This is a genomic window from Duganella sp. Root198D2 (genome assembly GCF_001428585.1).
GTDB lineage: Bacteria > Pseudomonadota > Gammaproteobacteria > Burkholderiales > Burkholderiaceae_D > Rugamonas.
In genome coordinates this window covers 1-56,423 of the sequence record NZ_LMIC01000050.1, presented here as the reverse complement: position 1 = coordinate 56,423, position 56,423 = coordinate 1, and the positions used below count along the sequence as shown (strand labels likewise).

Here is a 56,423-nt window from a genome sequence, read left to right as displayed (position 1 = left end):
GTAGGGCCGCACATGGCGCAGGAAGCGGCGCCGTTCGGCCGCCGGCCATGCCTGCCAGATACCGGCGGCCTGGGGGCGCAGCGCAGCTACCGCATCGTGCCAGTCCATGCCTGCATCTTCGAGATGCTCGACCTGCCGCATGAAAGCATGCAGCGCTGCGCGCACGGTCGGCGCCTCGTCGCGCCGCAGGGTGCTGCCTGCCAGGTGCCCGGAAAGGGGCTTGTAAGGCTGCGGCAGCAGCCCATGGCGCGACAGCGCATGCACACGCCGCGATGGATTGCGCCGCAGCAGCTGCAGCGCGATATCGACTGCCGTCAGCCCAGTGCCCAACAACAGCACCGGATCATGCGCGCCAATGGTGGTCAGCAAGTCGCCGCGCCACGGGTCCGCCAGGTAGCGCGAGGTGTCGGACCATTGCCCGCGCGACAGCTCAGGCGGCGGCGCCGGCAGGTGCCCGAAGGCCAGCACCACCCGGTCGGCCTCGATACTGCGGCCATCTTCCAGCGTGGCCGCCAGCCCGCCGCGGGTTTTCGCGTGCAAGCTGCATACGCTGCCGCTGATGCAGTCGAGGGTGGCATGGCGTGGCGCCTGATCCTGCGCCTGCCGCAGCGCCCATTCGAGGTAGTCGCCGTACACGCTGCGCGCGACAAAGGAGCCGCCGGCCACGCCGCTGTCGCGCATTCCGGCATAGTGCACGAAGTGCTCCGGATCATCCGGCAACACGCTCATATTGGCCGCCACCACATTGAGCAGGTGCTGCGGGCTTTGCGTCCCATACGCCATGCCGCGCGCCAGCCGCCCGCTGCGATTCAGCAGCAGCACGCGCAAGGGCTGCCGGCCTGCCAGGCGCAGCATCTGTATCGCGCACGCTACACCTGAAAAACCTGCGCCTACGATCAGCACCGTGCGCATGCTGCCCTCCTGCATCGCGTATATAGTCGCATCATGAACTCCTCCTATGTATCGCGCCGTGAGCGCGAGGATATGCACGGCCATCGCGGCGCGGTGGTCTGGTTTACCGGCCTGTCCGGTGCCGGCAAGACCACGCTGGCCTGCGCCATAGAACGGCGCCTGTTCCAGGCGGGCTGCCAGGTGGTGCTGCTGGACGGCGACAGCTTGCGCCAGGGCCTGTGCTCCGGGCTCGGCTTTTCTCCCGAAGACCGCAGCGAAAACCTGCGCCGTGCCGGCGAGGCCGCACGCCTGTTCGCCGATACGGGCATCATCGTGCTGGCAGCCTTCATCTCGCCATTGCGTGCCGACCGCGCCCGCGTGCGTGCCATGCAGGCCGAGGGCGATTTCATCGAAGCCTGGTGCAAATGCCCGCTGGAAGTATGCGAACAGCGCGACGTCAAGGGCCTGTACCGCCGTGCACGCGCCGGCGAGGTGCCGCACTTCACCGGCGTGTCGGCCCCTTACGAAGCACCCTTGGCGCCCGATCTGTCGCTCGACACCGCACTCGCTCCCCTGGCCGATTGCGTCGAGCTGGTACTCGAGGAGCTGCGTTCGCGCGGCGTACTGCGTGCGCCGGGCAGCAACTCTTCCAGCAGTTCGAGGCAGATGCGGGCGGCCTGGTCGCCGGCATCCAGCTCCGCATGCCACGCCGATACCGATACCGCCACCAAGGGGTAATCGCGCAGGCAGCGGAACAGTTCCGCCATCTCTTCCACCCGCGGCCCGGCCGGCACGTGGTACTTCAGCGCCGGCATGCGCTGGGCTTCGTCCAGCACGTCGGTATCGAAATGCACGTAGAGGGTCTCGTGCGTCGACAGGTTGCCCAGCACCTGGTCCAGCGTGCAGCGCACGATCGCCGACTTCTCCAGCGCCACGTCTTCGCCGGGATCAAGGTCGCGCGCATCGGACAGCAGCACCAGCTCTTCAGGATAAGGCCGCATGCCCACCGCATCGCGCAGCATGGTGATGCTGTCGCGCCGGTTCTGGCGCCGGTCCTGGCGGCCGACCAGCATGGCCAGCGGCATGCCGCCCAGGTATTGGGTGTGCGTGGTGGACCAGGTATGGAAGTCGCCGTGCGCGTCCAGCCACAGCATGCGCTGCGGTTCGCGGCCGGCGCGCTGCAGGCCCGCCATCATGCCCATGGTGGACACGCAGTCACCGGAAATGCTGACCGGGAGGTCGCCCGCCGCCAGCGCCGCCGCGGCATGCTCGGCCAGCACCGCATACACGCGGCCCATGCTGCGCATCTGTTCATCCTTTTCCACCAGTTCAGTGGCGGTCGATTGCGGCGACTGCAGCACGGTCCAGGGCTGCGAATCAATCAGCTGCACGCGCTGCAGGCCGTCGCGCCGCTTGCCCATCAGGTAAGGCACCAGCAGGCGGCGGATCATTGCCACTGCTCCGGCGCAGCGCCGTAACCCAGCGCATGCATCATGTCCGCCACCTCCGCGCGCCGCGCCAGCGGCAGCAGCTGGCCGCTGCGCTTGCGCCAACGGCCCGGCGCGGGCGCTTCGGTGGCCATCGTCACCGGCAGCTCGGGCGGATGCGGCATCGGCGGCAGGCCAAGCCATTCGCAGGCCCGGTCCAGCACGCCCGCCGGATCGGCCAGGAAGGATTCAAAACGCACCGGCAGGGCGGCCACGCCGCTATCGACGATATGACGGTGACAGGATAGCCATTGGTTCAAGCAAACCTCCTCGAGCGGAGCGTTGATATAGCTGCGCCAGTTCGGCGGCAGGTCGAATTTCCACCAGCGCGTGCCGCCCACGCATTGCTCCGAATAGCCGCCGATGCCGAGAGTGACGCCGTGCTTCTGCATATCGTGGGCATGGAAGCCGATCGGCGACAGCCACCCGTCAATCAGGCCGTTGACGCAGCCGGCAACGCTGCGCACCAGGTGCAGGTAGCGCACTTGCGCATGCGGGAACAACTGCTCGTAAAAACCGAAACGATAAGCATCCGACGGCGTCTTGAACAGCAGGACCTTGCCGGCGGCGTCGTCTTCCGTGAAATGCCTGGCATGCATGGCAGGCGAGACAAAGGGCGGCTCTTCAATCTTGGCGGTTTCGTTGAAAGGCCGCCTCTCGCCCGGGCCATGGCCGCCATCGTAATAATCGCGGCGCCACGGTTCGCGCCAGAACACGGCGCCCAGCACGGCTTGCTGCAACTCATGCTCGCTCGGCACATCGGCAGCCTGGCAGAATAGCAGCGTTTCGTCCAGCGCCCGCTCCATCTGCGCATGTGCAAGTGGTTGCGCGAACAGCGCAGGGAATTGCAGCAGCAGGCGCTTGCGCCAGCGTGCCTTCAATTCCGCCAAGGGGGCGATGCCGCCTTCCGCTACGGTCAGGCTATCGAAGATCTCGTCGGCCAGCGTGTCGGGGTGGCGCAGGTGCGCGATAGCGTCGCTGCTGCATGCCAGGTCGCAGCCGAAACCCTCGCCGCTCAGGGCCAGGAAAGGCTCGGCTTCGCCATCGAGGCTGGCGATGCCGGGATGGCGCGCCAACACCGCCTTGAACAGCGTCGAGCCAGAACGCGAACTGGTGAGTATCACCGCGACGCGCCTTACCTGTGCACGCCAGGGTGCGTGCGGCACCGCCCGCATCTGACGGATGGTGTCAATCAGCCCGTCCATGTTTTGCCGCAGGTTTGATCAGGAATGCGAAAAACTGGCGCTCCTGTTCTCGTTCGGCCGCACTGCGCGCCATCAGCCGGATGCTGAAGCCGGACTGCTTGGCCAGGCGCCGCACTTCCTCCACCGCGCCGAAATTCGAGTGCGCAAAGTAGATCCGGCCGCCCGGCTTCAGGTAGCGTGCGGCCTGCTCGAAGAACTGGGTATTGGTGCGGAAATCCGTGTCCCACTGCGAGCGCGCCACCACATCGGGTGCCGGCTTGTCGCGGAACGGCAGGTTGGCCGTAATGACGTCGAACTGCTCGTCGCCGACTTTCTCGAACAGGTCGGAACGGCGCACTTCCATCACGCCCTCAAAGCCATGCGTCTTCAAATTGTGGCGCGCGCTGCGGATGGCCGCCGGATTGACGTCCAGCGCCAGGACCCGTGAAGCTCCCTGGTAGCAGGCGAAGATCGCAATCACGCCGGAGCCGGTACCCACATCGAGCACGCTCTCGCCTGGCTTGATGCGGAAATTGCGCACCAGGGGCTGGCTGTCGAGGAAGGGCCAGAAGGTATTCGGATAAACGTGGAATTTCTTGCCAAGGTAAGTGATGGTGCGCCCGCCTTCGGGCACCGCCTTGAAAGCCTTTTGACGCGTGGCTTGCCAGCGGTCGACTTGCTCGGCCGTGGGAAGTGCAGATGCTCGCATATCTGTCCCCTTATTTGATGACCCCATGCTATCGAGTCTGCCAGGCAAGGGCAAGCGCACACCGTTCTGTGCGCTTCAACTGTTGGTGGAATACATTTCTTTCATTTGAAAAGTCGGGGTCAGCTCCGGCAATCGGACATTCGCGCAGCGAATGTCCGATTGCCGGAGCTGACCCCGACTTTTATTTTGGAAGCCAGGCGGCGATGGCGTGGCCGATGGCGTCCGGGTGGTCTTCCTGGATGTTGTGCGTGCCTTCGCCAAGTTCAACCAGCTTGCAGTTTGCGAGCCTCGCGGCGTAGCGTTCGGCGACTGCGCGCGGCGTCAGCACGCCGTTCGGGCTGAACAGGATCAGTTTCGGATATTGGGCGGTGGCCATGATCGCTTCGTTGTGTTCGATGAGCTGGTACACATCGGCCGGCTCGCCGGCAATCGGCATCATGCGCGGGAAGGCCAGCATGGGCCTGCGCGATTCGGGCGTTGGGAATGGTGCGCGGTAGGCGTTCATTTCCGCCGTTGTCAACGGGCGCAGCGAACCCTTCGGCAACATCTGCTCGATAAAGAAATTCTGCTGCAGCACGAATTCTTCGCCACTGCCCGGGGCGCGCATCAGCTTGAAGCGTTCGCGTGCCTGCTCGAGCGGGTGGAAGTCTTCCCATGTCGGGCTCGGGCGTACGAATTCCATCAGGGCTACGCCGCGCACCTTGGTGGGATAGCGCGCCGCCAGGTGGATGGCCAGCGCGCCGCCCCAGTCCTGCCCGACCAGCGTGAACGCCTCGATGTCCATCTGCTGCAGGAAGGCTTCCAGGTAGGCGGCGTGCTCGAGGAAGCTGTAGGCAATGTCCGGCTTGCCGGAGGCGCCAAAGCCGATCAGGTCCGGCGCCAGGCACCAGGCCTTGGCGGCCACATGCGGCATGATGTCGCGCCAGATAAAGGAGTGCGTCGGATTGCCGTGCAAGAAGATCACGGCGTGCGAGCTGCGTTCACCGAGTTCACGATATGCGATGCTGGAATTCAATGCGGAGACGGATTGCATGATGCCTCTCTCAGAAAAAAAAACGCCCACTCCAAAGAGTGGGCCAAGTCCAAAACTAGGGATGTCCTGAAAGAGACGGTTCCATCTTATGTTGGGGACTGGCCACACTCTGTGCGTCAATTCACACAAACCTTAAAAAGGCCATGGGGTCTCGGTGTCCTGCCATGCCGGCAGTTGCTGGATGCGCTCGAACCAGGCCAGCACATTCTTGTATTGCTCGACCGGAATATTTGCCCGGGCCAGGTACATCAGCGGTGCGGCCACGGCGAAGTCTGCCAGCGAGAGCTTGTCGCCGCTCAGCCACTGGCGCGTCGCCAGGTGCTTGTCGAGCACGCTCGCATGTTCATGCACATAGGTCTCGCCTTTGGCGACCTCGACTGGATCCGGGCCCTCGCCGGTCACCAGTTTCTTCCACAGGTATTGCCAGGTCAGGATGCCGATCGCAGGCGCGAAGTGCTGGGCGCCGAAAAACATCCAGCGATTGACATCGGCGCGCTCTTTCAGCCCGGTGGGATACAGCTCGGCGGCGCCGTGCTTGTCGGCCAGGTACTGCATGATGGCGCAGGATTCCCACAGGTGCAGGCCATCGTCCTCCAGCACCGGCACCTTGCCGCAGATGTTCACTTCTTCCAGGCGCTTGCGGTCGGCATCGCTGGCGAAGTCGATGATCACTTGATCGAGCTTGATGCCAAGCTCGCTTGCAGTCAGCAATACACGGCGGGCGTTGGAGGACAGCGGGTTGTGATAGAGGCGCATCGTAAAACTCCTTGGTGGGTTGATCGAATGCGCCTATCGTAACCAAGGTCTCCTGACAGTTCCTGTCAGGAGTCGTCTTTAATCGCGTTTTCTTCGCGCCAGACTTTGAGCAGCTCGTGGCGCGGTGCAGGATAGCGTTCTGCAAGTGCTTCAGCATGCGCAATGCGGTCGATGCGGAAGTGGCGGTTGGCCTTGCGCATCTCGCACCAGGCGGCAAGAATGCGGCGGCCTTCGAAGAAGGCCAGCGCAAACGGCCACACCGTGCGCTCGGACGAAGAACCGTTTTCGTCGTTGTATTGGATGCGCATCTTGTGATGGCGCCGGATCGCTTCGCGCGCGGGCTGCACGAATTCATCATGCTCCGGCGTGTCGCGCATCAACGGCACCCACAAACTGGTGTCGGCCATGTCGTCGCGCAGGTCTTTCGGTGTGGCGGTGGCGATCTTGGCCAGCGCATTGGCCGCGGCTTGGGCCAGCGTGGGGTCGCCCTGGCGGCGCACCCAGCGTGCACCAAGCACCAATGCTTCCAGTTCGTCGGTGTCGAACATCAGCGGCGGCAGGAAGAAGCCGCTGCGCAGCAGGTAGCCAAGGCCCGCCGAGCCCTCCACTGGTGCGCCCAGTTCGGCCAGGGTTTGCATGTCGCGGTATATCGTGCGTTCGGATACGCCCAGCTTTTCCGCCAGTGCGGCCGCCGTCACCGGACGGCGGCTGCCGCGCATGGCATCCATGAGCTGGAACAGGCGGCCAGTACGGCTCATTGCTGCTCCCCATTTTACGAGGCGAGCAGCTTAACATAGTTATAATCCCGGAATGGCCAAGAATCCCCCAACCAAGAGCTCTGTTACCAAAAGCCGCGCACTCGGCAAAGTCACCCTGTCCGATGTCGCCGCCCTCGCCGGCGTCGCGCCCATGACCGCGTCGCGCGCCATCAATCAACCGGAGCTGGTGTCATCCCTCCTGCGCGAGCGCGTGGAGAAGGCGGTACAGGACCTTGGCTATGTGCCGAACCGCGCCGCGCGCGCCCTGGCGTCGGCGCAATCGCGCGTGATCGTGGTACTGGTGCCGTCGTTGGCGAATGCGGTATTCACTGCGGTGCTGGCCGGCGTGCAGGATGCACTCGACCCATGCAACTACCAGATCCTGATCGGCAATACGCGCTACTCCGATGCGGAGGAAGAGAAGCTGCTGGCGACCTATATGCAATCGAACCCGGATGGCATCCTGCTGAGCGGCCTGACACATAGCCCGCGCGTGCAGCAGATGCTGGCTACTTCGCGCGTGCCGGTGGTGTCGATGATGGACCTGTCCTTGGAACCTGGATCGATGTCGGTGGGCTTCTCGCAGGAAGATGCGGGCTACACCATTACCCGCTACCTGATCGAGAAGGGACGCAAGCGCATCGGCTACATGGCGGCGCAGCTCGATGAACGTACCCTGAAGCGCGGCGACGGCTACCGCAAGGCCATGGAGGAAGCCGGCCTGGCCGACCCGATGCTGGAGCTGATGTGCCCTGATCCCTCCACCATCGCGCTGGGCGCCGAGCTGCTGGGCCGCATGCTGGCCAATATGCCGGGCCTGGATGCCATCTTCTGCTGCAACGACGACCTGGCGCACGGCGCCATCTTCCAGTGCCAGCGGCGCGGCATCAGGGTGCCGGAACAACTGGCGATCTGCGGCTTCAACGACTTGCCCGCGTCGGCGTGGATGAACCCTTCGGTCACCACGATCGGCACGCCGCGCTACCAGACCGGCTTTGAAGCTGCCAACCTGCTGCTGGCAACGATCCGCGGCAACGAGGTGCCGGCGCAGCGCATCGACCTTGGCTTTACGTTGATGGCGCGCGAGAGCGCATAGATCTAAAAAAAAAGGGACGTACCCTCGGGTACGTCCCTTTTTTTCGTTCCGGCCAGGGCGCGTTAAACCACCGCGCCGTCGGTCTCGTCTTTTTCCTTGATCGGCTTGATCAGGTCTTCGCGCTTCACGCCCAGCCACATGGCTACGGCAGCAGCAACAAACACGGAAGAGTAAATACCGAAGCAGATACCGATGGTCAGCGCGATTGCAAAGTAATGCAGGGTCGGGCCGCCCAGGAACAGCATCGACAGCACCATCATCTGGGTACAGCCGTGGGTGATGATGGTACGCGAGATGGTGGAGGTGATCGCGTTGTCGATCACTTCATGCACGGTCATCTTGCGCTGCTTGCGGAAGTTCTCGCGGATTCGGTCGAAGATAACCACCGATTCGTTGACCGAGTAACCCAGCACAGCCAGCACGGCTGCCAGCACGGTCAGCGAGAATTCCCACTGGAAGAAGGCGAAGAAGCCAAGGATGATCACCACGTCGTGCAAGTTCGCGACGATAGCTGCCACTGCGAATTTCCATTCGAAGCGGATGGCCAGGTAGATCATCACGCCCACCACCACCATGACCAGTGCGTTCAGGCCGTTCTGCGCAAGTTCATCGCCCACTTGCGGGCCGACGAATTCAACCTTCTGCAGCGACACGCCTTCGGAAGCATCGGCGTGGATACAGGCGCTCTTCATTTCGTGGGCGCCCTTGTCGGTCACCTTGTCGACCGACTTGACGCTGCCCTGCTCGGCCTTGCACAGCTCGGCGAACACTTTGGCAGCGGTGTCGGCGGCGGTGGTGCCGGCCACGTTAGGCAGGCGGATCATCGCGTCGCGTGCGGTGTCGATGCTCGATACTTCAGGGTGGTAGCCCAGGCCGGTCAAGGTGTCGCGCACCTTTTCCAGGTTGGCAGCCTGCGCGTACTTCACTTCCATCACGGTACCGCCGGTGAATTCCACCGAGAAGTGCAGGCCCTTGGTGGCCAGGAAGAACACGGCCGCCACGAAGGTCAGCGCCGAAACCACGTTGAAGACCAACGCGTGGCGCATGAACGGGATGTCTTTACGGATGCGGAAAAATTCCATCTCTATTCCTTAGTTCGCAGGTTTCCAGACGGTGCCGATCGACAGCGACTGCAGTTTCTTCTTACGGCCGTACCACAGGTTCACCACGCCGCGCGAAACGAAGACTGCGGAGAACATCGAGGTCAGGATGCCCAGGCTGTGCACCACGGCGAAGCCGCGCACCGCACCGGAACCGAACACCAGAAGGGCGATACCAACGATCAGGGTGGTGACGTTGGAGTCCAGGATGGTGTGCCAGGCGTGCTCGAAGCCGGCGGAAATCGCCGACTGCGGGTTGGCGCCGTTGCGCAGCTCTTCGCGGATACGTTCGTTAATCAGCACGTTGGCGTCAATCGCCATACCCAGCGCCAGCGCGATAGCCGCGATACCCGGCAGGGTCAGCGTGGCCTGCAGGCGGGACAGCACGGCGATCAGCAGCAGCAGGTTGACGGCCAGTGCGAATACGCTGAAGGCGCCGAACATCATGTAATAGATGATCATGAAGACCGCGATGGCGGCAAAGCCGTACATCGTGGAGTGGAAGCCCTTGGCGATGTTTTCAGCGCCCAGTGCAGGACCGACGGTACGCTGCTCGATCACTTCCATCGGAGCGTACAGAGCGCCGGCGCGCAGCAGCAGCGCCAGCTCGGCGGAGTTTTCCGCATTGCCCATGCCGGTGATCTGGAAGCGGCTACCCAGTTCGCTCTGGATGGTCGCCACGGACAGCACTTCGGCCTTCTTCTTCTCGAACAGTACGATGGCCATCTTCTTGCCGACGCGGTCGCGGGTCGCGTCGCGCATCTTCTTGCCGCCGTCGCCGTTCAGGTCGATGCTCACGGCAGGCTGCTGGTTCTGGTCGAAAGTGGCGGTTGCGCTGGAGATGTAATCGCCGGTCAGCACCACGTCCTTGGTCAGCACGACAGGCACGCCTTTGCCGACGGTGAACAGTTCCGAATTGTACGGAATCGCTGCGTTCATCTCGGTGCCCGGGGTGACGGATTCGTCGACCATGCGCACTTCCAGGGTGGCGGTACGGCCGATGATGTCCTTCGCGTGCGCGGCATCCTGCACGCCAGGCAGCTGCACCACGATGCGGTCAGGGCCTTGCTGCTGGATCACCGGTTCGGACACGCCCAGTTCATTCACGCGCTTGCCCAGGGTGGCGATATTCTGCTGCACGCCGTTGTCCAGGGTGGCTTTCAGGGCGGCCGGCTTCAGGGTCACGACCAGGCGCAGCTCGTCGCCTTCGGTGGCGTCAACCACGTTCATGTCCGGCTGCTGGTCCTGGATCAGGCCCTTGGCTTGCTGGCGCAGTGCATCTTCACGGAACTTGACGATGATGGTGTCGTTCACGCGATCGATGCCGGCATGGCGCACGCTCTTCTCGCGCAGCTGGTTCTTGATGGCGGCCTGGGTGCCCTGGATGCGCTTGGTCACCGCGGCCCTGGTGTCAACCTGCATCAGGAAATGCACGCCGCCGCGCAGGTCCAGGCCCAGGTACATTGGCAGTGCGCCCACGGCGCGCATCCAGTCCGGGGTATTCGACACCAGGTTGACGGTGACGATATAGGTTGGGTCGTTCGGGTCCGGATTCAGGCCTTTTTCAAGCGCCAGGCGGCCCTTGAACTGGCCGTCGGTATCGGCAAAGCGGGCGCGCACGTAGGTGTGCATGCCGGCGCCGTCCAGCGCTACGCCTTCATTCTTGACGTTCGCTTGTTTCAGCAGCGTGTCCACCTGGGTCGCCAGGGCACTGGTGACCTTGACGGTGGCCTTGGCGCTGGTGATCTGCAGTGCAGGTGTCTGGCCGAAGTAGTTAGGCGCCGTGTACAGGGCGCCAAGCAGCACCACCACGACGATAAGGATGTATTTCCAGATTGGATAACGATTCATAGTCTTCAGCGTTCAGGCAATAACAAAACGGGCGGCTGCTCTTGCGAGGCCGCCCGCGCCGGTTATCACAGGCTCTTCAGGGTGCCCTTCGGCATCTGGGAGGAAATGGCGTGCTTCTGCACCACGACTTCGGTGCCCTGGGAGACTTCGATGGTCACGTGCTGCTCGGTGACTTTGGTCACTTTGCCCAGGAGGCCGCCGATGGTGACGACTTCGTCGCCTTTGGCCAAGGCTTCCATCATGGACTTCTGCTCTTTCGCACGCTTTTGCTGAGGACGAATCATCAGGAAGTACATCACCACGAACATCAGGATCAGTGGTGCGAAGGTTGTCAGGCTGCCCATGGCGCCGGCGTCGGCTGCGGTTTGGGCGTATGCGTTGGAAATGAACACGGTGACTCCAAGTTCTAGTTAGGTAAAACTCAATGTTAAAAAATAGGCGGTGTATTCTAGCACCCGCCACGCTGCCCACCTATATATAGGCGGGTTGCCGTTTTTTAAATACCACGCGCGCGGTCGGCGTGGAATTGCTGCACCCAGTCCGGGAAGCGGTCTGCATCCAGGGCATCGCGCATCTGTTGCATGATGTCGAGGTAGTAATGCAGGTTGTGGATGGTGTTCAGGCGCGCACCCAGGATCTCCTGGGCACGGTGCAGGTGGTGCAGGTAGGCGCGGCTGAAGTTGCGGCAGGTGTAGCAGGAGCAGGTGGAATCCAGCGGCTCCTTGTCATCCTTATAACGCGCATTCTTGATCTTGACGTCGCCGAAACGGGTGAAGATCCAGCCATTGCGGGCATTCCGGGTCGGCATCACGCAGTCGAACATATCGACGCCGTTGGCCACCCCGTTCACCAGGTCTTCGGGGGTGCCGACGCCCATCAGGTAGTGCGGCTTGTTCTCTGGCAGGCGCGGGCCGACGTGCTGCAGGATGCGCATCATGTCTTCTTTTGGCTCGCCGACCGACAGGCCGCCGATGGCCAGGCCAGGGAAATCAATTTCCTGGAGCCCTGCCAGCGATTCGTCGCGCAGGTTTTCGTACATGCCGCCCTGGACGATGCCGAACAGTGCATTCGGGTTCTCGCCGGCATTGAACTCGTTCATCGAGCGCTGCGCCCAGCGCAGGGACATGCGCATCGACTTGGCAGCTTCTTCCAGCGTGGCCGGGCGGCCGTCGATTTCATACGGGGTGCATTCGTCGAACTGCATCACGATGTCGGAATTCAGCACGCGCTGGATCTGCATCGAGATTTCCGGGGACAGGAACAGCTTGTCGCCGTTGATCGGCGAGTTGAAGGTCACGCCTTCCTCGGTGATCTTGCGCATTTCGCCCAGGGAGAACACCTGGAAGCCGCCGGAGTCGGTCAGGATCGGCTTGTCCCAGCCCATGAAGCCGTGCAGGCCGCCGAACTTGGACATCACGTCGTTACCGGGGCGCAGCCACAGGTGGAAGGTGTTGCCAAGGATGATCTGGGCGCCGATTTCCTTCAGTTCCAGCGGCGACATGGCCTTGACGGAACCGTAGGTACCGACCGGCATGAAGATCGGGGTCTGCACCTCGCCGTGATTGAGCTTGACCGTGCCGCGGCGGGCGTGGGTCTTGCCGGTGGTGTCTTTTTTGATGAGTTTAAATTCCAGCATCGGTATTCCTTATGCTCTGTTGTGCGTCGTCAGCAGCATGGCGTCGCCATAGCTGAAGAAGCGGTATTCGTTCGCGATCGCGTGCTGGTAGGCGTGGCGGATCTCGGTAAAGCCTGCGAAAGCGCTGACCAGCATCAGCAGGGTCGATTTCGGCAGGTGGAAGTTGGTGATCAGTCGTGTCACCGTCTTGAATTTGTAGCCTGGCGTGATGAACAGGTTGGTGTCGCCGCTGCCGGCTTCCAGGCTGCCGCTTTGCGAGGCCGACTCCAGCGCGCGCAGCGAGGTCGTACCCACAGCAACAACGTCGCGGCCGGCGGCGCGGGCTTCACGCACGGCGTCCACAGTTTCCTGCGGCATGGTGTACCACTCGGTGTGCATCTTGTGCTCGGCCAGGTTCTCGGTGCGTACCGGCTGGAAGGTGCCGGCGCCGACATGCAGGGTGACGTAGGCAAACTGCACGCCCTTGTCTTTCAGCTTTTGCAGCAGGGCTTCGTCGAAATGCAGGCCGGCGGTCGGTGCGGCCACGGCGCCGGGCACCTTGTTAAATACTGTCTGGTAGCGGGTTTCGTCCACTTCGCCCGGCGCGTGCTCGATATACGGCGGCAGCGGCAGGCGGCCGTATTGCTCGATCAGGTCGAACACGTCGGCATCGAAATGCAGGGTGTAGAACTCGCCGGCGCGCTCGCCGACCGTGACGTCGAAGGCATCGGCCAGGCGGATCTTCACGCCGGGGCCGGGCGACTTGGACGCGCGCACCTGTGCCAGCACGGTCCGGGTATCCAGCACACGCTCCACCAGCGCTTCGACCTTGCCGCCGCTGTCCTTGACGCCGAAGAAACGGGCCTTCAGCACGCGGGTATTGTTCATCACCAGCAGGTCGCCAGCCTGCAGCTGGTCGAGGATGTCGGTGAACTGGCGGTCGTGCAGGGTTTTGCCGTCCACGTGCAGGAGGCGCGAAGCGCTACGGTCCGGCAGCGGGAACTGCGCGATACGTTCTGGCGGCAGGTGGAAATCGAAATCGGATAGCGAATACATTGACGGACTAGTAAAACTGTTGGGCAACCCTCTATTTTACTTTATCTGCCCAAAAATCACGCAAAAAGCGCCCTGTCAGCGAGGTATGCCTGATTTGCGGTCAAGTTCCGCCAGCAGTTCCTGGAAAAATGTGTCCGGACACTTGGCGGCAACGCGCAGCCATTTCAGTTCGAGATCAATGTACTGGTTACCGCCGTACAGGCTGAATGAGGCCAGCCGGCGATTCGCCCGCCCACTGGAGGGCCTGCCCACCTGCTGCTGGTGGCAAGCCGGCAAATTCGGCCGAGCGAACCAGGTGCGCAAAATACTGCTGCACGGCCAATTCATCGACTGCCTCGACGTCGACTGGAACGCTGCGCAGGATCATCATCCGATAGAACAGGATCCGATCGGCCGCACTGAGCCGCGGCGTGGACGCCATTGCGCGCGTCGATTCCCAGAACTGGCCGCGCAGGGCTGCGCGCGCAGCCTGGTTCGCCGCAGGCGAAGGGCTGTCGGTGCCTCGCGTAATGTAGAAGTCCAAGCGCGGCGAAAGTGTAGAACGCAACGCCGGCAATCACTACAGTACCGTTCAGGCATAGCAAACGCAGGTCAGCTTTCATGGTCTTTCAGTTAGAATCCAAGCCTGGTGTTTATACCATGCCCAACATGCCGGAAACGAAGCAAAAAAAGCCCGCTGCCCCCAAAAAACCAGCCGCCACCGCCGAGAGCAAGCTTGCCAAGCTTGGCTTGCGCACGGACATGGACCTGGTGCTGCATCTGCCCATGCGGTATGAGGATGAGACGGAAGTCCTGACCGTCCGCGAAGCCTGCATGCGCGGCGGCGAAGTGTCGCAATTGGAAGGCGTGGTCACCTCCAACGAAATCGCCTACAAGCCGCGGCGCCAGCTGCTGGTGCACATTGCAGACGAAACAGGCGACATCCAGCTTCGCTTCATGAATTTCTACGGCAGCCAGGTCAAGCAGTTGGCCGAAGGCACCCGCGTGCGGGCGCGCGGCGAAGTGCGGCATGGCTTCTTCGGCGCCGAGATGGTGCACCCGGCCTACAAGATCGTGAACGAAGGCGCGCCGCTGCCGACTTCCCTTACGCCGGTCTATCCTTCCGGCGAAGGCTTGTCGCAGCTGGTGCTGCGCCGCGCGATTGCCGATGCGATGAAGCGCGTGGACTGGACCGACACCCTGCCGCAGGAAATCCTGAAGACGATGCGCCTGCATCCGCTCGAGGCGGCAGTGCGCACCTTGCATTATCCGCCGGCCGAGATCGACGAGAACGCCCTGGTCGACCGAACTCACCCGGCCTGGACCCGTGTCAAGTTCGACGAACTGCTGGCGCAGCAGCTCTCGCTGAAACGGGCGCAGCGTGCTCGCCGTGCCAAGGGTGCCGCGGTGCTGGGCAAGGTCGGTACGCTGTCGTCCGCCTTCGAAGCTTCGCTGCCGTTCAAGCTGACGAAAGCGCAACAGCGCGTGCTGAAGGAAATCCGCGCCGACATCAAGCAGCCCTACCCTATGCAGCGACTGCTGCAAGGCGACGTGGGCAGCGGAAAGACCATTGTGGCCGCGCTGTCCGCCGCGCAGGCGATCGACAGCGGCTACCAGGCCGCGCTGATGGCGCCCACCGAGATCCTGGCGGACCAGCATTTCCGCAAGATCGCCGCCTGGCTTGAACCGCTGGGCGTGAAGGTCGCGTGGCTGACCGGCAGCCTGAAAAAGAAGGAGAAGGAAGCCGCCTATGCGCTGGTGGAATCCGGCGAAGCGCAGCTGGTGATCGGCACCCACGCCATCATCCAGGACACGGTGCAGTTCGCGAAACTCGGCCTGGTGATCGTGGACGAGCAGCACCGCTTCGGCGTCGGCCAGCGCCTGACCTTGCGCAACAAGGGCAACGGCGACAACGTGCCGCACCAGCTGATGATGTCCGCCACGCCGATCCCGCGCACGCTGGCCATGACCTACTACGCCGACCTGGAAGTATCGGTGATCGATGAGCTGCCGCCCGGCCGCACGCCGATCGTCACCGCCGTGGTCGACCAGAACCGCCGCGATGAAGTCATCGCCCGGGTACACGCTGCCGCGCTGGAAGGCCGCCAGGCTTACTGGGTCTGCCCGCTGATTGAAGAATCGGAAGCGCTGCAGCTCCAGACTGCAACGGAAACCTACGAAACGCTGGCCGCCGCCCTGCCCGACCTGCGCGTCGGGCTGGTGCACGGCCGCCTGAAACCGGCCGAAAAGGCGGCAGTGATGGATGCATTCGCCGCCGGCGAAGTCCACGTGCTGGTTGCGACGACGGTGATCGAGGTCGGCGTCGACGTGCCTAATTCCTCATTGATGGTGATTGAGCATGCAGAGCGCTTCGGCCTGTCGCAGCTGCACCAGCTGCGTGGCCGCGTCGGCCGCGGATCGGCAGCTTCGGTCTGCCTGCTGCTGTACCAAAGTCCGCTCGGCCCTGTCGCCAAGCAGCGCCTGATGACGATGCGCGAAACGACTGATGGTTTCGAAATCGCGCGGCGCGACCTGGAGATCCGCGGTCCCGGCGAGTTCCTGGGCTCGCGCCAATCCGGCCAGGCCATGCTGCGTTTCGCCGACCTGGAAACGGATGGCTGGCTGGTCGACCAGGCGCGCGACCTGGCGCATGCCCTGCTGCACGAAGCGACGCCGGCCAACAAGGCCACGGTGGAAGCCCATCTTGAACGCTGGCTCGGCGGTCGGGAAGAGTTCCTGAAAGTCTGACGAAGCGTGCGCCCGCGGGCTGGCGCTGCTGTTAAATTTTCCGCTCCCTTCAAGTGAGGAGTGGATATGCTGATGAAATCAATCTGCGGCGTCCTGCTGGCCGCATCCGCGACATTGGCGCAGGCCGCGCCGGCCCGCTGGGATTTTTCCTGGGGCGGTTTTTATGATTACATGCAGAACCGCTTCGTCGACGTATTGGTGCGCGGCTCTTTCGAAGGCGTCGATGCCGACGGTAACAGGATCCTGGAGAAATCCGAGCTGTCCAGCTTCAGGATCGGAGGCTATGAGCTGCTTGGATGCACCACGTCCGCCCCCGCCACTTGCGGTGTCAGCTCCTTCTCCTTCGACTTCAGTGCCGACCTCAGGTTCACCGCCAATCACATTTCATACTGGGCAAATAGCCCGTCGGACTGGTACTGGTCGGAAGTGCGCTACGGCACCGGCGGGGGCGTCGACTACATTACGCGCGCGCAGCAGTACTACGATGAATGGGGCTTGGCGACCACAGCGCAAACAGTGCTCACTGTTGCTGCCGTACCGGAACCCAATATTTACGGCATGCTTGCTGGCGGCTTGCTGCTTATGGGGTTGCTCGCGCCACGCGCCAGCTGGCGCGCTCAGCGTTCAAAGCATCTAGTTTCTGCCAGTGGGCGTTGCGACCAGGGTTTCAACCTCCGCGGTCAGTGAGATGATGCGCGGGACGCCATCAACCAGCCCGATCTCGGCTTTCTGCTTGCTGAGCGATTCCATCCGTTCGCCCGGCAGCAACACGACCTCCTTCGCCACGTCGCGTGCAGTGGCGCTGTGGCCATTGGGGGCCAACGATACTTCGCGCTTACTGACTTCATAAGTCGACTGGAGTTGCACACTCCACAGCCCCTCAAGCATGGTCTTGTATTCGTTTACGCTCATGCGCGACAGGCCGCCGCCCCTTCCCGGCATCGACACCATGATCATCGCATTCGGCGCGAAATGAGCCATCAGCCGCTCGGAATCGTGGCGCTGGACCGAAGTTTCAACGTCTCCCATCAGGGTGAGCACCTCGGCTTCGGTCAGCCGTTTGCCGCTACAGCCAGCAACGGTGGCAACTATTGTGACAATTATTGCAAGTTTTTTCATATACGCAATGATACATTATGTGACACGTGTCGCATAAACTCCTTGCCTTGCTGCGACACATGTCGCACAATGCCGTCATACGTCACAAGGAGCCCCTATGGCCATTCCATCCATTACCGAATTAACGCTGCTCAAGGCACTTTGGAAACAGCATCCGCTGAGCGCCCGTGAAATCCATGAGCGCGTGGAAGAAGAACTGGCCTGGTCCTACTCGTCCACGCGCAAAACCTTGGAACGGATGTTGGAGAAGGGCATGATCAGCCTGCATTCGGTCCATGGTATGAACGTATACGCGCCAGTACTCGAAAAGGTTGAAACGCTGGCCGCATTTGCCCACGATTTCAGCCATCGGGTAATGGAAATGAACGCTCCGCTGCCGGTGAACATGTTCACCGGCTCCAAACTGGTGAACCAGAACGAGCTGAAAGAGCTGGAGCAGTTGCTGAGCGAATGGCCGGAAGATAAGGAATAAAGCGATGTTCGCATTAGTTTTCCTGCAAGCGAGCGTCGCCAGCCTGCTGGCGGGCGCCTGCACCTGGCTCCTGTTGCGCGGCGTTGCCCGTGCCTGGCCCGGGCTTGAGGCACGCCGCACGCCCTGGCTGCTGGGTGTCGCCGCTGTTGCGGGCACCTTGGCGCTTGGGCTGCTGCCGGGCGCTGCGCGCCTGAGTATCGTCCCCGCCATCGAACTGCCTGCAGTCCTGGCTTCCGCCGCCCAGGCCGATGCCTCCCGCGTCGGCACCGCCAATGCTGCCAGCGACGCCGCGTCCGGTGACGATAGCGCATTCGACGACCATGGCGCCACGCCCATCAAGCCAGCGCCGGCGGTGCTCTGGCTCGGCTACGCCTGGCTAACGCTCTACTGCGCAGGCTTGGCTGTAGCAGCCGCGCGCTGGCTGCATGCCAGGCGCCGCCTCGCCTTGCTGATTTCCGCCGCCCAGCGGCTGGATCGTTTTGACCTCGCCGCCCATCCCGGCTTCGCCAGCCTGCAGCGCGAACTGCCGGAAGTGCGCGAAATCGAGGCGCCAATTGCCCCCATGCTGGTCGGCCTGTCCCGTCCAGTCCTGCTGCTGCCGCGCCACCTGCGCGATTTTGACCCCATCCAACAGCGCCTGGTGATCGAACACGAATTGACGCACCTGGCCCGCCGCGACCCGCTGTGGATGCATGCCAGCTTCCTGCTGCAAGCCATCCAATGGTTCAACCCCATGGTGGCCCGCCTGGTCCAGCGCATGGCGTGGGCCCAGGAACTGGGCTGCGACCGCACCGTACTGCAAGGCCGCCCCGTCAACCAGCGGCGCGCCTATGCCGCAGCGCTGGTCGTACAAATGCGCATGCAGGCCGCGCCCGGACATGCAACTGTCCTCGCCTTTGGCGGCCGCGTAGTGGACGCCGTCGCCGCCCGCATCGGCATGATCCGCGATGGCGTGCCCGCCATGCCGCGCGCTGTTGCTGGCGCCTTGGCCTGGGCGGCAATGCCAGCCCTGCTTGCTGCCAGCGTACTGCTGCAGCCAGCCCTGGCGTGGCGACTGGATGCCGTACAAGGCGGCAGCGGCATGATCGCTGCGTCCGGCGCACTGGCAGCCGCTGTGCCGGCCAGCCTGCCCCGCTGGCAAGCCCCGATGGAGCGCCTGCGCGTCAGCGCCTTCTTCGGCATCAAGCACGCGCCAACCGGACAACCGCATGGCGGCATGGACTTTGCCGCCCGCAGCGGCACGCCCATCGTCGCCCCGGCAGAAGGCATCATTGTCGCCTCAACCAACATGTACATGGGCGAGGGCAAGTGGGGTGAACTGGTCGCCATCGAACATGCCAACGGCCTGCGCTCCCTGTACGCCCACATGGACAAGCGCCTGGTGAAAGAAGGCGAACGCGTCACCGCCGGCCAACAGATCGGCACTTCCGGCGCCTCCGGCAAAGTTACCGGGCCGCACCTGCACATGGAAGTCAGCCGCGATGGCAAGAACATCGACCCGCAGACCCTGATCGGCAACCTGGAAGCCAGCGCCACCCGGACCGCGCTGCAGCGCCTGAAGACCAGCCGCGCCCCTTAATCACCCCCACCGCCGCTGGCCAGATGCCGCGCACTGCCCGGCAGTGGCGGCGCTCGCCCTGAGGAAACGCAATGAAGAAGACCGCATTCATGCTGGCCGCCGCGCTGGCAGCCCAAGTCGCGCCTGCGCAGCCGGTTGTCGAAATCAAATCGGCGCGCCTCGACCAGCGCAAGGAAGATACCGCCAGCACCCTTGTGCTGACCCGCGATGACCTGGCCGCGAATGGCGACCGCACTGTAGCCGATGCCCTGCGCCGCCTGCCCGGCATCACCGTCAGCGACAGTGCAGGGATCCGCATGCGCGGCCTGGGCAACGGCTACACGCAAATCCTGTTGAACGGACAGCCCGCTCCCAACGGCTTCTCGCTGGACAGCTTGCCGCCGGAAGTGATCGAACGCGTCGAAGTGCTGCGCAGCGCTTCCGCCATCCTGGGCACGCAAGGTATCGCCGGAACCATCAACATCGTGCTGCGCAAATCCGTCAGCCGCAGCACGCGGGAAATTCAGCTCGGTTTGGATAGCCTGCACGGCGCCTGGTCGCCGCGCCTCGCCGCGCAATCCACCGGCAAAGCCGAAGGATGGTCGCACAACGCCAGCGCCGTACTGTCCCGCAGCATTACGCCCGCCGACCGCACCATCACTGACAGCGCGCCGGGCATGCTGCGCAATATCCGCTCGCATGAGGACAACGTCGGCGACTCGCTCAACCTCAGCCCGCGCCTGAATTGGAGCACCGCCAATGGCGACAGCTTCGCGCTGCAAACCATCGCCACCGCAAACCGCCGCGACATCAAATACCGTTCGCAGGAAGAAGTGCGGCTCGGCACCTCAGGCGACTTTGCGCAAGTACGCAGCAGCTTTCACTTGCGCGGCTATTTCCTGCGCAGCGAGCTGACCTGGCAACGCAAGCTGGCCAGCGGCGCACAGTGGGAGCTCAAGATCGGCGGCAACACGGCCCCGCGCGATACCGCGTTCGATTTCGCCGGCTTGCCGCTGGCAGGCCCCGGCCCGACCATACGCCATGTCGATGGCGACATCCGTGAGCACGGCTTTAACTACGGCGGCAAATATTCGCACCCGCTGGGCGGCGGGCACGCCCTGGTGGCCGGCTGGGACGGCTCCGCCCTCCAGCGCATGCAGACACGCATTGAGCACGAGTACAACCATGCCGGTGCGCTCAACTTCCTGCGCGACGACCGCTACGACGGCCGCATCGAGCGCCTGGCAGCCTTTGCGCAGGACGCATGGAAGCGCGACGATGATTCCTGGTCCGCCGGCCTGCGCTGGGAAACCATGCACACCGAAGCCCATGACCGCAACACCGCATCGGTGCGCCGGCGCAGCACCGTCATCAGCCCCGTGCTCGAATGGATGCGCAAGCTGCCCGGCGACAGCCAGTTGCGCGTTGGCGCCAGCCGTAGTTACAAGGCGCCCAATATGCTCGACCTGATCCCGCGCCGCTTCACGTCCGACAACAACAACAGCCCAACCAATCCCGACACCCAGGGTAATCCCTCCCTGCGCCCCGAACTGGCATGGGGCCTCGATGCCGGCATCGACTACTACTTTGCCAAGGACAGCCTGTTCAGCGCCAGCATCTACGCACGCGACATCGACAACGTGATCTTGTCGACCCTGTACCGCGACGGCGAGCGCTGGATCACCATGCCGGCCAACCTTGGCGGCGCGCGCGTGCACGGCCTGACGTTGGAATTGCGGATGCCGCTGACGGCCTCGCTATCGATGCGCGCCAACGCTACCTTCAACCACTCCCGTCTCGACAGCGTGCCGGGGCCTGGCAACCGGCTGGCCGCGCAGGCGCCACTGAGTGGGACTGCAGCACTCAGCTATAAGCGCGCAGCCTTGGCACTGGATGCCGAGTTCTCGTATGAAGCTGGGGGAGCCAGCCGCGATTCGGCCACATTGATTTCGAGCGCGCCCTACCAGCGCAAGCTGGACCTGCGTGCCACCTGGAAGCTGTCGCCTCGCCGGGAATTCCTCGTTGCCGTGTCCGACCTTCTACACCCGGACCGCGCCAGCACCGATCGGTACGAGGGCGCGGCCTGGCGCCAGACCGCCATCAGCACGCGCGGCGGCACCACCTTACGCCTTAACTACAAGCAGAACTTCAACTAACGAAAGAAACATTGTCTGTTCCTTACGAATTTGCCATGCAGCACATTGTTATGCGAAACTCGCCCGCTATGCCGAAAATCACCAACATCCTCCTGATGGCCATGCTGGCCGCCGCCAACTTCATGCAAACCGCAGCCGCGATGCCTGAACCATTGGACATTCCGCCGCCACAGGAAGAGAAAGAGCCGAAAGAATCGCTCCTGCAGCAATGGCGCCTGCCGCTGGAAGGGGGCCGCGTCAGCAGCTTCTTTGGCGCCGCACGCGGACGCCGCGCGCATGGCGGCATCGACTTCTCGGTGCCGCACAACACGCCGGTCATGGCGACCAACGAAGGCACCGTCGTTGCATCCGGCATGGGCTACCTGGGTGATCGCAAATACGGCAATGTGGTGGTGATTGAACATGAAGGCGGACTGCGTTCGCTGTACGCCCACCTGAACAAGCGCAATGTGAGTATCGGCGACACGGTAGCTGCCGGCGAATTGATCGGCCTGTCCGGCGCCACCGGCCGCGCTACCGGTCCTCACCTGCACCTGGAAGCCTACCAGGACGGCACCCGCATCGACCCGAACCGCTTCATGCTGGCCAACCTGGAAGATAACGCCCTGCCGTCGGCCATGAACGCCAAGCGCACCGGCGTAGAAGAAGTCCCGCCAGCGCCGCACAAGGCCGGCAAAGGACGCAAAGCCGCTCGCGCCGACAGCGACAAGACTTCGAAAAAGAAAACGCAGGTCGCCCAGAAGACCAGCAAGTCGCGCAAGCAGGCGTAAGGCAGCCAGGCGATAACCTCCAAAGTACCCGCTTCCAACCGGCGAAGCGCTTCCGGTCCAATTATCAAAGGCAGAGATAGATGCGGTTGGCCAGGTCGAGCATGAAGGCCGGCTGCAGATAGGCCATGAATGCCAGCGCCAGCACGGCGGCGCCCAACGCCCACAGGCCGATACGGAGCAGCCGCTGTTTCATGTCAGGCAGCCTTCAGTTTCGGTTCGCCGCGCACCAGCGGGCGTTCGTCGATCGGCAGGTTGGCCAGGCCGGCGAAAATGCCGAGTCCGAGGGTGATGCCCCACACTACGTCGTAGCTGCCTAGCTTGTCGAACAGGTAGCCGCCCAGCCAAACGCCGATGAAGCTACCTACCTGGTGCGACAGGAACACCACGCCGGCCAGCATCGACATATGCTTCAAGCCGAACACGCCGGCGATGATGCCATTGGTGAGCGGCACCGTGGCCAGCCACAGGAAGCCAATGGCCGCGGCAAACAGGTAGACCGACCACTGCGACAAAGGCGCCAGCAGGAACAGGCCGATCACCACCGAGCGCGCAAAGTAGATCGAGGAAAGCAGGTAGCGCTTCGGCATGCGGCCGCCCAACTGGCCGGCAGTGAAAGAGCCGAAGATGTTGAACAGGCCGATCAGCGCCAGCGCCATCACCGCCACGCCCGGCGTGGCAATGCCCTTGTCTTTCAGGTAGGCCGGCAGGTGGGCGCCGACGAAGACCAGCTGGAAGCCGCACACGAAATACCCTGCCACCAGCAGCATGAAAGACCGGTTGCCCACCGCTTCGCGCATTGCCTCGCCCACGCTCTGGTTGGCGCCGCCCGTCGCGACGGCATGTTTAGGCTCGCGCAGGAAAATCGTCATCGGAATCATCAGCAGGAATACCACGCCTGCCAGGACATGGAAGGCGTGCTGCCAACCGATGGAGGAAATCAGTTGCTGCTCGATTGGCATCATCAGGAACTGGCCGAAGGAGCTGGCCGCACCCGAGACGCCGAAGGCCCAGGAACGCTTTTCAACCGGCGCCGCGCGGCCGATGATGCCGCTCACCGCACCGAAAGCGGTACACGCCAGGCCGAGGCCGATGAACACGCCGGAGCCGAGAATGAACAGGGTCGGCTGGGTCACCGTGGCCATCCACACCAGGCCGGCCATATAGGAGAAGGCGCCGGCGATCACCACGCGCTGGGTGCCCCAGCGGTCCGCCACCATGCCGGCGAAGGGCCCGAAGGCGCCCCACAGCAGGTTTTGCAGCGCCAGCGCCAGCGAATAGGTTTCACGCGTCCAGCCATTGGCCTGCGAAACCGGCTGCATCCAGAAGCCGAAGCCGTGGCGCACACCCATCGACAGCGTCAGTACGACGCCGGTGGTGAGCAGGATCGTCTTGAGATCAAGTTGGCGGTCGTTGCTGGTCATGGCGGCATCCTGGCTGGCTAAGAGGGCCAGTGTAAAGGATGCCGCCAAATCCTGCTGGCGGCCGCCGAAATGCCTTTAGCGCTTCCAGTAGCTCATGCGGCCGCTCATGACCAGGGTGCCGGCGCCGGTCGCCATGTCTTCGGTGCCCTGCAGCTGGCCGCCGCCGGTGGCGAACATGTACTGGCCGGTGCCGCCGGTGATCTGGAAGGTGGCGCCGCTGAAGACGTAATTGGTGCCCTGCCCGGTCGGCACGAACTGGCCGCTGTAATTGGCATATAGCTGCTCTCCGGACACGGTCATCACGATGAAGCGGCCACGGTTGAAATTGAAGATGGCGCCGTCCGGGGTGATGCAGTCGTTGGCGACAAAGGCCACGCGCCCCAGCAGGGTGCTGCTGCCATGGCCGGTGATGGTGCCGCCGAACCTGGAGGGACAGCGCGCCGACGGCCCTGGTACTTCCTGGATCACGCCGGTTACTTGAATGTCAGTAGTGACCCATTGTGCCGAAGCGGCGCCGGATGCCAATGCCAGCGCCATTCCGCCCGCCAGCTTCAGGATTGCTTGATGCATACCACCCTCCAACCAAAGTTAAAAATACGATAATAACTTTATGATAATTGAAAGGGCTAATGGTTTTTTGTAAAGAGTTGTCGTGTGTGGCGCGCGCGTCAATCCACGCTGTAGCGCACCCCAAGCTGCGCGCGCAGCTCATCGAGCACGCCCATCAGCGCCACCGTCTCGTCGAGCGGCATTTCCGGGCTTTCCAGCAATCCTTCGCGCAGGCAGCGCCCAACTTCCATCGCTTCGTGTGCATAACCGTTGCCGATACGCGGGAAATGGAATTCGCGCTCGCTACCGTCGTTCATGACAATGGTGAAATGTTCGGCATGATGGAAACGCCCGTGCAAGCGCAGGAAACCGTTGTCTCCGCAAACGCTCAGCGTGGCCGGAGTGCGGGAATTCAGGCTGCAGCTACAGGCAGACAGGGATCCATCTTCGTGGTTCAGCACAAAATTGGCTTGCACGTCGACGCCGGCCGGGGTCAGCTCGCCGAAGCCGCGCGCGCCTTTGACGGGACCGAGAAAGAAGGCGGCCATCGACAGCGGGTAGATCCCCAGGTCGAGCAGCGCACCGCCACCCAGTGCGGGATTGAACAAGCGATGTTCGGGACCGGCATCGGCTGCGAAACCGAGATCCGCCTGCAGGTTACGCACCTTGCCGATCTCGCCCATGTCGATCATGCGCCTGGCTTCAAGGATGGCGGGCTGGAAGCGGGTCCACATGGCTTCCATCACGAACAGCTTGCGCTCGCGCGCCAGGTCCACGACTTCCTGCGCTTCGCGGCGGTTCAGGGTAAAGGCCTTCTCGACCAGCAGCGCCTTGCCGCCCTTCAGGCACATGATGGCGTTCTCGTGGTGCATCGCGTGCGGCGTGGCGATGTAGATTACGTCCACCCCTTGGTCATCGGCCAGCGCCTGGTAGTCGCCATGGGCGCGTTTTGCGCCATACTCCCTGGCAAACTCGGTAGCGCTATCTAAGCTGCGCGAAGCAACCGCCGCCAGTTCGACATCAGGCACCTCGCGCAGTGCTGTGGCGAAGGCCTTGGCGATCTTGCCGGTGCCGAGGATGCCCCAGCGAATAATCCTGTCCATTCAAAGCTCCTTTTCAAGCGGCCTTCCGCTTCGGGCGGAATACCGTGTCGTCTGCATAAAAAGCGTCGTCCTGCTGCGGCCACCAGCCGGGAATGCCCAGCACCGGCAACGGTGTAAAGCCGCCTTTGGCCAGGCCTTCGCTGGCCAGGCGCGCTGCCTCGTCGCGATCCAGCCACGCGCGGCGGCCAGCTTCGTCCCGGGACCAGTAATCGCCGCCGGCCAGCACAACGCGGGTGTGGGCGGTGATCGCCTTGTAAGGCGCCACCAGCTTTTCCATCAGCGCGTGGCCGAATAGCCAGACTTCCGCATCGCGGCCGAACACGTCGGCACGCTCCACGAAGGCTTCGCGCCAACGGTGGTTGCGCAGGGCGTCCACCAGCGCCGCACCTCCGGCGTCGTCGCGCACGACCAGCAGCGCCGAGTTTTCGTCATAGATAGTAGCAGCATCGCGCGCGGGACCGCGCGATTTGCCCACGCCGACCTGTGCGATCTGCGCGGCCTGCAGGGCGTTGAGCTGGCGTTTGATGTGCGGGAAAGTCAGCCACACCAAGCCGTTGAAAAAGTCGTGCAGGTTGTCGCGGGTGGGTACCTGGCCGGTGGCGCCGATGAATTCTTCGTAGGCGATACCTTCGGGAAGCGAAGCTTGCGGCACGAAGCGCAGCGGCTGGCCTGCGTGGTTGGCCAGCGCCAGCGCGGCCGCCTGTTCGCAGAACGGCCGGACCACGCTGGGCAGGGAGAGGTCGATGCGGGAGGCTGCGTCCCGCACCGAGCCGTACCAGGCGCGGGTCCAGTCGATCTCTTGAAACACTTAGGCCATTTTCCAGTTGATCGTTTCGCCGGCATTCAGCGGGATCAGTTTGGAGTCGCCGAATGGCAGGTCGGCCGGCAGCGTCCACTGCTCGCGCTTCAGGGTAATGGTGCCCTTGTTTGGCGCCAGGCCGTAGAAGGCCGGGCCGTTCAGGGAGGCGAAGGCTTCCAGCTTGTCCAGCGCGCCGGCGCGGGCGAACGCTTCGGTGTACAGCTCCATCGCGTGCAGCGCGGTGTAGCAGCCGGCGCAGCCGCAGGCCGCTTCCTTGGCGCCCTGTGCGTGCGGCGCGGAATCGGTGCCGAGGAAGAAGCGCTCGTCGCCGCTGGTTGCCGCGGTCACCAGCGCCAGGCGGTGTTCCTCGCGTTTCAGCACCGGCAGGCAGTAGTAGTGAGGACGAATGCCGCCCTTGAAGATCTCGTTGCGGTTGTACAGCAGGTGGTGGGCTGTGATGGTGGCAGCTATCGGACCTTCCGCTTCCGCCACGTATTGCGCGGCATCCTTGGTGGTGATGTGCTCGAACACGATGTTCAGCGCGGGCAGGTCCTTGCGCAGCGGGCGCATCACGCGCTCGATGAACACCGCTTCGCGGTCGAACAGATCGATGTCCTGGTCGGTCACTTCGCCGTGCACCAGGAAAGGCATGCCGACTTCCTGCATGGTTTCCAGCACCTTGTAGCACTTGGCCAGGTCGGTCACGCCGGCATCGGAATTGGTGGTGGCGCCGGCCGGGTACAGCTTGACCGCGTGCACAAAGCCGCTGTCGGCGGCGCGGATGATTTCGTCCGGCGAGGTGTTGTCGGTCAGGTAGAGCGTCATCAGCGGCTCGAAGTCCATGCCTTGCGGCAGGGCAGCCAGGATGCGGTCACGGTAGGCGGAGGCCTGCGCCACGGTGGTGACAGGAGGTTTCAAATTTGGCATCACGATCGCACGGCCAAACTGGCGCGCGGTGTCCGGCAGGACGCTCGCCATGGTGGCGCCATCGCGCAGGTGCAGGTGCCAATCGTCTGGGCGGGTGATGGTGATGCTGTGCGGGATCTCGAAGTCACTCATGGCTGCTGGCTTTCAATATGCGAATCCCGTCATTTTACCTGTTGAATCGCGCCTGCCGCGAGAATGTGCGATATTGGCAGTTCCCCTGCAATCCTTTGAGGAGGCAAGCGATGGCTAGCAAAAATACAGTCTGCCTTTGGTACGACGGCGACGCATTGGATGCCGCGACGTTTTACGCAAAAACCTTCCCCGACAGCTCAGTAGGCGCAATTACCCGGGCACCGGGTGATTACCCCGACGGCAAGCAAGGCGATCCCCTGGTGGTCGAATTCACTGTTGCCGGCATTCCCTGCATTGGCCTGAATGGCGGCCCCCACTTCAAGCACAGCGAAGCCTTCTCCTTCCAGGTCCTGACTGAGGACCAGGCGGAAACCGACCGCCTGTGGAACGCCATCACCAGCAATGGCGGCCAGGAGAGCGAATGCGGCTGGTGCAAGGACCGTTGGGGCCTGTCCTGGCAGATTACGCCGCGCGTCCTGATGGAGGCGATGGCCGATCCGGACCGGGCGGCGGCCAAGCGGGCTTTCGATGCGATGATGGACATGAAGAAGATCGACGTCGCCAAGATCGAGAAAGCCTGGCGCGGTCCTGCTTAGGCGTCAGGCGGTGCCGGATGCTCCTCGGCGTAACGGCGCGCGGCTTCCAGCACCGCATCCAGCTGGCGGCGGTGCGGCGCCATAGCGCCCCAGTTTGCCAAGGCAACGCGGGCCGTTGACCACTGACGCTTGCAGCGCCTGCACGGCGCCAACCGAAAGTTTAGTCGTCCTGACTTTCGAGGGATCAGTAAATGATCGCGATGCGCCGCTGCATACGGCGCACCAGCCAGGACAAGAGCGTGCACAGGATGAAATACACCAGCGCCACAAAGACGTACATCTCAACCAGCCGCCCATCGCGCTGGGCGATCTTGCTGGCGGCGCCCACGAAGTCGGGAACGGACAGCACGTACACCAGCGACACATCCTGGAACAGCACAATCGTCTGCGTCAGCAGCACCGGCAGCATATTGCGGAATGCCTGCGGCAGCACGATCCGCGACATGGTCTGCCAGTAGTTCATGCCCAGCGCCTGCGCTGCGTGGACCTGTCCTTTCGGGATCGCCTGTATGCCGCCGCGCATGATCTCGCAGTAGTAGGCAGCCTGGAACAAGGTGAACGTGACCAGCGCAGACACGAACGTGCCGACCTTGACCGGCTCGGAAGCGCCGATCATCCACGCGGCGATATAGGGCACCAGGAAGTAGAACCAGAAGATCACCAGCACCAGCGGCACCGCGCGCACCAGGTTCACGTAGCCCGCGGCGGCCAGCCGCAAAAAGCGCAGCGACGACAGGCGCGCCATTGCCAGCAAAGTACCCAGCGCCACACCTCCCAGCATGGCCAGCACCGTCAGCTTGAGCGTAAAGACCATGCCAACCTGGAACAGGTAGACCCAGGAACTGGCGATCACGCTGAAGTCAAAGTTCGCAAACATCACGCAGCCCTCCGTACTTCAGCGCCCAAAGTACCAGGCAGCGCGAGGCGCCGCTCGAGCAGCGTCATGCCGGCGACAACGATGATGTTGGCGACCACGTAGATCGCGGTGGCGGCCGCAAACGCCTCAAAGAACTGGAAGGAGAACTCCTGCATCGAGCGTGCGCTGGCGGTCAGTTCCATCAAGCCGATCGTCAGCGCGACAGAGCTGTTCTTGATGATGTTGAGGAATTCGCTGGCCAGGGGCGGCAGCACGATGCGTAGTCCAAGCGGCAGCAATACGTATTCGTAGGCCTGCACGCGCGATAGTCCCAGTGCCAGCGCCGCCAGCCGCTGGCCGCCGGCGAGGGCGTTGATGCCTGCCGCCACCTGCACCGCAACGCGCGCGGAGGTGAAGAAACCCAGGCACAGGACCGCCGTAACGAAAGGCGCATTGGGCAGCGCCTTGAGCCAGTCGCCCGCAACGCGCGGCAGCAGCTCGGGCAGTACGAAAAACCACAGGAACATCTGCACCAGCAGTGGGATGTTGCGGAACACTTCGACCCAGCAGACGGCAAAGCGGCGCAACCAGCGATTGGGCGCTGTGCGCAGCGTGCCGACCACCACGCCCAGCACCAGCGCGATCACCCAGCCCGCGAGCGAGGTCGCCAGCGTCCATGCCAGGCCCGACCATAGCGTGTCCCAATAACTGTGCACACCGTCCGGGGACAGTTCCCAGAAGATGTGCCAGTTCCAGTTGTAGTGCATGCTATCTGTATGCAGCGGGATCCGGCGAATCGGTCGGCTTGGCCAGCACTGCCTTCAGTGTGGCCGGCATGGGGAAGTTCAGGTTCACGCCGCGCGGCGGGATCGGGCTCAAGAACCATTTTTTGTAGATGCGCTGGATTTCGTCGGACTGGTAAACCTTGCGCAAGGCCTCGTCGACCGACTTCTTGAACGGCATATCGTTCTTGCGCATCATGATGCCGTAAGGTTCAACCGACATTGCTTCCTTGCTGACAGCGAAATCTACCGGCGCCTTCGAGGTGGCCACCTGCGCCGCGAGCAGGATATCGTCATTGGCTTCCGCTTCGGCCCGTCCGGTCTCCAGCATCAGGAAGGATTCCGGATGGTCTTTGCCGATCAGGATCTTCATACCGAGCTTGCGCTCATTATTCATGATCGTCATCTGCTTCAGCGTCGTGGTGCCTGCAGTGGCCACCAGCACCCTGCCCTTCATGTCTTCCAGCGTCTGGATATTGGCAGACTTCTTGGCCAGCAACCGGCTGGAGATCACGAACATGGTCGGCGCGAACGCCACCTGCTGCTGGCGCTCCGCATTATTGGTGGTCGAGCCGCATTCGAGGTCGATGGTGCCGTTGGCCATCAGCGGGATGCGGTTGGCGGACGTGACCGGGTTGTAGGCCACCTTCAGCCCCGGCAGCGCGAGCTGCGTTTTCAGGTGCTCGACGACTTTCAGGCACAGGTCTACCGAGTAGCCCTGGTACTGCTGTTTGTCATCAAGATAAGAGAATGGAATGGAACCGTCGCGTACGCCCAGCACCACCTGGCCGGTGCGTTTGATCTTGGCCAGCGTGCCGGTGGGTTCCTGAGCGCTGGCCGCAGCAGCCAGGCAAAGAAGGGGAAGCAGGCGCAGAAAGGTCATGGTGTCCTCCGCTGGCGGGGACGATGACCCGCCCTGTTAGTGGATGATACGCGCTAAAAAGTCCCGTGCGCGCTCGGAACGGGGCGCGCCGAAGAATTCGTCCTTGCTGCAGTCTTCCAGGATGCGGCCTTTGTCCATGAAGACCACGCGGTTGGCCACCTTGCGGGCAAAACCCATTTCGTGGGTCACCACCATCATGGTCATGCCATCCTGCGCCAGGCCAACCATCACATCCAGCACTTCATTGATCATTTCCGGGTCCAGGGCGGACGTCGGCTCGTCGAACAGCATGGCAATCGGGTCCATTGCCAGGGCGCGGGCGATGGCTACGCGCTGCTGCTGTCCGCCCGAGAGCTGGTTCGGGAATTTGTCCTGGTGCGCCAGCAGGCCGACCCGGTCGAGGTACTTCAGGCCCTTGCCGTTGGCTTCGTCCTGCGAACGGCCCAGCACCTTGACCTGGCCCAGGGTCAGGTTTTCACGCACCGACAGGTGGGGAAACAGCTCGAAATTCTGGAAAACCATGCCAATTCGGGCGCGCAAGGCCGGCAAATCCGTACCTTTAGCGCCGACGGATGTTCCATCGACAATAATTTCGCCCTTCTGGAATGGTTCCAGCCCGTTAACTGTCTTGATCAGCGTCGATTTGCCCGAGCCGGACGGGCCGCAGATCACCATGACGTCGCCTTTGGCCACCTCGGTGCTGCACTCCGTAAGCACCTGAAAGTTGCCAAACCATTTACTTAAGTCTTTAATTGCGATCATCTTTTTCGGGTTTCAGCAGTTTTATTCTTGCTTGACAGTGGCCTAGAACCGCAAGGATACTTCGGGACTTGCTTAATAGCTCATCAAAGCGCTATTCATTCTAACGGCAAATCCGCCCTACTTCAGGAATCTTGCTTATGGCCAACAAAAACCGCCTGACCACCTACATCCTCGTCGGCCTGGCGTTGGGTATCCTCACCGGCTACGCCATCAATGTTTCGCAAACGGCGCCACAAGCAGCCAGTTTCGCGGACTACATGACCCTCATTACCACCCTGTTCCTGCGCCTGATCAAAATGATCATCGCGCCGCTGGTGTTCTCGACCCTGATGGTCGGCATTGCCAAAATGGGCGACACGCGGGAAGTTGGCCGCGTCGGTATCAAAACACTTGGCTGGTTCTTCATCGCATCGGTACTGTCGCTGACGCTGGGCCTGATCATGGTGAACATCTTCCGTCCGGGCGATGCGCTGCTGGGCCACATCCCGACTGACGGTGCCGCCGCTGCTGCTACGCTGCAGACATCCAGCCTGTCGCTGAAAGAATTCATCACCCACCTGGTGCCTTCCTCGATCATCGACGGCATGGCCAAGAACGAGATCCTGCAGATCGTGGTGTTCTCGCTGTTCTTCGGTACCGCGGCTGCTGCCGTGGGCAAGAAGGCGGAACCGCTGATCGAGGCAGTCGACGGCGTGGCACACATCATGCTGAAGGTAACCGGCTATGTGATGCAATTCGCCCCGTTCGCCGTCTTCGCGGCGGTTGCCGGCACCATCGCCAAGAGCGGCGTGGGCGTGCTGCAAACTTACGGCGTGTTCATGGCGGAGTTCTATCTGTCCATCGGCGTGCTGTGGGCGATCCTGATCTTCGCCGGCTTCCTGTTCCTGGGCAAGCGCGTGCTGAAGCTGCTGTCGGAAGTCAAAGAGCCAACCCTGCTGGCCTTCTCCACCGCGTCCTCCGAGGCCGCGTTCCCGAAAACGCTGGAAGGCCTGGAGCGCTTTGGCGTGCGTAACCGCATTGCGGCCTTCGTGCTGCCGATCGGCTACTCGTTCAACCTGGATGGCTCGATGATGTACTGCACCTTCGCGACGGTGTTCATCGCGCAGGCTTACGGCATCAATATGGACCTGGGCACCCAGATCACGATGATGACCGTGCTGATGCTGACCTCCAAGGGCATGGCCGGCGTACCGCGCGCATCGCTGGTGGTGATCGCCGCGACGCTGACGCAGTTCAAGATTCCTGAAGCTGGCCTGGTCCTGCTGCTGGGCATCGACCACTTCCTGGACATGGCGCGTTCCGCCACCAACGTGATCGGCAACTCGATTGCCACCGCCGTCGTAGCGAAGTGGGAAGGCGAGTTGACCAGCACCGACGACCGCGAACTGTCGGACCGCCCGCTGCCTTAAACAGCCAGCCTCCAACATAAAAGTCGGGGTCAGGTCCGGCAATCGGACATTTCGCAGAGCGAAATGTCCGATTGCCGGACCTGACCCCGACTTTCTTTATGCACTGTTCTTCAGCAGTTGATGGTAGAAGCGGATCATGTCCGCGTAGCCTTTCACCGACATGCGTTCGTTGGTGCCGTGGAAGCGCGGCAGGTCTTCCGGGTGGGCGCGCACGGGGCCGAATTTCAGTACGCTGTCGCTCATGCCGTCGAAGTAGCGCGAGTCGGTGGCGCCGATCATCAGGCCGGGCGCGACCACGACGTCGGGGAATACCTGGCGGATGGTACGGTTCACCGCCGTAAAGGCCGCGCTGTCCAGGCGTGCCACGCGCGAGGCTTCAGTGTTGAAGTCGCCGTCGGGGCTGATGCGGATCTTGTCGTTGCCGATCACCTGGTGCATATGCTGCTCGACGCCGGCCAGCTTGTCGCCCGGCAGCAGGCGGAAGTTGACGGTGGCACTGGCGGTCCCCGGCAACACGTTATCCTTTACGCCGGCGTTGACGATGGTCAGCGCGGTGGTAGTGCGCACCAGCGCATTCACACTTGGCGTCTTGGTCAGCATCCGCTCCAGCATCGGCTTGAACAGCCAGAAGTTCGACAGCGCCACGCGGTTCATGCCGGTCATTTCCGGCGCCATCATCTCGAAGCTTTGCTGCGGCAGGCCAGCCATGCGCACCGGCATCGGATTGGCTTCCAGCGCAACGAGGGCTTTGCTCATCATGCCGATGGCAGTGTCCTGCGGCGGCATCGAGGAATGGCCTGGCGCAGTCTCCAGTTCCAGCTTGTAGCTGGCGTAGCCCTTCTCCGCTACGCCAACCATGGCGGCACCGGGCTGCAGCCCCGGCACCATGCCGTGCACGATCATCAGGCCTTCATCCAGCACGTAATCGAGTTTGACGCCGCGCGACTTGAGCAGCTCGGCGATCTTTGCGGCGCCGCGCTTGCCGCCGACTTCTTCATCAGCGCCGTAAGCCAGGTAGACGGTGCGGCGCGGCTTGAAGCCGGCGGCCAGCAGCATTTCAACGGCTTCCATCTGGGCGTAGAGATTGCCCTTGTCGTCCCACGAGCCTCGGCCCCAGATGAAGCCATCGCGCACCATGCCGCCGAACGGCAGCTGCTCCCAGTTCTTTTCCGTACCGGGGGCGATAGGAACTACATCCTGGTGCGCCATCCACATCACTGGTGCGGCGCCGGCGTCGCTGCCCTGCCAGGTGTAGAGCAGGGCCTTGCCGTTGACGTTCTCGCGTTTCAGCGTGGCGTGCAGGCGGGGGAAGCTGGCTTGCAGGTGGGCGTGCAGCTTGTCGAATTCGGCGCCGTTGGCGTCGGCATCCTTATAGTCGGAGATGGTCACGAAGCGAAGTGATTCCCCCAGGCGCTGCGCCGCTGCGGCTTCGTCGATCGCCAGGGCCGGCGCTTTGTCCACCGTCAGCTGTTTGCTGCCGCTGCGCGCTGTATTGACGCCGACGGCCACTGCCAGCACACCGATTGCCGCAAGGGAAATTGCCAGAACCTTCTTCACCGCCATCCCCGTCCTCCTGTCAGTTGACCAATTCGCCGGTGGCCGGCGAAGTCTGTTCCTGCTCGCCGCGCGCTTGCTGGCGCTGCCACATCTGGGCGTACAGGCCTTCGCGCGCCAGCAGGGCTGCGTGGGTGCCGCGCTCCACAATCCTGCCGTGGTCGAGCACCAGGATCTGCTGGGCGTCGGCGATGGTCGACAGGCGGTGCGCGATCACCATCGTGGTGCGGTTCTTCGCAATCTCCTTCAACTGGGCCTGGATCGCCTGTTCGGCCTTGGAGTCCAGCGCGGAAGTGGCTTCGTCGAAGATCAGGATGGCGGGATCCTTCAACAGCGTGCGGGCAATTGCCACGCGCTGCTTTTCGCCGCCGGACAACTTGAGGCCGCGCTCGCCGACCATGGTCTCGTAGCCATCGGGCAGGCTGGCGATGAAGTCGTGGATCGAGGCCGCGCGTGCGGCGGCGATGATCTCGTCCTTGCTGGCGCCGGGGCGGCCGTAGGCGATGTTGTATTCGATAGTGTCGTTGAACAGTACCGTATCCTGCGGCACGATGCCGATCGCATGGCGCAGGGAGTGTTGAGTGATATCGCGCAGGTCCTGGCCATCGATCGTGATGCTGCCGCTATTCACCTCATAGAAGCGGTACAGCAGGCGCGATAGCGTCGACTTGCCCGAACCGCTGTGGCCTACCACGGCCGTGGTGGTGCCGGCCGGGATGGTGAAGTCGACGTCGAACAGGATCTGGCGCTTGGGGTCGTAGTTGAAGTCAACGTGGTTGAAGCGTACTTCCGCGCCTTGCGGCTGCAGCGGTTTGGCGTGCGTCGCGTCATCGACTTCGCGATTCTCGCTCAGCAGCGAGAACAGGCGCTCCATATCGGCCAGGCTTTGCTTGATCTCGCGGTAGATCACACCGAGGAAGTTGAGCGGGATATAGAGCTGGATCATGAAGGCGTTCACCAGCACCAGGTCGCCCAGCGTCATGGTGCCGTCGATGACACCTTGCGTCGCGCGCCACAAGATCAGCGTCACTGCAATCGCGATGATGGCCGACTGGCCGGTATTCAGCAGCGACAGCGAGGTTTGCGATTTGACCGCCGCCTTCTCGTAGCGCTGCAGGCCCTCGTCGTAGCGATTGGCTTCGTAGTCCTCGTTGCCGAAGTACTTCACGGTTTCGTAGTTCAGCAGCGAGTCGATAGCCTTGGTGTTGGCCTTCGAATCGAGGTCGTTCATGGTGCGCCGGAAGTGCGTGCGCCAGTTCGTCACCACGATGGTGAAGGTGATATAGATCGTCAGCGCCGAGAAGGTGATGACCGAGAACCAGATGTCGTAATGCGTGACCAGGTAGCCCAGCACCAGCGTGATCTCGACCAGGGTCGGCAGGATGTTGAACAGCGTATAGGAAATCAGTGAGCTGACGCCGCGCGTGCCGCGCTCGATATCGCGCGTCATGCCGCCGGTCTGGCGATTCAGGTGGAAGCGCAGCGACAGCGAATGCAGGTGGCGGAATACTTTGAGCGCAATGGTGCGCACGGCGCGTTGCGTCACGCGCGCAAACAGGAATTCGCGCAACTCTGTGAACATGGTGGTCGACAGGCGCAGCAGGCCATATGCCACCAGCGTTGCGAGGGGCAGCACCAGCAGCGCGCGCGGATCGCCCGGCTTCACCGTCATGGCGTCGACCAGCTGCTTCAGCACGACAGGCACGCCAACGTTGGCGGCCTTGGCGCCGACCAGCGCCAGCAAGGCTGCCAGCACGCGCCATTTGTAGACCCAAAGATAGGGCAGCAATGTTTTCAGAGTAGCAATGTCGCCGCGCTGCTGGCCGGGAGGTGGGGGCGGAGTATTCGAATATCGTCGCATACGTGCGTGGACTGGCTGGTTTAAAATCCCATCAATTGTAGTCCTTCATGAGAATTTGCGATGACCTCCCAAGAACAAACCTCCCGCGGCCTCCCCCCTGGAAAAATGCCTGAACTGCGCGTGATGCCCTCGCCGTCCGACGCCAATGTGTATGGCGACGTTTTCGGCGGCTGGATCATGGCCCAGGTCGACATTGCGGGCTCCCTGCCCGCCACCCGCCGCGCCAACGGCCGCGTCGCCACCATCGCCGTGAACTCTTTCCTGTTCAAGCACCCGGTCTTCGTCGGCGACCTGCTGACCTTTTACGCCGACATCGTCAAGGTCGGCAACACGTCGATCACCGTCAACGTGGAAGTCTACGCGGAACGCAACCGCCTGCAGGCCAATATCGTCAAGGTCACCGAAGCGACGCTGACCTATGTCGCAACCGGCCCTGACCGCAAGCCGCGCCCGGTACCGCCGATAGAAACGCTGCTGTAATCCCATGCAGCAAGGGCGCCGGCTCCTGCTCCAGGCCGCGGCACGCGTGGCCGCCCTGTCGGCCATGGCGCCCTTTCTCCCCGCGCAAGCGCGCAGCGCCGCCAACGGCAGCTATCCCTTCACGCTGGGCGTTGCGTCCGGCGCCCCGCTCCCCGATTCGGTCATCCTCTGGACCCGGCTCCTGCCTGATCCGCTGAACGCGGCTTCCATGCCGCCCCTCGCGCAGCAAGTGCGCTGGGAGGTTGCGCACGACGAAGCCTTCACCCGTCTCGCAGCAAAAGGCACGGCAGTTGCGGCGCCGAATCTCGCGCACAGCGTCAACGTCGACGTGCGCGGCCTGCAGCCGGACCGCTGGTACTGGTACCGCTTCATGCTGGGCGATGCGGTCAGCCCCGTTGGCCGCACGCGCACCGCACCGGCGCCCGGCAGCATGCCGGCTGCATTGAGGCTGGCCGTCGCCTCCTGCCAGCATTGGGAGTTCGGCCATTACGCCGCCCACCGCCACATTGCCCAGGCCGCGCCCGACCTGGTGGCCTTCCTCGGCGACTACATCTACGAATGGGGCCCATACAGCCTGCTGCATCCCGCCTCGGCGCTGCGCCGCAACGAGAGTTTCAACCTGGAGCAGTACCGCGCACGTTATGCACAGTACAAGAGCGACCCCGACCTGCAGGCAGCACACCATGCGGCGCCTTGGCTGCTGACCTGGGACGATCACGAGGTGGCCAACGACTACAGCCCGACGCGCGATGAATTGCTGTCGCCTGCCTTCATGCAACGACGCGCTGCAGCCTACCAGGCCTACTTCGAACACCAGCCGCTGCGCTCCCAGCGCATGTACCAGCGCTACGACTGGGGCCAACTGGCGCGCTTCCACGTTCTCGACACACGCCAACACCGTTCAACGCACGCTTGCCAGCCGGCGGGACGCGGCGGTTCCAGTTCGGTGTATCGCCGCTCCTGCCCTGCGCTGGCAGACCGCCGCCGCACCATGCTGGGCAGCGAACAGGAACAGTGGCTGGCGCACGGACTCAAGGAATCGAAGGCGCGCTGGAACATCCTGGCGCAACAGACGCTGATGGCGCAGATGTCGCAGCTGCCCCTGGCCAGCGACAAGGATGGCCGTTTCTGGACCGATGGCTGGGACGGTTATGCCGCGGCGCGCGCCCGCCTGCTGGATGCCGTGCGCAGTGCGCGCAATCCGCTGGTGCTGTCCGGAGACGTGCACACGTTCTTCGCCGCCGATTTGCGGCGCGATCCCACGCGCCCAGCTGGCACCGGCAACCCGGTGGTGGCGACGGAATTCTGCGGCACCTCCGTCACGTCCGGTTCGCGCCCGCAGGCGCGCACGCAGCAATATGTCGACATGAACCATGACCTGCATTTCGGGCGCAGCGACAAACGCGGTTTCATGCTGCTGGACTTGCGCCCCGAGCGGGCCGCCGTCGCTTTCCAGGGACTCGATGATGTGCGCGATGGGGACAGCGGCTTGTCCACGCTGGCCGCCTTCTCGGTAGCCGACGGCAAGCCCGGCTCGCGCCGGGACAGTTAAGCGCGGAAAGGCGCGCTTTCTTCCTTGCGCCGCGCAGCCAGCCCGGCGTGCGGCACCAGGCGTCCCGCGACGGGCGCGCTGATATTGCGCAGCATGGCATCGGCCGCGCCATCGAGGTCGCCGCAATCGATACGGCGCAGCACCAGCATTGCACCGCCGGCGCCAAGATTATGTGTATAGCTGACCAGCGCATCGAACTGCGCCTGCGTGAGGGGATGGTGGCTGACCTGGCGCTGTACTGCGCGTTCTGCGCTGCGCACCGACAGGTCGAAAGCGGCTTCGACCTGGTCCGGCGTCATGTCGGGACGGGAAACTTCGTAGTAGCCGCGCAGGCCTGCGCGCTGTCGTAGTGCGCGGCGGCCTTCGGTACTGAGGGTGAGTGCAAAGTTGTAAAGAAGGCCCATATGGTCTCCGGAGGCGGCTCAGGTGGTGCGTTCCACTCTACAGCCGGCCCGGAGCCATACTCTGCGCCAGGTCAAACCTGCCGGCTTATGCTGCTTTCTTCTCGTCGCGCAGTTGGCGGCGCAGGATCTTGCCGACATTGGTCTTCGGCAGTTCGTCCCGGAACTCAATGTACTTCGGCTTCTTGTAGGCGGTCAACTCGTGTTTGCAGAACTCGAGCAGCGCTTCCGCGGTCAGGTTCGGGTCCTTGCGGACAATGAACAATTTCACCGCTTCGCCGGAGTTCGCATCGGGTACGCCAACGCAAGCCACTTCGAGAACGCCCGGGTGGGCGGCAACCACGCCTTCCACTTCGTTCGGGTACACATTGAAGCCCGACACCAGGATCATGTCCTTCTTGCGGTCGACGATGCGCACGAAGCCTTTCTCGTCCATGATGCCAACGTCGCCGGTCTTGAAGAAGCCGTCAGCGGTGATCGACTTCGCGGTTTCGTCGGGACGGTTCCAGTAGCCGGCCATCACCTGCGGGCCGCGGATTGCAATCTCGCCGGCGGAGCCGAGCGGCACTTCCTTGCCGTCGTCGTCCAGGATCGCCAGGTCGGTGGAAGGGATCGGTACGCCGATGGTGCCGGTGAATTCCTTGATGTCGACGCGGTTGGCAGTCGCCACCGGCGAAGTCTCGGACAGGCCGTAGCCTTCGATGATCGGGGTGCCGGTCACTTTGAGCCAGCGGTCAGCCACCGACTGCTGCACAGCCATGCCGCCGCCGTTGCAGATCTTGTAGCTCGAGAAATCCAGCTTGTTGAAGTCCGGGTTGTTCAGCAGCGCGTTGTACAGCGTATTCACGGCCGGGAACACGGTCACCGGGTATTTGCCCAGCTCTTTCACGAAGCCCGGGATATCGCGCGGGTTCGGGATCAGGATATTCATGCCGCCCAGCTTCCAGCCCATGAAGCAGGAAATGGTCAGCGAGTAGATGTGGTACAGCGGCAGCGCGGCAACGAAGACCATCTGCTTGTCGCTCGGCGCCATCTGCAGCCAGGCTTCGTTCTGCAGCATGTTGGCCACCACGTTACTGTGCAGCAGGACTGCGCCCTTGGACACGCCGGTGGTGCCGCCGGTGTACTGCAGGAAGGCGATGTCGCCTGGCTTCTGGTCGGCCGGCTTGAGCGTCAGGCGCGAACCTTCGGACAGCACCTGCTTGAAGGTGACGTGGCCAGGGATATTCCAGGCCGGCACCATCTTCTTCACATTGCGCACCACGAAGTTGACGATCATGCCTTTCAGGCCGCCCAGCAGGTCGCCCATCGACGCCACGATCACATGCTTGACCGGAGTCGACGCCACGACTTGCTGCACGGTGGTGGCAAAGTTTTCCAGCACGATCACGGCTTCCGCGCCGGAGTCGTTCAGCTGGTGCTGCAGCTCGCGCGGGGTGTACAGCGGATTGACGTTCACCACCACATAACCGGCACGGATGATGCCCGCCAGCGCGACCGGGTATTGCAATACGTTAGGCAGCATGATGGCGACGCGCGCACCCGGCTTCAGGCCCTTGGACTGCAGCCAGGCACCGAACTGCTTCGACAGCTGGTCCACCTCGGAGTAGGTCAGGAACTTGTCCATGCAGACGTAAGCGTTGCGGCTTGCGTACTTCTGGAACGACTCCTCCATCAGGTGGGTCACGGAGCGGTACTGCGAAATATCGATCTCCGCAGGAACGCCTTCGGGATAAGACTTCAGCCAGATTTTTTCCATCGTATTGCCTTTCGTGTGCCTTGCCGCTTATGCGGCCTTCTTGTCGTCGGCAGGCTTCTCGTCGCGCAGCATGCGGCGCAGGATCTTGCCAACGTTCGTCTTCGGAAGCTCCGTGCGGAACTCGATATATTTCGGCTTCTTGTAGCCGGTCAGGTTTTGCTTGCAGTGCTCCATCAGCGCTTCGACGGTCAGGTTCGGGTCCTTCTTCACCACGAACACTTTTACCGCTTCGCCGGAATGCTCGTCCGGCACGCCGATGCAGGCGCATTCCAGCACGCCCGGATGCGCTGCCACCACGTCTTCGATTTCATTCGGATAGACATTGAAACCGGAGACCAGGATCATGTCCTTTTTGCGATCCACGATCTTGACGTAGCCGCGTTCGTCCATCACGCCCACGTCGCCGGATTTGAAGAAGCCGTCGGCCGTCATGACCTTGGCGGTTTCCTCCGGACGGTTCCAGTAGCCGGCCATCACCTGCGGACCGCGAATGGCGATTTCACCCGGGCTGCCCAGCGCCACTTCGTTGCCGGCATCGTCCAGGATCGTCACTTCGGTGGAAGGAATCGGCAAGCCGATCATGCCGGAGAAATCAGTACTGTCGAAACGGTTGGCGGTGGCCACCGGTGCGGTCTCGGACAAGCCGTAGCCTTCCACGATGGTGACGCCGGTTGCAGCCAGCCATTTGTCGGCCACGGCCTTCTGTACCGCCATGCCGCCGCCGTTGGCGACCTTCAGGCCGGAAAAGTCCAGCTTGGTGAAATCAGGATGGTTCAGCAGCGCGTTGTACAGCGTGTTCACGGCCGGCAGCATATTGAAGCGGTACTTGGCCAGCTCCTTGATAAAGCCGCCGATATCGCGCGGGTTCGGGATCAGCACATTCAGGCCGCCCTCGCGGATACCCCACATGGCGCACACGGTCAGCGCGAAGATGTGGTACAGCGGCAGCGCGCAAATGATGGTGCGTTCTTCCGGCGGCAGGTCGGCCAGCTTCGGCGCCGACCAGGCCTGCATCTGCAGCAGGTTGGCGATGATGTTGCGGTGGGTCAGGGTCGCGCCCTTCGACACGCCGGTGGTACCGCCGGTGTACTGCAGGAAGGCCACGTCTTCATGGCGCAATTCGACCGGGGTCAGCTTCATGCTGCGGGCATGGCCCAGCGCGTCCTTGAAGCGCACGGCGTTCGGCAGCGAGAACGGCGGCACCAGCTTCTTCACGTTGCGCACCACGAAGTTGACGATATGGCCTTTCAGGCCGCCCAGCATCTCGCCCATATTGGCGACGATGATGTGCTTGACCTGGGTGCGCGGCAGCACCTGCTCCAGGGTAGTCGCGAAATTCTCGAGGATGATAATGGCTTCCGCGCCGGAGTCGTTGAGCTGGTGCTCCAGCTCGCGCGGGGTGTACAGCGGATTGACGTTGACGACGGTGTAGCCGGCACGCAGGATGGCGGCGATGGCAATCGGGTATTGCAGCACGTTCGGCATCATGACAGCTACGCGCGCGCCCTTCTTCATGCCGCGGCTTTGCAGCCAGGCGCCAAGGCGCTTGGAGTGCTGGTCCAGATCGGCATAGGTGATGAATTTGTCCATGCACACGAAGGCATTGCGCGACGCGTACTTCTGGAACGATTCTTCAAGCAGGTGAACCAGGGAGCGGTATTGCGTAGCGTCGATTTCACTTGGTACGCCGGGAGGATACGACTTCAACCAGATTTTTTCCATCCTGTGCCTCTTTGTCTCAGTTTTATATATTTTTATTTGCGAAAATAGAACGGCCGTGCTTTCCCGCACTCTAGATGCTATCGTGCAGCATGACACAGGGCAAGCTATTTTCGGGGTTTGGAACTCGTCCTCTAGCGGGCCTCCGTGCTGCAAAGCAGCATAGATACAGCGTCAATTGACGGCGCCCGGTTCCTTGGCAGCGGCGGCCGTCGTAGTCTCAGTGGCTTGCGCCATTGAGCGCGCCAGTTCGTGCAGTCTGTCATGCCGTTCCACGGATGGCAGGTTGCTCATGCTCCGCACCGCAGCATAAAACTGCGGGAATGCCTTTTCCTTCACTAGTAAAGCACGGAAGCCTGGCAGCAGATCATTATAGGTTGCAACAGATGCCAAATGGGCATTATTCAATGGTTCTGCAAAGAATCGGTCGTAGCCGTTGTAGCCACCCCAATTGGCCTTGAGGACCTTGTAGCTCTCCTGCAGGGCGGCGAAGATGCGCAACTTTTCCTCGCGCTTCTTCTTGGCGCTGGCTTTGCTGGCATAGTTGTCCGCCAGCATTTGACGATGCTTCACCAGCAAGTCCATGAAGTCTTGGCGGCGCACGTTGTAGCGCGCGTAGGCTTCGCGCATGGCGTCGTTGCCATACAGCGCAAGCCAATGGTTGACGCCCGCTTCCTCCACCGCGGAAGCAAACGCTTCATTGAATTTGGAATCGCCCTGCACGTACACCACCTGGTGCGCCAGTTCGTGGAAGACCAGGCGCGCCAGCTCGGCATCGGAATGGTTGATGAAGGTGGACAGCAATGGATCGCTGAGCCAGCCCAGCGTGGAATAAGCCGGTACGCCGCCGACCTGCACGTCGTTGCCCTCCTTGCGCAGCTCCGCCGCATAGGCTTCGGCATCGGCCTTGTCATAGTAGCCGCGATAGCTGACACAGCCGGCAATCGGGAAACACCACTGTACCGGGCGCAGCGACAGCTCCGGCGTGGCGACCACATTCCACAGCACGTATTGCCGGTTCAGCGGCGCGTAGTTCTTGTAGCTGGAGTTGTCGGGCAGGCCAAGTTCCTTGACCGCAAATTTGCGGATCAGCTTGGCCTTTTCAAGACGGGCTTTGAGGTTCGGATCAGTGCCTGGATCGCCAATCCAGTCATCGACCGGACGCGCGTCAGACCAGAGCGCGTACTGGCCCTGGGCAGCCTGGAAGTAGTACTTGAATTGCGCACAACCGGCCAGGAGGGCGGCGCACACACCCGCCGTTGCCAGGTATCTGGCACGCAGTTTCAGGTGGGCTAACGTGCGCATAAATCATTCTCAGGGGGCTTTCTCGACTTGAACCAGTGTATCGTAAAACGTCGGTGCACGACCCATGTCAGTCAGTCGTTGGCTGGTCACCTCATTGGCGTTTTTGCCATCGCCTGCCAGCTTCTTCCACCAGATCGACAAGCCCACCACCAGGCCTTTGCGGGCCTTCGGCGTCACGCGCGCCTTGCACACGAAGGAGCCGCGATCGTTGAAGATGCGCACCATATCGCCGTGGTTGATGCCACGTGTTGCCGCATCGTCAGGGTTGATGTCGAGCTGGGGCTCGCCCTCGGTCGCCCGCAAGCTTTGCACGTTGACAAAGGTCGAATTGAGGAAGTTGCGTGCCGGCGGAGATATCATCGCAAGCGGGTATTTTGCCGCCAGTTCGGGGGAAGATGCTGCAGATTCATAGTTTGGGATATAGGCGGGCAACGGCTCCAGGCCATCCTTCTTCATGCTTTCTGAGTAGAACTCACATTTTCCTGATGGTGTGGGGAAATTGCCGCATGCAAAGGGCGCATCAGGAACTTCCAGTTTCTGCCAGCCCTTTTGCTTGAGTGACTCCCAGTCAAATTGCACGAACGCCACGGATGCCAGCGCGTCATCACTGTCGCGGAAGCATGGATCGTCAAAGCCCATGCGTGCCGCCAGCAAGCGGAAGATTTCAGTATTGGCCTTCGCCTCGCCCATCGGCGCGATGGCCGGGTTGTTGGCCATCATGTACAGGTGGCCGTAAGCGCTGTGCGCGTCGGTATGCTCCAGCTGCGTGGTGGCCGGCAGCACGATGTCGGCGTAGTCGGCGGTATCGGTCTGGAAATGTTCCAGCACCACCGTGAACAGGTCTTCGCGCGCAAAGCCGGCCTGTACCCTGGACGAATCGGGCGCCACCGCAAGCGGATTGGAGTTGTAGACGATGACCGCCTTGACCTGCGGCCCGAACTCCGGCGAGGCCGGACGGAGCAGGTCGTCGCCGATGGTCGTCATATTGATGGTGCGCGGCTGTTTCGCCAGCAAATCCGGGCGCTGCAGCGCAGCCAGGTTCTTCTTGAAGGTACCTGAAGCGGACAATTGCACGCCACCCGCCGCGTGGCGCCAGGCGCCCACCAGGGCTGGCAAACAAGAAATATTGCGCACGGCCATGCCGCCGCCATGCACCCGCTGCACGCCGTAATTCATGCGGATCGCCACCGGCTCGCCGCGCTTGGCAGTTTCGCCATACTCGCGCGCCAGGCCTTCCACTTCTGCAACTGTGATGCCGCAGGTCGCCGCCACGCGCTCAGGCGTCCATTCTGCCACGCGCTGGCGCAGCTGCTCGAAGCCGACCGTGTAGTCGGCGATGTAGGCGTGGTCCAGCAGGTCGTCGCGCACCAGGATGTGCATCAGGCCCAGCGCCAGCGCCGCGTCCGTGCCTGGCAGGACGGCGATGTGCTGGTGGCATTTCTCGGCCGTCAGCGAGCGGTACGGGTCGATGGCGATCAGCTTCGCGCCATTGCGCTTGGCTTCCTGGGCACGGGTCCAGAAATGCAGGTTGGATGCGATCGGGTTGCCGCCCCAGATGATGAGCAGCTTGGCATTCTGGAATTGCTCGATATCGGTACCGATCGAGGCGCCGACGGTGTATTTGTAGCCGGTAGCACCGGCCGTGGCGCAAATGGTGCGGTCCAGCAGCGAAGCGCCGATCTTGTGGAAGAAGCGGGACGACATCGAGTCGCCCTGCACCAGCCCCATGGTGCCGGCATAGCTGTATGGCAGGATGGCCTCCGGCTCGGTCGCGGCCAGCGGTTGCAGGCGCGCCGCGATCTCGTCCAGCGCCTGCTCCCAGCTGATGCGCTCGAACCTGCCCTCGCCCTTCCTGCCGACGCGGCGCATCGGGTACAGCAGGCGGTCCGGCGAATATGTGCGCTCGGTATAGCGGGAAACCTTGGTGCACAGCACCCCCGCGGTGGTCGGATGATCCGGATCGCCCTTCACCTCGGTCGCTACGCCGTCCTCAACGGTGACGAGCAGGGCGCAGGTATCGGGGCAATCGTGCGGGCAGGTGGCGCGGACTTGTGTGGATGACATCTTGATCTGGGTTAGCGACGGCTGAAAACAGTATCGTAAACGATTCCAGAAAATCGCATCGGGAGGCTAGAATGGCAAGTCCGATGGAGAACAAAAATGAAACTAATCGACCCGATTATCGCGTTTCAGTCCGAGTTGCAGCAGATCCGACGCGACCTGCATGCCCACCCGGAACTCTGCTATGAAGAAGAACGTACCGCCGATGTGGTTTGCGCCAAGCTGACCGAATGGGGCATCCCTTTCGAGCGCGGCCTGGGCAAGACCGGCGTGGTTGGCGTCATCAGGAACGGCACGTCCGGGCGCGCCATTGGCCTGCGCGCCGACATGGATGCCCTGCCTATGCAGGAGATCAATACCTTTGCGCACGCATCCAGGCACCCCGGCAAGATGCACGCTTGCGGCCATGACGGCCACACTGCCATGCTGCTGGGCGCGGCCCATCACCTGGCCAAACACCGCAATTTCGACGGTACTGTCTACCTGGTGTTCCAGCCGGCCGAAGAAGGCGGCGCCGGCGCGCGCGCAATGATCAAGGATGGCCTGTTCGAGCGCTTCCCGATGGATGCGATCTACGGCATGCATAACTGGCCCGGCATGGCGCAGGGCGCGCTGGGCGCCTGCGAAGGCCCGATGATGGCCTCGTCCAATGAATTCCACGTGACCGTGCGCGGCAAGGGCGCCCATGCGGCCCAGCCGCACAAGGGCATCGACCCGATCATGATCGCGGTGCAGATTGCGCAGGCCTGGCAGACCATCGTCACGCGCAACAAGAGCCCACTCGATACGGCCGTGCTGTCGATCACCCAGATCCACGCCGGCAGCGCCACCAACGTGATTCCGGACGATGCGAAGCTGGTCGGCACCGTGCGCACCTTCACCACCGACGTACTGGACATGGTGGAAAGGCGCATGCAGTCGCTGGCGCAAGGCATTGCCGCCGCCTTTGACGCCGAAGTGGAGTTCACCTTCCGCCGCAACTATCCGCCGCTGGTGAACCACGCCAAGGAAACCCGCTTCGCGCTGGACGTCATGAAGTCGGTGGTCGGCGAGGCTATGGTGGACGCCAACGTCGAACCGACCATGGGCGCCGAGGACTTCGCTTTCTTCCTGCAGGAGAAGCCGGGCTGCTACATCTTCATCGGCAACGGCGAAGGCGAGCACCGCGACGGCGGGCATGGCTTCGGTCCCTGCGTGCTGCACAACGCCAGCTACGATTTCAATGACCGCCTGCTGCCGATCGGCGCCAGCTTCTGGGTGCAGCTGGCAGAAGCGGCATTGCCGCCGGCGCGTTAAGCCTAAGGCAGCTTGTCGGCCTGCGTGCCGACCCGCACGCCATCATTCAGCCGCTCCAGCGCCAGCAGCGCGGCCGAATGGTCGGCGCGCGGATAAACATCCTTGATCGACTCATAGCGCTCGGTCACCAGGCTGGTGACCGGCAGCGCCACGCCGGCAGCTGCGGCAGCGGCGAGGATATTGTGCTGGTCCTTCAACTGCGTCAGCACCTGCCCGCCCGGCAGGAAGTTGCGCTCCAGCATGCGCTGGCCGTGCACCTCCAGCACGCGGCTTTCGGCAAAGCCGCCGCGGATCGCCTCGCGTACCGCCACCGGATCGGCGCCCGCCGCTTGCGCCAGCAGCAAGGCCTCCGCCACGATATTGATGGTGCCGCCGACGATCAGCTGGTTGCACAGCTTTGCCACCTGACCGCTGCCGGCCGGGCCAACCAGTTTCGGCTTGCCCATCGCTTCCAGTACCGGCCGCGCCGCTTCAAAGTCCGCCGCGCTGCCGCCCGCCATGATGGCCAGCGTGCCCGCCTGCGCCCCACCGACGCCGCCCGATACCGGCGCATCGATGAAGCGATGCCCGCGCGCCGCCAGCAGTGCGTGGAAAGCCTGCGCTTCGTCCTGGCGCGTCGAGCTCATATCAATCCACAGCGTATTGGGACGCAGCGCATCGGCCGCCGCTTCGATCACGCCGCCGACCGCATCGCCGGCAGACAGCATCGACACCACCACGGCGGCATCGGCCACGGCGTGCGGCAACACGTCGTCCGGATCGGCGCCGGCGGCAGCCAGTACGCCGGCCTTGCCGGCGGTGCGGTTCCATACCGTAACCGTGAAACCTGCTGCCAGCAGGCGGTGTACCATAGGCTCACCCATCAAGCCGATGCCAAGAAATGCGATTCGCAGAGGATGCGCCACGATAAGCTCCAGAAGTGCCAATATTGCAGTGATTCTAACAATTAAGGGGTCGCCTGAAAAAAATTCAGAACGAAAGTAAAATTGCCGGCATTGCCGCAGCAAATATTGAAGACTGCGGCAAGGACAAGAGAGAAAAATATGCAAATCAAAAAACTGCTCGCTGCTGCCGCGGCCACGCTCGTAGCGCAATCCGCTTTCGCCTTCGACATCAATTCCGCCTACGTGGAAGGCGGCTCGGCTTCCAAGATCCGCATGGTGCGCCTGGGCGCCACGCAGGACTTCAAGCCTGAATGGACCTGGTTCAATTCCAACGGGACCCACGTCACCGGTTACTGGGACGCCAGCATCGGTTTCTGGCAGGCCCGCCAGTGGCACAACATGCCTGGCGACAAAGAGAACCTGTTTGACGTCGGCTTTACCCCGGTCATCCGCTATGAGAATACCAGCAAGAAGGGCTTCTACGTTGAAGGCGGCATCGGCGCGCACGTGCTGTCCAAGACCTATTACAGCAACGATGACGGCCTGTCGACTGCGTTCCAGTTCGGCGACCATATCGCCGTTGGCTATGTGTTCGACAACAAGTGGGAAGTCGCCCTGAAGGCGCAGCACTACTCCAACGGTGGCATCAAGCGGCCGAACAGCGGCGTCGACCTAATCATGCTGAAAGCCGCCTACCGCTACTGATCTACTTCCTGCGGTAGCGCTGCAATCCCTTTGGCAGCAGGTTAAACACACGCACCATCGCGTGCAGCTGCCAGGGGAAAATGCAGTGCGCATCTCGTTCCGCGATCGCGCGTGCGATGCGGCGCACCGCCTCTTCTTCGGTCTGCAGGAAAGGCTTGCGCTGCGCACTTCCCCCGTTCAAATCCCTTAGTTTCTGCGTATCGACATAGCCCGGCACCACGGCCGTTACGCCGATCCCGTGCGGCGCCAGCGCCTTGCGGTAGGCATCGCTGATCGCAATCGCTGCGCGCTTGCTCGCGCTGTACAGGGAACCATTCGGGTATTCGTGCAGCAAGCCGGCAATCGACGCCACCACCACCAACTGGCCGCGCCCATTAGGCAGCATAGCCTGCGCAGCGGCATCGAATGCATGGCAAAGGCCGGACACATTGGTACGCACCACCGGCAGGCTGCGCATCGGATCCTGCGCCAGCGCATTTGCATCGGCATACTGGCCGGCAGTGACCACCAGCAGGTCAAGTCCTTCTTCCGCAAAATCACTGACCGCATCGAATACCGACTGGCGGTCGCCGATGTCGAAACCATAGCGGCGCAAGCCTGCGTGCGCAGTGATCGGATTGCCATCCAGCCGAGAGGGGTCGCGGCCACACACTGCCAATTGCACACCCTGCTGCGCGTAGTGTTTTGCCAGCGCCAGCCCGATGCCGCTGGTGCCGCCGATGATCATTACCCTCATTTACTTCCTCTGTTAAACCTTGTTTCGTGCCGCAGGCGCAGCCCAGGCCTGGCATATGCTTCGATGCCGCGCTGGTAGCCGTACTGCCATTGCGCTTCCACGTCTTGCGCATATGCGGCAAGGCTGTGCGGCATCTCGAGCCTGATACGGTTGCCCAGCCAGTCGATGCGCTTGCGCATGCCGCTGCCGCGCAAGGCGCGCGAGATGTCGCTGGTATCAACCCAGGCGTGGGCATGCTGGGCGTGCACGTGCTTCAGGCGCGCGTTGCCGTCGATACCGAGCACCTGGCGCAGGGCAGGAATCGCCAGCACCTGGCCGAAAGGCGGTTTGGCCTCCATCGTCACGTGCCTGGCCAGTCCATGCGCAATCTCGATCGGGAACAGGTCGATCACGCCGCCCATATAGTGTTCGCCGCCATGCGCATGGCAGGCGAAGTACAGCATATCGGTGATCGAACTGCGCACCGCATCGGCGATCGGCATGGTGCTGTCCAATAGCAGACCGGGAGCAACCGCGCCGCAACTCCATGCCGGTGAACTGGCCGGCGCCTGCCATCCCTCCAGCAGGCCGCAAGCGCGGTCGGGGCCTAGGACGACTTCCGCAAACAGCGGACGTTCTCCCCGCATTTGGCCTGTGTGCTCGCGGCGAAACAGCAGCTTGGCCGCTACGATGGCAAGCGCCGTGTGCGATTGCGCACTGGCCGGCAAAGGCAGCTCCCCTGGCAATTCAAACATGTAATCGTCGAACACGTCCGGCACACGCTTCGCGCGGCCGTGCGACAGCCCGCGCAGCAAGGCCGCACCCAGTACCGGCAGCGGACGCACATGCGGTGCCGCGTGCATACGGCACAGGAACCGGTACATCGCGGGCGAGACGAGCCACTGCTTGCGCTGCTCGGCATCCGGCAAGGCATGGATGATTGCCGCCGCCAGCGAACCGCCGCAACTGGCGAGGATGATGTCGGGCGCCATGCCGCTGTCTTCCGCCGCTGCGTGCATGCCCAGGTAATAGCCGAAGCGGAATCCGCCGCCCGCCATCACCATGCAGCGCTCGTACTTTTGATCTTCACTCATATCGCGTGACATAATGCCATGAATGCAACTCCTGCACCTGATCATCAATGCCCTGTTATTCGGGCTTTGCTACACGCTCACGAACCTTGCTGCCGAAGCGGCGCAGGTCCAGCGCACGCTGGCGCTTCCGTTCGAGCAGGCCATTCCGTTCCTGCCGTGGATGATCATTCCCTATGCCAGCTCCGGCCCCTTGCTGGCCTGGGCCTTCTTCAAGGTTCGCAAAGGAGACTCCCTGCGCGCCTATAGCCGCCGCCTGATGCTCTCCACCGTCGCAGCCGGCCTGGTGTTCGCTGTCCTCCCGGCGCGCTTCCCTGCCGGCAGGATGGTGCCAGAGCACGGCTTGCTCCAGCTAGCCTATGGCTTGCTTGACGCATCGGACCGTCCCTACAACCAGTTCCCGTCCCTGCACATAACCTACTGCATCCTGCTGTGGCTCGCGCTGCGGCCAGCCATCGTAAGCCGTACCTGGCGCATTGCGCTGGCCTGCTGGCTGCTGCTGGTTGGCGCCAGCACGCTCCTGACCTGGCAGCATGCCGTTGCCGATATCGCAGGCGGCATCGTCCTTTCAGGCATCGCCTGCCGTGCGGTGCGTCCCGGCGCCACTGCACGCCAAAGCCTCTCGTTCTATTACGCCATCATGGCCGGACTGGCCTTGCTGGCAGCCAGCCTGTTCGCCCCCGCGTGGCCATGGATTTACCTGGCGGCCAGCCTGCTGCTGGTGGCATTGGCGTACGCCCGCCGCAATGCATCCTTCCTGCGCAAACAGCAAGGCCGGCATCCGGCCTGGATCTGGCTGCTGTTCTGGCCCTACCTTGCCGGCTACGCCGCAACATGGCAGCTGGTACGCTGGCGCCACCGCGGCAAACCCGCGTTCGCGAAGGCGGCCGACGGTTTATGGGTAGGCCGCCGCCTGAGCTCCAGCGAGGCGCTGCAACTGCCGCCTGGCTGCAGCGTCATCGACCTGAGCGCAGAACTCAGTGAAACCGGTGCGCTGCGCCGCGGCCATTACCGCCACATCCCCTTACTGGACCTGCAGGCGCCCAGCCGCAAGCAGGTTCGCGCCATCCTTGCAGCTATCGACACGGAGCGCAGGCAGGACCGCCCGGTCTACCTGCACTGTGCGATGGGTTATAGCCGCAGCCGATTTATCGCCCGTATCTACCTTGACTCTTACACGCCATGAGCATCTCGATCTACCAGCTTAAACCGCGTTTTCAGCAATTGCTGCGTCCATTCCTCAACCTGCTCACGCGGATCGGCATCACGCCGAACCAGGTCACGCTGGCAGCAATGATGCTGTCCGTGGGTTACGGTGCTGCGCTGGCATTGGCACCGCAGTGCCTCGGCCTGTGGCTGGGCCTGCCTTTCTTCCTCCTGCTGCGCATGGCGCTCAACGCCATCGACGGCATGCTGGCAAATGCGACCGGCAACAAGACCGCCCTGGGCGCCTTGCTCAACGAGTTGTGCGACCAGGTATCGGACGCCGCCCTGTATCTGCCGGTCGCCCTGCTGGCTGGCGTCTCTGCGCACCTGGTGGTGCTGGTCGTCGTACTCGCACTGCTGGCGGAGTTCGCCGGTGTCCTGGCCAGCAGCATCGGCGTCCCTCGCCGCTTCGATGGACCGATGGGGAAAAGCGACCGCGCCTTTGCTTTCGGCCTGCTTGGCCTGCTCGAGTGGGCAGGCGTTGCGCCGTTCTGGCACAACGCCCTGCTTGCCGCGGTCCTGGTGCTGTCTCTGGTGACGGTATTTAACCGGGTGCGCCAGGCGCTGATGCTTTCTCCGCTAGAGACACTGTAAAAATCCCTTCCAGCCCGATACTGGTACGCAGTTTGCGGCAGCCGGCCAGCGCAACCAGGCCATCCATCTCGGCCTGCACGCGCGGACGCATGCGCCATGGCTCGCCGCGGTGGTTGTTCAGCGTGTAGGCGATCATGTCCAGTTGCGGATGCCACGGCTGGCCGGTGTACAGCAAGCTGCCGCCTTCGCGCAGGCTGGCCGAAACTCCGCCTAGCGATTTCAGCACCAGCGCGTTGTCGCTGAACAGCTCATACAGGCCGGAAACAATGGCGATGTCGTAGCGTCCTTCCTGGCCTTTGTAGCTGTCGGCGTCGAAGGCGTCGCGGCGACAGTACTCGATGCGGGCGCTGATCTTCAGCTGTTCCGCCAACCGCTTCGCCTGGTCCAGGTTGTGCTGCTCGTAGTCGCACAGCGTGAGCTCGATCTCGCGGTCCTGGAAACGCTTGACGGTCTCCAGCACGTATCGCGCGGAACCTGCGGCAATATCGAGGATGCGCAGCGGGCCCGGGGCCTGGTGCGCCGCGATCTGCTCGGCCAGCATCTGCTGCATCTGCACCTTGCGCAGGCGGATGCCGCGCCAGCCCACCGCATCCAGGTAGCCGCGGTCCATCATGCCGCCAAAACCAAGCTTGCCGCCGGCCTGGTTGCGATACACATAGTCCAGCGACTCGCCCGAATCAAAACCGTGACGCAGGCCGATCTTCATACCGTCGCTCAGCGGCCCCATTACCTTCAGCATGTTTCGCTGCACGCCGAACCATGCCCGCGTCAGCGCATTGCCGGTCTGGTTGTTCACCAGCGCCGCGTAGTGTTGCGCACCCTGTCCCTGGCGATCAGCTGCCGCGAAACGCTGCGGTGATGCCGGCCTCGAAGCGAAGCATTCATCGATAAAGGCGCGGCTCGCCTGCATCGCGACGGAAGTGTCTTCCTCGTAGAAGATGGCGTGGCGGCAGCGCTGCAGCCTGACGTAGCGTTTCACTGGCGACGACAGCCGGTCGAAGAACAGCTTTTGCGGCGCCTCATGCACCACGTAATCCTGGTCCGCCGCCAGCATCAACACCGGCGTATCGATGGCGGCTGCATCGTGCACGATGCGCTGCGCCGTATCGGCAAGTTCAAGCAGGATCTGGGCCGAGATGCTCTTGGCGATCAGCGGGTCCTCGCCGTAGGCGCGAGCCTGCTCTGCCGAATGCGTCAGCATGGTCGGGCGAATATAGCTGGTGACGAACAGATCCGGCTTAAAGCGCCGTGCGAAACGCAGGCCCGGTTTCGCCAGCGGAACGTAAAGCTTGATCGCAAAGGCGGCGGCAGCCATGACCAGGCCGCGTACCTGCGGCGCATAGTCATGCAGCCAGGTCGCAGCCACCACGGCACCCACGCTGTTGGCCACCACCAGCACATCCTCGATCGCGAAGCCATGTTTGCTGCAGATGTGGTGCACGAAAGTATCAAGGTCGTCCACCATCGTGGCGAAGCTAGGCGCCGAACCGCGTTCGCCCGGCGAGTAGCCATGCCCGCGCGCATCGTAAGCGAACGCCCAGTCACCGTGGAAGCCGAATTGCTCAACCAGCGCGCCGATACGGCCGGAATGCTCATGCCCGCGATGCAGGAAGACCAATGCGCGCGGCGCTCCGCTGCGTGGCGCCAGCGGCATCCAGCTCCGGTAGAACAGGCGCGTACCGTCGGCCGCGGCAAATCCGGACTGGCTCTCGCTCCAGGCCAGGCCCCGTTCAATCTTCATTCTTTTTTCCTTATCGATAATTGAGCAACAGGTACAGCAGGGGGGCCGTAACCACCAGGCTGTCCGCGCGGTCCAGCATCCCGCCATGGCCGGGAATCAGGTTTGAAAAATCCTTGATGCCTAGCTTGCGTTTCGCCGCGGAGAACATCACGTCGCCGGCAAAGCCGCCAACCGACAGCAGCACGGCGATTGCCGCCAGCCAGGCTGGCTGGCCCAAGCCGAAGTAGGCGCCCATGCCCAGCGACAGCAGGGCGGAAACCACAACTCCGCCCAGCAAGCCTTGCCAGGTTTTTTGCGGGCTGATCTGGGGAACGATTTTCTGCTTGCCGAACAGTTTGCCGCTGGTGAACTGGGCGATGTCGTTCAAGGCGGTCACGATGAACAGGTAAAACAGCCAGGACAGGTTCACCTTCGGCCCGAACGGCAGGTGCACAAACGCGGGGACGAAGCTGACACCAAAGCAGGTCACTGCAAACAGCAGCCAGGGCAGCGCAGCGAGCTTGCGTGAATGCCAGAGGTACGCAGCGGCAGCGACGCTGGCCAGTGCAAACGCCGCAGGCAAGGAAGAAGGCGAGTACGCGCCAGCGATAACGGCAGCGAACAGGCTCGCAGCCGCGGCGGCCAGAAAGCGGCCGGCAGCTCGACCGCAGTAAGGCGCAAGCTCCCGCGCAGCCAAGCCGCAAATGACGAGTGCCAGCAGCGGCGCACCCACCGGGTACAGGATCAAGCCGCAGCTTACAACGGGGAAGATGAACCACCAGGCATTCACCTGGTCGCGCAATTGGCTGGTACGCGAGCCAAGCGCCAATCCCACGCCTGTGGAGACCACACCCAGCAGCACGTACAAGGCAGCCATGGCGTATCCAAGCTGCGTCGTGAAAATTCCATTCATGACTTGCATTTTGCCAACAACTAGCCGATGCACAATCACACATTGTCACGAAGGGCAAAAAAAACCGCCAGGTTGTCCTGGCGGTTCCTGTGCGTCGCTGCGCGGCTTATTCTGCCACGTCGGCACCCACGTTAATGGCAGCATAGGCGCGCTGGACTGCTTTCGCCTCGGCGCTATTGGCGCCGTATAGTTCCTGCGCTGCTGCCAGCACTTTCAAACGAGCGTCTGCGTAATTGGTCGACGAGGTGAACTTGGTGGTGTTCGCACGGAACCAGATACGGTAGGCCTTGTCGATGCCGATACCGGTCATGGCCTTAGGCTGTTGGGTCAAGTATTGCGAATAGGTGTCACTGCCCACGGTAGCGCTGGAGCCCATGGCCAGGAAATAGAACATTCGGTTGTTCGGACCGCTGCTGTAGTGCACGTCCAGGCGCTTGATGGTGGACTTCCATGCATCAGGCGATTTGCCATCCTTGCTTGGCTTGTACAGCCAGCGCAGCGGCTGGCCATTCTTCGCAATTTCCTTGCCCATCACCCAGTCGTTGCTCGATGGGACGGGCAGCGAAGTACCGGTGCCGCCGGCGCGTGCATAGGCTTCCACGGCTTCGCCCGAGATGTCGGATGAAGACTCATTCAGGCCGCCGGATTCGCCCCGGTAGGTCAGGTTGGAAGTGGCAGCAGTGATGCCGTGGCCCATTTCGTGGCCGATCACATCGATCGAACCCAGGTTGTTGAAGTAGCTGCCGCCGTCGCCGATGAACATGCACTTGCAGCTGTCGGAGTAGTAAGCGTTGTCGTAAGCGGTGTTGACGTGGACGGCAATATAGGTCGCGGTATTGTTACCGTCGAGCGAGGACCAGTTCAGCACATTCTTGTGCATGTCGTAGGTATTCATCAGGCCCCACAGCGCATTCACCGCAGCGGTCTGGCCGTTGGCATTGGTGGTGCTGCCGCCGGCAATGTACTGCTGGCCGTCGCCCCAGACATTGGTGGCATTGCTGTATACCGCGCCGGCGCTGGTGCCATGGTTGGCATTGGTGATCGCCATCGCACCGAAGGTCCCGCCGGTGCCGCGGCTGCCATCGATCATCTTGTACACGCCGCCGGACAGGGTGGTGTTGATAGGCACGTCGCCGTTGTACTGGCTGTGGCCGGTACCGACCACATTCTGCATCGCGCTCCACTGGTCGAGGATGCGGCCGTCGCGGGCGCTGACAATGGTGTCGTAGAAGCCGCCATGGTGGCGGGTTTTCACCACGTAGGCCAGCTCATGACCGGCAACGACGTCCTGCACATCGACGGCATTCAGGTCTGCTTCAGCTTTGTTCTCGGCGCCGGCGGCACGCACGGTCTTCACGATAGGGAAGATGACCAGTTCGGCGGATGGCGGGTCGATCTCGGCGCCGGCGGCAACCATGTTGCGGCGGGCCTTGGCAATGGCTTCCTTGCCGCTAATGGACGGCTTGACATCGAAGCGCTTGCCCGTCAGGCCCTGGCGGCGTTCGCCAACCGATTCACTGACGATGTTGCCGCCCTGGTCGGTGACCACAACGGATTCGGATTCAAAAATGCGCACACCCTTGTAGGTGTGATTCACCCGGCTGATTGCCCTCCCCTGTTCGCCGGGGTGCTGGCTGGCGATGGAGTAACCATGGTCGGCATCCAGGCCATACTTGCCCCGCTCACCGTTCAGGGTCGACACCAGGCGCGCTTTCTCCTGGGCGGAGAAGGCAACCGGGCTGGCCATCATGTTTGGGGCGGCGCCGGCGTTGGCAGCAACCATGGCGATCGCGGCTGCGATCAAGCTTGTGCGAAATTCCATTTCTGTCTCCAAATGTCCCGATGAGGTGGGGTGTTATAGGGAATCTAACACTATCGGGACCCGAAGGCTGAGTCAAAATTTCTACAAATTGAGACATATTTGTGTTGCTTGTCTCGAACGCAACACGCGGAAAAGCAAAAAGCCCGCTGGCACATGCCTAGCGGGCTTTTCTAATAAGAGCCTGACGATAACCTACTTTCACACTGGTTGCAGCACTATCATCGGCGC

At 62.7% G+C, this 56,423-nt stretch carries 52 protein-coding genes and 1 pseudogene (1 of these 53 running past the window's edge); 16 read left to right on the top strand and 37 right to left on the bottom strand.

The window, feature by feature from the left end; genetic code table 11:
- On the bottom strand, positions 1–912 hold the 5' portion of the coding sequence (locus ASE26_RS27135) for an FAD/NAD(P)-binding protein (protein ID WP_162259203.1). Its footprint begins 450 nt before the window's first position; the window shows 912 of its 1,362 coding nt (coding positions 1–912); its start codon is at positions 910–912; its stop codon lies beyond the left edge, outside the window.
- Positions 913–945: 33 nt separating this feature from the next.
- On the opposite strand from ASE26_RS27135, the pseudogene cysC reads away from it, so the two are divergent.
- Positions 946–1,461: pseudogene (cysC, locus tag ASE26_RS31785) on the top strand (adenylyl-sulfate kinase); the annotation flags it as partial.
- Here cysC and ASE26_RS32020 read toward each other — a convergent pair.
- From ASE26_RS32020 to ASE26_RS27105, 6 genes are all read right to left on the bottom strand, one after another.
- Positions 1,413–2,342 carry an arginase family protein gene (locus ASE26_RS32020; protein WP_200960849.1) on the bottom strand — a complete coding sequence of 310 codons (930 nt, stop codon included), beginning with the start codon at positions 2,340–2,342 and terminating at the stop codon, positions 1,413–1,415. The pseudogene cysC and the gene ASE26_RS32020 overlap by 49 nt on opposite strands.
- On the bottom strand, positions 2,339–3,583 hold the full coding sequence (locus tag ASE26_RS27125; protein ID WP_057247298.1) for a hypothetical protein: 1,245 nt from the start codon (positions 3,581–3,583) through the stop codon (positions 2,339–2,341). Before ASE26_RS27125 ends, ASE26_RS32020 begins: the two co-directional genes overlap by 4 nt.
- Positions 3,567–4,271: a methyltransferase gene (locus tag ASE26_RS27120; protein ID WP_055934364.1), complete on the bottom strand. Its 705-nt coding sequence runs from the start codon at positions 4,269–4,271 to the stop codon at positions 3,567–3,569. Before ASE26_RS27120 ends, ASE26_RS27125 begins: the two co-directional genes overlap by 17 nt.
- Before the next feature lie 181 nt (positions 4,272–4,452).
- Positions 4,453–5,304: a haloalkane dehalogenase gene (locus ASE26_RS27115; protein ID WP_057247297.1), complete on the bottom strand. Its 852-nt coding sequence runs from the start codon at positions 5,302–5,304 to the stop codon at positions 4,453–4,455.
- A gap of 132 nt (positions 5,305–5,436) precedes the next feature.
- Positions 5,437–6,060, bottom strand: coding sequence for a glutathione S-transferase family protein (locus ASE26_RS27110; protein WP_055934368.1), 624 nt, complete (start codon positions 6,058–6,060; stop codon positions 5,437–5,439).
- Between the two features lie 65 nt (positions 6,061–6,125).
- Positions 6,126–6,818: a YafY family protein gene (locus ASE26_RS27105; protein WP_055934370.1), complete on the bottom strand. Its 693-nt coding sequence runs from the start codon at positions 6,816–6,818 to the stop codon at positions 6,126–6,128.
- A 52-nt stretch (positions 6,819–6,870) separates the two neighbouring features.
- On the opposite strand from ASE26_RS27105, the gene ASE26_RS27100 reads away from it, so the two are divergent.
- Entirely contained in the window at positions 6,871–7,914 is a 1,044-nt protein-coding gene (locus ASE26_RS27100) for a LacI family DNA-binding transcriptional regulator (RefSeq protein ID WP_055934372.1), read from the top strand.
- A 62-nt stretch (positions 7,915–7,976) separates the two neighbouring features.
- On the opposite strand, the gene secF is transcribed toward ASE26_RS27100, so the two are convergent.
- The 6 genes from secF to ASE26_RS27070 form a co-directional block, all read right to left on the bottom strand.
- The gene (gene secF, locus ASE26_RS27095; RefSeq protein WP_055934374.1) at positions 7,977–8,996 is read right to left on the bottom strand and encodes a protein translocase subunit SecF; all 1,020 of its coding nucleotides are present in this window, start codon (positions 8,994–8,996) and stop codon (positions 7,977–7,979) included.
- 9 nt (positions 8,997–9,005) lie between these two features.
- The gene (gene secD / locus ASE26_RS27090; protein ID WP_055934376.1) at positions 9,006–10,865 is read right to left on the bottom strand and encodes a protein translocase subunit SecD; all 1,860 of its coding nucleotides are present in this window, start codon (positions 10,863–10,865) and stop codon (positions 9,006–9,008) included.
- A 65-nt stretch (positions 10,866–10,930) separates the two neighbouring features.
- Complete coding sequence (gene yajC / locus ASE26_RS27085; RefSeq protein ID WP_055934378.1) at positions 10,931–11,257, bottom strand: preprotein translocase subunit YajC; 327 nt, start codon at positions 11,255–11,257, stop codon at positions 10,931–10,933.
- Between the two features lie 104 nt (positions 11,258–11,361).
- On the bottom strand, positions 11,362–12,501 hold the full coding sequence (gene tgt, locus ASE26_RS27080) for a tRNA guanosine(34) transglycosylase Tgt (protein ID WP_055934379.1): 1,140 nt from the start codon (positions 12,499–12,501) through the stop codon (positions 11,362–11,364).
- A gap of 9 nt (positions 12,502–12,510) precedes the next feature.
- Entirely contained in the window at positions 12,511–13,536 is a 1,026-nt protein-coding gene (gene queA / locus ASE26_RS27075) for a tRNA preQ1(34) S-adenosylmethionine ribosyltransferase-isomerase QueA (protein ID WP_055934381.1), read from the bottom strand.
- 187 nt (positions 13,537–13,723) lie between these two features.
- Positions 13,724–14,059 carry a hypothetical protein gene (locus ASE26_RS27070; RefSeq protein WP_057247296.1) on the bottom strand — a complete coding sequence of 112 codons (336 nt, stop codon included), beginning with the start codon at positions 14,057–14,059 and terminating at the stop codon, positions 13,724–13,726.
- Between the two features lie 125 nt (positions 14,060–14,184).
- Here ASE26_RS27070 and recG point away from each other — a divergent pair, with 125 nt between their 5' ends.
- Together recG and ASE26_RS27060 are read left to right on the top strand one after the other, a co-directional pair.
- Complete coding sequence (gene recG / locus ASE26_RS27065; protein ID WP_055934508.1) at positions 14,185–16,263, top strand: ATP-dependent DNA helicase RecG; 2,079 nt, start codon at positions 14,185–14,187, stop codon at positions 16,261–16,263.
- Between the two features lie 66 nt (positions 16,264–16,329).
- Positions 16,330–16,950, top strand: coding sequence for a hypothetical protein (locus ASE26_RS27060; RefSeq protein ID WP_055934384.1), 621 nt, complete (start codon positions 16,330–16,332; stop codon positions 16,948–16,950).
- On the opposite strand, the gene ASE26_RS27055 is transcribed toward ASE26_RS27060, so the two are convergent.
- On the bottom strand, positions 16,897–17,382 hold the full coding sequence (locus tag ASE26_RS27055) for a hypothetical protein (RefSeq protein WP_055934386.1): 486 nt from the start codon (positions 17,380–17,382) through the stop codon (positions 16,897–16,899). The two genes, ASE26_RS27060 and ASE26_RS27055, sit on opposite strands and share 54 nt — an antisense overlap.
- 97 nt (positions 17,383–17,479) lie before the next feature.
- Between ASE26_RS27055 and ASE26_RS27050 the strand changes: the two genes are divergently transcribed.
- From ASE26_RS27050 to ASE26_RS27035, 4 genes are all read left to right on the top strand, one after another.
- Positions 17,480–17,854 (top strand): BlaI/MecI/CopY family transcriptional regulator, encoded by a 375-nt coding sequence (locus ASE26_RS27050; protein WP_055934388.1) that lies wholly within the window; start codon positions 17,480–17,482, stop codon positions 17,852–17,854.
- Between the two features lie 4 nt (positions 17,855–17,858).
- A complete protein-coding gene (locus ASE26_RS27045; protein ID WP_055934391.1) occupies positions 17,859–19,433 on the top strand; it encodes a M23/M56 family metallopeptidase in 1,575 nt (524 codons plus the stop codon).
- A gap of 71 nt (positions 19,434–19,504) precedes the next feature.
- Positions 19,505–21,568, top strand: a complete 2,064-nt coding sequence (locus ASE26_RS27040; protein ID WP_055934392.1) for a TonB-dependent siderophore receptor — start codon at positions 19,505–19,507, stop codon at positions 21,566–21,568.
- 68 nt (positions 21,569–21,636) lie between these two features.
- On the top strand, positions 21,637–22,338 hold the full coding sequence (locus ASE26_RS27035; protein ID WP_055934395.1) for a M23 family metallopeptidase: 702 nt from the start codon (positions 21,637–21,639) through the stop codon (positions 22,336–22,338).
- A gap of 64 nt (positions 22,339–22,402) precedes the next feature.
- Here ASE26_RS27035 and ASE26_RS31905 read toward each other — a convergent pair whose 3' ends face one another.
- The 6 genes from ASE26_RS31905 to pyrC form a co-directional block, all read right to left on the bottom strand.
- Positions 22,403–22,531 carry a hypothetical protein gene (locus ASE26_RS31905; RefSeq protein ID WP_255357023.1) on the bottom strand — a complete coding sequence of 43 codons (129 nt, stop codon included), beginning with the start codon at positions 22,529–22,531 and terminating at the stop codon, positions 22,403–22,405.
- Between the two features lies 1 nt (position 22,532).
- Positions 22,533–23,759: an MFS transporter gene (locus ASE26_RS27030; RefSeq protein ID WP_055934510.1), complete on the bottom strand. Its 1,227-nt coding sequence runs from the start codon at positions 23,757–23,759 to the stop codon at positions 22,533–22,535.
- Between the two features lie 75 nt (positions 23,760–23,834).
- Positions 23,835–24,329, bottom strand: coding sequence for a hypothetical protein (locus ASE26_RS27025; RefSeq protein WP_057247294.1), 495 nt, complete (start codon positions 24,327–24,329; stop codon positions 23,835–23,837).
- A gap of 98 nt (positions 24,330–24,427) precedes the next feature.
- Positions 24,428–25,411 (bottom strand): Gfo/Idh/MocA family protein, encoded by a 984-nt coding sequence (locus ASE26_RS27020; protein WP_057247293.1) that lies wholly within the window; start codon positions 25,409–25,411, stop codon positions 24,428–24,430.
- A 13-nt stretch (positions 25,412–25,424) separates the two neighbouring features.
- Positions 25,425–26,219, bottom strand: a complete 795-nt coding sequence (locus tag ASE26_RS27015; RefSeq protein ID WP_057247292.1) for a DUF3025 domain-containing protein — start codon at positions 26,217–26,219, stop codon at positions 25,425–25,427.
- Positions 26,220–27,269 carry a dihydroorotase gene (pyrC, locus tag ASE26_RS27010; protein ID WP_055934404.1) on the bottom strand — a complete coding sequence of 350 codons (1,050 nt, stop codon included), beginning with the start codon at positions 27,267–27,269 and terminating at the stop codon, positions 26,220–26,222.
- Between the two features lie 110 nt (positions 27,270–27,379).
- Here pyrC and ASE26_RS27005 point away from each other — a divergent pair, with 110 nt between their 5' ends.
- Positions 27,380–27,865 (top strand): VOC family protein, encoded by a 486-nt coding sequence (locus tag ASE26_RS27005; protein ID WP_055934406.1) that lies wholly within the window; start codon positions 27,380–27,382, stop codon positions 27,863–27,865.
- 184 nt (positions 27,866–28,049) lie between these two features.
- Here ASE26_RS27005 and ASE26_RS27000 read toward each other — a convergent pair whose 3' ends face one another.
- Genes ASE26_RS27000 through ASE26_RS26985 form a run of 4 tightly spaced genes read right to left on the bottom strand, consistent with a single transcriptional unit; the run spans position 28,050 to position 31,148 of the window.
- Entirely contained in the window at positions 28,050–28,742 is a 693-nt protein-coding gene (locus ASE26_RS27000; protein ID WP_055934408.1) for an amino acid ABC transporter permease, read from the bottom strand.
- Positions 28,742–29,488 (bottom strand): amino acid ABC transporter permease, encoded by a 747-nt coding sequence (locus tag ASE26_RS26995; RefSeq protein WP_055934410.1) that lies wholly within the window; start codon positions 29,486–29,488, stop codon positions 28,742–28,744. The genes ASE26_RS27000 and ASE26_RS26995 overlap by 1 nt, the downstream gene beginning before the upstream one ends.
- Before the next feature lies 1 nt (position 29,489).
- Positions 29,490–30,386 (bottom strand): amino acid ABC transporter substrate-binding protein, encoded by an 897-nt coding sequence (locus ASE26_RS26990; protein ID WP_055934413.1) that lies wholly within the window; start codon positions 30,384–30,386, stop codon positions 29,490–29,492.
- Positions 30,387–30,422: 36 nt separating this feature from the next.
- Positions 30,423–31,148: an amino acid ABC transporter ATP-binding protein gene (locus ASE26_RS26985; protein WP_055934415.1), complete on the bottom strand. Its 726-nt coding sequence runs from the start codon at positions 31,146–31,148 to the stop codon at positions 30,423–30,425.
- Between the two features lie 137 nt (positions 31,149–31,285).
- On the opposite strand from ASE26_RS26985, the gene ASE26_RS26980 reads away from it, so the two are divergent.
- On the top strand, positions 31,286–32,557 hold the full coding sequence (locus ASE26_RS26980) for a dicarboxylate/amino acid:cation symporter (protein ID WP_055934417.1): 1,272 nt from the start codon (positions 31,286–31,288) through the stop codon (positions 32,555–32,557).
- Between the two features lie 96 nt (positions 32,558–32,653).
- Here the strand turns inward: ASE26_RS26980 and ASE26_RS26975 are convergent, their stop codons facing one another.
- Positions 32,654–34,120: a M20 family peptidase gene (locus ASE26_RS26975; RefSeq protein WP_057247291.1), complete on the bottom strand. Its 1,467-nt coding sequence runs from the start codon at positions 34,118–34,120 to the stop codon at positions 32,654–32,656.
- Between the two features lie 13 nt (positions 34,121–34,133).
- A complete protein-coding gene (locus ASE26_RS26970; protein WP_057247290.1) occupies positions 34,134–35,972 on the bottom strand; it encodes an ABC transporter ATP-binding protein/permease in 1,839 nt (612 codons plus the stop codon).
- A gap of 60 nt (positions 35,973–36,032) precedes the next feature.
- On the opposite strand from ASE26_RS26970, the gene ASE26_RS26965 reads away from it, so the two are divergent.
- Positions 36,033–36,452: an acyl-CoA thioesterase gene (locus ASE26_RS26965; protein ID WP_055934421.1), complete on the top strand. Its 420-nt coding sequence runs from the start codon at positions 36,033–36,035 to the stop codon at positions 36,450–36,452.
- Between the two features lie 4 nt (positions 36,453–36,456).
- Entirely contained in the window at positions 36,457–38,004 is a 1,548-nt protein-coding gene (locus tag ASE26_RS26960) for an alkaline phosphatase (RefSeq protein ID WP_057247289.1), read from the top strand.
- Here the strand turns inward: ASE26_RS26960 and ASE26_RS26955 are convergent.
- From ASE26_RS26955 to ASE26_RS26935, 5 genes are all read right to left on the bottom strand, one after another.
- Positions 38,001–38,408, bottom strand: coding sequence for a lysozyme (locus tag ASE26_RS26955; RefSeq protein WP_057247288.1), 408 nt, complete (start codon positions 38,406–38,408; stop codon positions 38,001–38,003). The genes ASE26_RS26960 and ASE26_RS26955 overlap by 4 nt on opposite strands.
- A gap of 85 nt (positions 38,409–38,493) precedes the next feature.
- Entirely contained in the window at positions 38,494–40,164 is a 1,671-nt protein-coding gene (locus tag ASE26_RS26950; protein WP_057247287.1) for a long-chain-fatty-acid--CoA ligase, read from the bottom strand.
- A gap of 27 nt (positions 40,165–40,191) precedes the next feature.
- Positions 40,192–41,886: a long-chain fatty acid--CoA ligase gene (locus ASE26_RS26945; RefSeq protein WP_057247286.1), complete on the bottom strand. Its 1,695-nt coding sequence runs from the start codon at positions 41,884–41,886 to the stop codon at positions 40,192–40,194.
- Between the two features lie 171 nt (positions 41,887–42,057).
- A complete protein-coding gene (locus ASE26_RS26940) occupies positions 42,058–43,188 on the bottom strand; it encodes an aminopeptidase (protein ID WP_055934431.1) in 1,131 nt (376 codons plus the stop codon).
- Positions 43,189–43,197: 9 nt separating this feature from the next.
- Positions 43,198–45,252, bottom strand: a complete 2,055-nt coding sequence (locus ASE26_RS26935; RefSeq protein ID WP_055934433.1) for a molybdopterin-dependent oxidoreductase — start codon at positions 45,250–45,252, stop codon at positions 43,198–43,200.
- A 96-nt stretch (positions 45,253–45,348) separates the two neighbouring features.
- Here ASE26_RS26935 and ASE26_RS26930 point away from each other — a divergent pair, with 96 nt between their 5' ends.
- On the top strand, positions 45,349–46,545 hold the full coding sequence (locus ASE26_RS26930; RefSeq protein WP_055934435.1) for a M20 aminoacylase family protein: 1,197 nt from the start codon (positions 45,349–45,351) through the stop codon (positions 46,543–46,545).
- Between the two features lie 2 nt (positions 46,546–46,547).
- Here the strand turns inward: ASE26_RS26930 and ASE26_RS26925 are convergent, their stop codons facing one another.
- The gene (locus ASE26_RS26925) at positions 46,548–47,438 is read right to left on the bottom strand and encodes an NAD(P)-dependent oxidoreductase (RefSeq protein WP_255357567.1); all 891 of its coding nucleotides are present in this window, start codon (positions 47,436–47,438) and stop codon (positions 46,548–46,550) included.
- A 150-nt stretch (positions 47,439–47,588) separates the two neighbouring features.
- Between ASE26_RS26925 and ASE26_RS26920 the strand changes: the two genes are divergently transcribed.
- The gene (locus tag ASE26_RS26920) at positions 47,589–48,134 is read left to right on the top strand and encodes an acyloxyacyl hydrolase (RefSeq protein ID WP_055934440.1); all 546 of its coding nucleotides are present in this window, start codon (positions 47,589–47,591) and stop codon (positions 48,132–48,134) included.
- A 1-nt stretch (position 48,135) separates the two neighbouring features.
- Here the strand turns inward: ASE26_RS26920 and ASE26_RS26915 are convergent, their stop codons facing one another.
- Positions 48,136–48,870 carry an SDR family oxidoreductase gene (locus ASE26_RS26915; RefSeq protein ID WP_082507453.1) on the bottom strand — a complete coding sequence of 245 codons (735 nt, stop codon included), beginning with the start codon at positions 48,868–48,870 and terminating at the stop codon, positions 48,136–48,138.
- The gene (locus ASE26_RS26910; RefSeq protein WP_082507454.1) at positions 48,867–49,943 is read right to left on the bottom strand and encodes a patatin-like phospholipase family protein; all 1,077 of its coding nucleotides are present in this window, start codon (positions 49,941–49,943) and stop codon (positions 48,867–48,869) included. The genes ASE26_RS26915 and ASE26_RS26910 overlap by 4 nt, the downstream gene beginning before the upstream one ends.
- 22 nt (positions 49,944–49,965) lie before the next feature.
- On the opposite strand from ASE26_RS26910, the gene ASE26_RS26905 reads away from it, so the two are divergent.
- Positions 49,966–51,126: a phosphatase PAP2 family protein gene (locus ASE26_RS26905; RefSeq protein WP_055934445.1), complete on the top strand. Its 1,161-nt coding sequence runs from the start codon at positions 49,966–49,968 to the stop codon at positions 51,124–51,126.
- Positions 51,123–51,740 carry a CDP-alcohol phosphatidyltransferase family protein gene (locus tag ASE26_RS26900; protein WP_055934447.1) on the top strand — a complete coding sequence of 206 codons (618 nt, stop codon included), beginning with the start codon at positions 51,123–51,125 and terminating at the stop codon, positions 51,738–51,740. The genes ASE26_RS26905 and ASE26_RS26900 overlap by 4 nt, the downstream gene beginning before the upstream one ends.
- Here ASE26_RS26900 and ASE26_RS26895 read toward each other — a convergent pair.
- From ASE26_RS26895 to ASE26_RS26885, 3 genes are all read right to left on the bottom strand, one after another.
- Positions 51,691–53,481 carry a bifunctional alpha/beta hydrolase/class I SAM-dependent methyltransferase gene (locus ASE26_RS26895; RefSeq protein WP_055934449.1) on the bottom strand — a complete coding sequence of 597 codons (1,791 nt, stop codon included), beginning with the start codon at positions 53,479–53,481 and terminating at the stop codon, positions 51,691–51,693. The two genes, ASE26_RS26900 and ASE26_RS26895, sit on opposite strands and share 50 nt — an antisense overlap.
- A gap of 10 nt (positions 53,482–53,491) precedes the next feature.
- The gene (locus tag ASE26_RS26890) at positions 53,492–54,337 is read right to left on the bottom strand and encodes a phosphatidate cytidylyltransferase (RefSeq protein WP_162246590.1); all 846 of its coding nucleotides are present in this window, start codon (positions 54,335–54,337) and stop codon (positions 53,492–53,494) included.
- Between the two features lie 142 nt (positions 54,338–54,479).
- Complete coding sequence (locus tag ASE26_RS26885; RefSeq protein ID WP_057247285.1) at positions 54,480–56,195, bottom strand: M4 family metallopeptidase; 1,716 nt, start codon at positions 56,193–56,195, stop codon at positions 54,480–54,482.
- Between the last annotated feature and the right edge of the window lie 228 nt (positions 56,196–56,423).

Bases quoted from the DNA above. Each gene is read 5' to 3' on its own strand.
- ASE26_RS26985 (WP_055934415.1), bottom strand. From the start codon at position 31,148: ATGATCGCAATTAAAGACTTAAGTAAATGGTTTGGCAACTTTCAGGTG.
- secD (WP_055934376.1), bottom strand. From the start codon at position 10,865: ATGAATCGTTATCCAATCTGGAAATACATCCTTATCGTCGTGGTGGTG.
- ASE26_RS26970 (WP_057247290.1), bottom strand. From the start codon at position 35,972: ATGCGACGATATTCGAATACTCCGCCCCCACCTCCCGGCCAGCAGCGC.
- ASE26_RS27060 (WP_055934384.1), top strand. From the start codon at position 16,330: ATGCTGATGAAATCAATCTGCGGCGTCCTGCTGGCCGCATCCGCGACA.
- ASE26_RS26915 (WP_082507453.1), bottom strand. From the start codon at position 48,870: ATGAGGGTAATGATCATCGGCGGCACCAGCGGCATCGGGCTGGCGCTG.
- ASE26_RS27030 (WP_055934510.1), bottom strand. From the start codon at position 23,759: ATGACCAGCAACGACCGCCAACTTGATCTCAAGACGATCCTGCTCACC.
- ASE26_RS26960 (WP_057247289.1), top strand. From the start codon at position 36,457: ATGCAGCAAGGGCGCCGGCTCCTGCTCCAGGCCGCGGCACGCGTGGCC.
- ASE26_RS32020 (WP_200960849.1), bottom strand. From the start codon at position 2,342: ATGATCCGCCGCCTGCTGGTGCCTTACCTGATGGGCAAGCGGCGCGAC.
- ASE26_RS27000 (WP_055934408.1), bottom strand. From the start codon at position 28,742: ATGTTTGCGAACTTTGACTTCAGCGTGATCGCCAGTTCCTGGGTCTAC.
- ASE26_RS26950 (WP_057247287.1), bottom strand. From the start codon at position 40,164: ATGGAAAAAATCTGGCTGAAGTCTTATCCCGAAGGCGTTCCTGCGGAG.
- ASE26_RS26990 (WP_055934413.1), bottom strand. From the start codon at position 30,386: ATGACCTTTCTGCGCCTGCTTCCCCTTCTTTGCCTGGCTGCTGCGGCC.
- secF (WP_055934374.1), bottom strand. From the start codon at position 8,996: ATGGAATTTTTCCGCATCCGTAAAGACATCCCGTTCATGCGCCACGCG.
- ASE26_RS26955 (WP_057247288.1), bottom strand. From the start codon at position 38,408: ATGGGCCTTCTTTACAACTTTGCACTCACCCTCAGTACCGAAGGCCGC.
- ASE26_RS26910 (WP_082507454.1), bottom strand. From the start codon at position 49,943: ATGAGTGAAGATCAAAAGTACGAGCGCTGCATGGTGATGGCGGGCGGC.
- ASE26_RS26940 (WP_055934431.1), bottom strand. From the start codon at position 43,188: ATGCGCACGTTAGCCCACCTGAAACTGCGTGCCAGATACCTGGCAACG.
- ASE26_RS26975 (WP_057247291.1), bottom strand. From the start codon at position 34,120: ATGGCGGTGAAGAAGGTTCTGGCAATTTCCCTTGCGGCAATCGGTGTG.
- ASE26_RS27020 (WP_057247293.1), bottom strand. From the start codon at position 25,411: ATGGACAGGATTATTCGCTGGGGCATCCTCGGCACCGGCAAGATCGCC.
- ASE26_RS27050 (WP_055934388.1), top strand. From the start codon at position 17,480: ATGGCCATTCCATCCATTACCGAATTAACGCTGCTCAAGGCACTTTGG.
- ASE26_RS26945 (WP_057247286.1), bottom strand. From the start codon at position 41,886: ATGGAAAAAATCTGGTTGAAGTCGTATCCTCCCGGCGTACCAAGTGAA.
- ASE26_RS27045 (WP_055934391.1), top strand. From the start codon at position 17,859: ATGTTCGCATTAGTTTTCCTGCAAGCGAGCGTCGCCAGCCTGCTGGCG.
- ASE26_RS26920 (WP_055934440.1), top strand. From the start codon at position 47,589: ATGCAAATCAAAAAACTGCTCGCTGCTGCCGCGGCCACGCTCGTAGCG.
- ASE26_RS27105 (WP_055934370.1), bottom strand. From the start codon at position 6,818: ATGAGCCGTACTGGCCGCCTGTTCCAGCTCATGGATGCCATGCGCGGC.
- ASE26_RS26980 (WP_055934417.1), top strand. From the start codon at position 31,286: ATGGCCAACAAAAACCGCCTGACCACCTACATCCTCGTCGGCCTGGCG.
- ASE26_RS27055 (WP_055934386.1), bottom strand. From the start codon at position 17,382: ATGAAAAAACTTGCAATAATTGTCACAATAGTTGCCACCGTTGCTGGC.
- ASE26_RS26890 (WP_162246590.1), bottom strand. From the start codon at position 54,337: ATGGCTGCCTTGTACGTGCTGCTGGGTGTGGTCTCCACAGGCGTGGGA.
- ASE26_RS26885 (WP_057247285.1), bottom strand. From the start codon at position 56,195: ATGGAATTTCGCACAAGCTTGATCGCAGCCGCGATCGCCATGGTTGCT.
- ASE26_RS27100 (WP_055934372.1), top strand. From the start codon at position 6,871: ATGGCCAAGAATCCCCCAACCAAGAGCTCTGTTACCAAAAGCCGCGCA.
- ASE26_RS26935 (WP_055934433.1), bottom strand. From the start codon at position 45,252: ATGTCATCCACACAAGTCCGCGCCACCTGCCCGCACGATTGCCCCGAT.
- ASE26_RS26930 (WP_055934435.1), top strand. From the start codon at position 45,349: ATGAAACTAATCGACCCGATTATCGCGTTTCAGTCCGAGTTGCAGCAG.
- ASE26_RS27040 (WP_055934392.1), top strand. From the start codon at position 19,505: ATGAAGAAGACCGCATTCATGCTGGCCGCCGCGCTGGCAGCCCAAGTC.
- ASE26_RS26905 (WP_055934445.1), top strand. From the start codon at position 49,966: ATGCAACTCCTGCACCTGATCATCAATGCCCTGTTATTCGGGCTTTGC.
- pyrC (WP_055934404.1), bottom strand. From the start codon at position 27,269: ATGAGTGACTTCGAGATCCCGCACAGCATCACCATCACCCGCCCAGAC.
- ASE26_RS27110 (WP_055934368.1), bottom strand. From the start codon at position 6,060: ATGCGCCTCTATCACAACCCGCTGTCCTCCAACGCCCGCCGTGTATTG.
- recG (WP_055934508.1), top strand. From the start codon at position 14,185: ATGCCGGAAACGAAGCAAAAAAAGCCCGCTGCCCCCAAAAAACCAGCC.
- queA (WP_055934381.1), bottom strand. From the start codon at position 13,536: ATGTATTCGCTATCCGATTTCGATTTCCACCTGCCGCCAGAACGTATC.
- ASE26_RS26900 (WP_055934447.1), top strand. From the start codon at position 51,123: ATGAGCATCTCGATCTACCAGCTTAAACCGCGTTTTCAGCAATTGCTG.
- ASE26_RS26895 (WP_055934449.1), bottom strand. From the start codon at position 53,481: ATGAAGATTGAACGGGGCCTGGCCTGGAGCGAGAGCCAGTCCGGATTT.
- ASE26_RS27035 (WP_055934395.1), top strand. From the start codon at position 21,637: ATGCCGAAAATCACCAACATCCTCCTGATGGCCATGCTGGCCGCCGCC.
- ASE26_RS27115 (WP_057247297.1), bottom strand. From the start codon at position 5,304: ATGCAATCCGTCTCCGCATTGAATTCCAGCATCGCATATCGTGAACTC.
- tgt (WP_055934379.1), bottom strand. From the start codon at position 12,501: ATGCTGGAATTTAAACTCATCAAAAAAGACACCACCGGCAAGACCCAC.
- ASE26_RS27120 (WP_055934364.1), bottom strand. From the start codon at position 4,271: ATGCGAGCATCTGCACTTCCCACGGCCGAGCAAGTCGACCGCTGGCAA.
- ASE26_RS31905 (WP_255357023.1), bottom strand. From the start codon at position 22,531: ATGAAACAGCGGCTGCTCCGTATCGGCCTGTGGGCGTTGGGCGCCGCC.
- ASE26_RS26965 (WP_055934421.1), top strand. From the start codon at position 36,033: ATGACCTCCCAAGAACAAACCTCCCGCGGCCTCCCCCCTGGAAAAATG.
- ASE26_RS27025 (WP_057247294.1), bottom strand. From the start codon at position 24,329: ATGCATCAAGCAATCCTGAAGCTGGCGGGCGGAATGGCGCTGGCATTG.
- ASE26_RS27125 (WP_057247298.1), bottom strand. From the start codon at position 3,583: ATGGACGGGCTGATTGACACCATCCGTCAGATGCGGGCGGTGCCGCAC.
- ASE26_RS27005 (WP_055934406.1), top strand. From the start codon at position 27,380: ATGGCTAGCAAAAATACAGTCTGCCTTTGGTACGACGGCGACGCATTG.
- ASE26_RS26995 (WP_055934410.1), bottom strand. From the start codon at position 29,488: ATGCACTACAACTGGAACTGGCACATCTTCTGGGAACTGTCCCCGGAC.